Origin of the sequence: Tomitella gaofuii (genome assembly GCF_014126825.1) — a bacterium.
Classification (GTDB): domain Bacteria; phylum Actinomycetota; class Actinomycetes; order Mycobacteriales; family Mycobacteriaceae; genus Tomitella; species Tomitella gaofuii.
In genome coordinates, this window is sequence record NZ_CP059900.1 from 2349155 (window position 1) to 2406825 (window position 57671).

At 68.5% G+C, this 57671-nt stretch carries 41 protein-coding genes and 5 pseudogenes; 29 read left to right on the forward strand and 17 right to left on the reverse strand.

What is annotated here, in order from left to right; genetic code table 11:
• Positions 1–97: 97 nt before the first annotated feature.
• The 5 genes from H4F70_RS10960 to H4F70_RS10980 all read left to right on the forward strand — a co-directional run bounded on the left by H4F70_RS10960 (position 98) and on the right by H4F70_RS10980 (position 4943).
• A complete protein-coding gene (locus H4F70_RS10960; RefSeq protein ID WP_182357216.1) occupies positions 98–865 on the forward strand; it encodes a hypothetical protein in 768 nt (255 codons plus the stop codon).
• Positions 858–1142 carry a hypothetical protein gene (locus tag H4F70_RS10965; RefSeq protein WP_182347782.1) on the forward strand — a complete coding sequence of 95 codons (285 nt, stop codon included), beginning with the start codon at positions 858–860 and terminating at the stop codon, positions 1140–1142. Before H4F70_RS10960 ends, H4F70_RS10965 begins: the two co-directional genes overlap by 8 nt.
• Positions 1143–1528: 386 nt before the next feature.
• Entirely contained in the window at positions 1529–2413 is an 885-nt protein-coding gene (locus H4F70_RS10970) for an alpha/beta fold hydrolase (protein ID WP_182357217.1), read from the forward strand.
• Between the two features lie 75 nt (positions 2414–2488).
• Positions 2489–4081 (forward strand): class I adenylate-forming enzyme family protein, encoded by a 1593-nt coding sequence (locus tag H4F70_RS10975; protein ID WP_182357218.1) that lies wholly within the window; start codon positions 2489–2491, stop codon positions 4079–4081.
• Positions 4082–4091: 10 nt separating this feature from the next.
• Positions 4092–4943: an SDR family oxidoreductase gene (locus tag H4F70_RS10980; RefSeq protein ID WP_182357219.1), complete on the forward strand. Its 852-nt coding sequence runs from the start codon at positions 4092–4094 to the stop codon at positions 4941–4943.
• Between the two features lie 19 nt (positions 4944–4962).
• Here H4F70_RS10980 and H4F70_RS10985 read toward each other — a convergent pair whose 3' ends face one another.
• Positions 4963–7290 carry a preprotein translocase subunit SecA gene (locus tag H4F70_RS10985; RefSeq protein ID WP_182357220.1) on the reverse strand — a complete coding sequence of 776 codons (2328 nt, stop codon included), beginning with the start codon at positions 7288–7290 and terminating at the stop codon, positions 4963–4965.
• Positions 7291–7514: 224 nt separating this feature from the next.
• Here H4F70_RS10985 and brnA point away from each other — a divergent pair, with 224 nt between their 5' ends.
• Positions 7515–7751 carry a type II toxin-antitoxin system BrnA family antitoxin gene (brnA, locus tag H4F70_RS10990; protein WP_182357221.1) on the forward strand — a complete coding sequence of 79 codons (237 nt, stop codon included), beginning with the start codon at positions 7515–7517 and terminating at the stop codon, positions 7749–7751.
• Positions 7752–7819: 68 nt separating this feature from the next.
• Positions 7820–9172 (forward strand): MFS transporter, encoded by a 1353-nt coding sequence (locus tag H4F70_RS10995; RefSeq protein WP_235681055.1) that lies wholly within the window; start codon positions 7820–7822, stop codon positions 9170–9172.
• A gap of 175 nt (positions 9173–9347) precedes the next feature.
• Here H4F70_RS10995 and H4F70_RS11000 read toward each other — a convergent pair.
• A pseudogene (locus H4F70_RS11000) lies at positions 9348–10723 on the reverse strand (IS1380 family transposase).
• 217 nt (positions 10724–10940) lie between these two features.
• On the opposite strand from H4F70_RS11000, the gene H4F70_RS11005 reads away from it, so the two are divergent.
• The gene (locus H4F70_RS11005; RefSeq protein WP_182357223.1) at positions 10941–11981 is read left to right on the forward strand and encodes a ParA family protein; all 1041 of its coding nucleotides are present in this window, start codon (positions 10941–10943) and stop codon (positions 11979–11981) included.
• The gene (locus H4F70_RS11010) at positions 11978–12880 is read left to right on the forward strand and encodes an SIR2 family protein (RefSeq protein ID WP_182357224.1); all 903 of its coding nucleotides are present in this window, start codon (positions 11978–11980) and stop codon (positions 12878–12880) included. Before H4F70_RS11005 ends, H4F70_RS11010 begins: the two co-directional genes overlap by 4 nt.
• Before the next feature lie 285 nt (positions 12881–13165).
• Here H4F70_RS11010 and H4F70_RS11015 read toward each other — a convergent pair.
• From H4F70_RS11015 to H4F70_RS11045, 7 genes and pseudogenes are all read right to left on the reverse strand, one after another.
• Positions 13166–13584, reverse strand: a pseudogene (locus H4F70_RS11015) (ATP-binding protein); the annotation flags it as partial.
• Positions 13585–14258: pseudogene (locus H4F70_RS11020) on the reverse strand (IS1634 family transposase); the annotation flags it as partial. It lies immediately after the preceding pseudogene.
• Positions 14259–14379: 121 nt separating this feature from the next.
• A complete protein-coding gene (locus H4F70_RS11025; RefSeq protein WP_182357226.1) occupies positions 14380–15126 on the reverse strand; it encodes an ATP-binding protein in 747 nt (248 codons plus the stop codon).
• Positions 15123–16685, reverse strand: a complete 1563-nt coding sequence (gene istA, locus H4F70_RS11030; RefSeq protein WP_182357227.1) for an IS21 family transposase — start codon at positions 16683–16685, stop codon at positions 15123–15125. The genes H4F70_RS11025 and istA overlap by 4 nt, the downstream gene beginning before the upstream one ends.
• A gap of 226 nt (positions 16686–16911) precedes the next feature.
• Positions 16912–17163, reverse strand: a pseudogene (locus tag H4F70_RS11035) (ATP-binding protein); the annotation flags it as partial.
• Positions 17164–17172: 9 nt separating this feature from the next.
• Positions 17173–18207 carry an IS30 family transposase gene (locus H4F70_RS11040; RefSeq protein WP_182357228.1) on the reverse strand — a complete coding sequence of 345 codons (1035 nt, stop codon included), beginning with the start codon at positions 18205–18207 and terminating at the stop codon, positions 17173–17175.
• A gap of 43 nt (positions 18208–18250) precedes the next feature.
• Positions 18251–18448 (reverse strand): hypothetical protein, encoded by a 198-nt coding sequence (locus tag H4F70_RS11045; RefSeq protein WP_182357229.1) that lies wholly within the window; start codon positions 18446–18448, stop codon positions 18251–18253.
• Between the two features lie 527 nt (positions 18449–18975).
• On the opposite strand from H4F70_RS11045, the gene H4F70_RS11050 reads away from it, so the two are divergent.
• Positions 18976–19788 (forward strand): hypothetical protein, encoded by an 813-nt coding sequence (locus H4F70_RS11050; protein WP_182357230.1) that lies wholly within the window; start codon positions 18976–18978, stop codon positions 19786–19788.
• Positions 19789–20165: 377 nt separating this feature from the next.
• Here the strand turns inward: H4F70_RS11050 and H4F70_RS11055 are convergent, their stop codons facing one another.
• Positions 20166–20702, reverse strand: a complete 537-nt coding sequence (locus H4F70_RS11055; RefSeq protein WP_182357231.1) for a hypothetical protein — start codon at positions 20700–20702, stop codon at positions 20166–20168.
• 178 nt (positions 20703–20880) lie between these two features.
• On the opposite strand from H4F70_RS11055, the gene H4F70_RS11060 reads away from it, so the two are divergent.
• Together H4F70_RS11060 and H4F70_RS11065 are read left to right on the forward strand one after the other, a co-directional pair.
• Positions 20881–22221: an IS256 family transposase gene (locus H4F70_RS11060; RefSeq protein WP_182357232.1), complete on the forward strand. Its 1341-nt coding sequence runs from the start codon at positions 20881–20883 to the stop codon at positions 22219–22221.
• Between the two features lie 174 nt (positions 22222–22395).
• On the forward strand, positions 22396–23310 hold the full coding sequence (locus H4F70_RS11065) for a PE-PGRS family protein (protein ID WP_182357233.1): 915 nt from the start codon (positions 22396–22398) through the stop codon (positions 23308–23310).
• A 197-nt stretch (positions 23311–23507) separates the two neighbouring features.
• On the opposite strand, the gene H4F70_RS11070 is transcribed toward H4F70_RS11065, so the two are convergent.
• The 3 genes from H4F70_RS11070 to H4F70_RS11080 are packed head-to-tail and all read right to left on the reverse strand — an operon-like array spanning position 23508 to position 31738.
• Complete coding sequence (locus H4F70_RS11070) at positions 23508–24737, reverse strand: hypothetical protein (protein ID WP_182357234.1); 1230 nt, start codon at positions 24735–24737, stop codon at positions 23508–23510.
• 3 nt (positions 24738–24740) lie between these two features.
• Complete coding sequence (locus H4F70_RS11075) at positions 24741–26459, reverse strand: DEAD/DEAH box helicase (RefSeq protein WP_235681056.1); 1719 nt, start codon at positions 26457–26459, stop codon at positions 24741–24743.
• Positions 26456–31738, reverse strand: coding sequence for an AAA domain-containing protein (locus tag H4F70_RS11080; RefSeq protein WP_182357236.1), 5283 nt, complete (start codon positions 31736–31738; stop codon positions 26456–26458). Before H4F70_RS11080 ends, H4F70_RS11075 begins: the two co-directional genes overlap by 4 nt.
• A gap of 309 nt (positions 31739–32047) precedes the next feature.
• On the opposite strand from H4F70_RS11080, the pseudogene H4F70_RS20575 reads away from it, so the two are divergent.
• The 3 genes and pseudogenes from H4F70_RS20575 to H4F70_RS20585 all read left to right on the forward strand — a co-directional run.
• A pseudogene (locus tag H4F70_RS20575) lies at positions 32048–32222 on the forward strand (transposase); the annotation flags it as partial.
• 346 nt (positions 32223–32568) lie between these two features.
• Positions 32569–32736 carry a hypothetical protein gene (locus H4F70_RS20580; RefSeq protein ID WP_235681618.1) on the forward strand — a complete coding sequence of 56 codons (168 nt, stop codon included), beginning with the start codon at positions 32569–32571 and terminating at the stop codon, positions 32734–32736.
• A complete protein-coding gene (locus tag H4F70_RS20585; protein WP_235681542.1) occupies positions 32733–33395 on the forward strand; it encodes a DUF3320 domain-containing protein in 663 nt (220 codons plus the stop codon). Before H4F70_RS20580 ends, H4F70_RS20585 begins: the two co-directional genes overlap by 4 nt.
• Before the next feature lie 656 nt (positions 33396–34051).
• Here H4F70_RS20585 and H4F70_RS20835 read toward each other — a convergent pair.
• On the reverse strand, positions 34052–34186 hold the full coding sequence (locus H4F70_RS20835; RefSeq protein ID WP_268968322.1) for a hypothetical protein: 135 nt from the start codon (positions 34184–34186) through the stop codon (positions 34052–34054).
• 287 nt (positions 34187–34473) lie between these two features.
• Between H4F70_RS20835 and H4F70_RS11090 the strand changes: the two genes are divergently transcribed.
• From H4F70_RS11090 to H4F70_RS11120, 7 genes are all read left to right on the forward strand, one after another.
• A complete protein-coding gene (locus H4F70_RS11090; RefSeq protein WP_182357238.1) occupies positions 34474–35076 on the forward strand; it encodes a hypothetical protein in 603 nt (200 codons plus the stop codon).
• Positions 35073–35606, forward strand: coding sequence for an RES domain-containing protein (locus H4F70_RS11095; protein WP_182357239.1), 534 nt, complete (start codon positions 35073–35075; stop codon positions 35604–35606). The genes H4F70_RS11090 and H4F70_RS11095 overlap by 4 nt, the downstream gene beginning before the upstream one ends.
• Positions 35607–35841: 235 nt before the next feature.
• A complete protein-coding gene (locus tag H4F70_RS11100) occupies positions 35842–37530 on the forward strand; it encodes a glycoside hydrolase family 13 protein (protein WP_182357240.1) in 1689 nt (562 codons plus the stop codon).
• Positions 37531–37661: 131 nt separating this feature from the next.
• On the forward strand, positions 37662–39281 hold the full coding sequence (locus H4F70_RS11105; RefSeq protein ID WP_182357241.1) for an ABC transporter substrate-binding protein: 1620 nt from the start codon (positions 37662–37664) through the stop codon (positions 39279–39281).
• A 14-nt stretch (positions 39282–39295) separates the two neighbouring features.
• Positions 39296–41839 (forward strand): glycoside hydrolase family 3 C-terminal domain-containing protein, encoded by a 2544-nt coding sequence (locus tag H4F70_RS11110; protein ID WP_220471695.1) that lies wholly within the window; start codon positions 39296–39298, stop codon positions 41837–41839.
• Positions 41840–41849: 10 nt separating this feature from the next.
• Entirely contained in the window at positions 41850–43055 is a 1206-nt protein-coding gene (locus H4F70_RS11115; protein WP_182357242.1) for a Gfo/Idh/MocA family protein, read from the forward strand.
• Positions 43040–43264, forward strand: a complete 225-nt coding sequence (locus tag H4F70_RS11120) for a hypothetical protein (RefSeq protein WP_220471696.1) — start codon at positions 43040–43042, stop codon at positions 43262–43264. Before H4F70_RS11115 ends, H4F70_RS11120 begins: the two co-directional genes overlap by 16 nt.
• 343 nt (positions 43265–43607) lie before the next feature.
• Here the strand turns inward: H4F70_RS11120 and H4F70_RS11125 are convergent, their stop codons facing one another.
• Positions 43608–44150 carry a DUF6036 family nucleotidyltransferase gene (locus H4F70_RS11125; RefSeq protein ID WP_182357243.1) on the reverse strand — a complete coding sequence of 181 codons (543 nt, stop codon included), beginning with the start codon at positions 44148–44150 and terminating at the stop codon, positions 43608–43610.
• A complete protein-coding gene (locus H4F70_RS11130) occupies positions 44147–44659 on the reverse strand; it encodes a helix-turn-helix domain-containing protein (protein ID WP_235681058.1) in 513 nt (170 codons plus the stop codon). The genes H4F70_RS11125 and H4F70_RS11130 overlap by 4 nt, the downstream gene beginning before the upstream one ends.
• Positions 44660–44965: 306 nt before the next feature.
• Between H4F70_RS11130 and H4F70_RS11135 the strand changes: the two genes are divergently transcribed.
• The 4 genes from H4F70_RS11135 (at position 44966) to H4F70_RS11150 (ending at position 52338) form a co-directional block, all read left to right on the forward strand.
• A complete protein-coding gene (locus H4F70_RS11135; RefSeq protein WP_235681059.1) occupies positions 44966–48286 on the forward strand; it encodes a carboxyl transferase domain-containing protein in 3321 nt (1106 codons plus the stop codon).
• A 58-nt stretch (positions 48287–48344) separates the two neighbouring features.
• The gene (locus H4F70_RS11140) at positions 48345–50066 is read left to right on the forward strand and encodes an AMP-binding protein (RefSeq protein ID WP_182357244.1); all 1722 of its coding nucleotides are present in this window, start codon (positions 48345–48347) and stop codon (positions 50064–50066) included.
• Between the two features lie 9 nt (positions 50067–50075).
• Complete coding sequence (locus H4F70_RS11145; protein ID WP_182357245.1) at positions 50076–50732, forward strand: TetR/AcrR family transcriptional regulator; 657 nt, start codon at positions 50076–50078, stop codon at positions 50730–50732.
• Positions 50733–50853: 121 nt separating this feature from the next.
• Positions 50854–52338, forward strand: a complete 1485-nt coding sequence (locus H4F70_RS11150) for an acetyl-CoA acetyltransferase (RefSeq protein WP_182357246.1) — start codon at positions 50854–50856, stop codon at positions 52336–52338.
• A 78-nt stretch (positions 52339–52416) separates the two neighbouring features.
• Here the strand turns inward: H4F70_RS11150 and H4F70_RS11155 are convergent, their stop codons facing one another.
• Positions 52417–53013: a TetR/AcrR family transcriptional regulator gene (locus H4F70_RS11155; protein WP_235681060.1), complete on the reverse strand. Its 597-nt coding sequence runs from the start codon at positions 53011–53013 to the stop codon at positions 52417–52419.
• A 279-nt stretch (positions 53014–53292) separates the two neighbouring features.
• On the opposite strand from H4F70_RS11155, the gene H4F70_RS11160 reads away from it, so the two are divergent.
• Genes H4F70_RS11160 through H4F70_RS11170 form a run of 3 tightly spaced genes read left to right on the forward strand, consistent with a single transcriptional unit; the run spans position 53293 to position 57660 of the window.
• A complete protein-coding gene (locus H4F70_RS11160) occupies positions 53293–55149 on the forward strand; it encodes a multicopper oxidase family protein (protein WP_235681061.1) in 1857 nt (618 codons plus the stop codon).
• A gap of 47 nt (positions 55150–55196) precedes the next feature.
• Positions 55197–56513 carry an oxygenase MpaB family protein gene (locus H4F70_RS11165; RefSeq protein ID WP_182357248.1) on the forward strand — a complete coding sequence of 439 codons (1317 nt, stop codon included), beginning with the start codon at positions 55197–55199 and terminating at the stop codon, positions 56511–56513.
• A 40-nt stretch (positions 56514–56553) separates the two neighbouring features.
• On the forward strand, positions 56554–57660 hold the full coding sequence (locus tag H4F70_RS11170) for a lipocalin-like domain-containing protein (RefSeq protein ID WP_182357249.1): 1107 nt from the start codon (positions 56554–56556) through the stop codon (positions 57658–57660).
• The last annotated feature ends 11 nt before the right edge of the window (positions 57661–57671 follow it).

The following is a 57671-nucleotide window of genomic DNA, read 5'->3' on the forward strand; positions in this document are numbered from 1 at the left end:
CGATAGCGAGCCCGACGAAGCGGACGAAAGCCCGGGGGCGGCTACGGGAAAGCGGTGGCGGGCAACACTGCGGAATCGGCGGGGTGAGGCCGTGGGAATGGACAAAGCCGAGGCGTTGACGGGGTTGCGGGAGGAGGAAAACCGCCAGAAGGCGGCGGGCAAGGAGTCGGTACCCGCGTTCGCCAAGGCGTATCGGGACAAGGCGAGGGCCGGTGAGGCGGGCGCGTTCGCCCCGGGCGACGACCAGGCGACCGGGACTTCGGGGCCGGGTGGTGGCGGTGAGCCGCCAGCTGTTCCGCCGCGTGGCGGAGGCTCAGTGGGCGGTGCCGACGAAGGCGGACTGGGCCCGCTCGTTCCTGCGGCATCAGACATACCTGACGTCGAATCGTACGACTATCGCGGGCCTCTCGGCCACGCGTCGAGCGCGAGGACTGAATCACCATTGCCTGAAGATGTCCTTCGTACCGCCGAGGTGGCATCAGCAGACTGGCCTGCTGATGAGCTGGACAAGTATTTCGAGACGCAGGCGGAACGCGATCTGGCGCAGATCCTCCGAGACCGATATGGGGTGAAGCTGAGGTCCGTCGAAGGCAGGAACAAGCCGGGAGTGAGGACGCCGGACGCCGTGACCATCGATGGGGTGCAGGGCGTCGAGATGAAGGAGGCGAGCAGCGATCGAGCAGTTCGCACTCACCTCCGTTGGGCGATGCAACAGGCCGACACCGTCGTGATTGACGCTCGACGTACTTCGCCGGACGCAGCGCGGGCGGGCCTCGACGCCGCACGACGGCAATATGGCGGCCACTACCGCGAAATTCTCCTGGTGCTGCGCGGCGGACGGGCGGTACGCTGGGCGCATGGCTAGCATCTTCTACGTGCACACGACGGCTGACGCTGATCCAGCACGTCTCGCGCGCGAGGTGCGCGCGATCGATCCGCAGATCTGGGTCGAGGTCGACGCGAACCCCGACGAAGAGTTGTTCAATGGGCCTTACACGACGATGCTGGTCTGCCACGGCCCCGGCGATCCTGGCGTCTTCGCACGCGAGCTACGGACGCGGACTCCGTACGATGTGCGATCGGATGACGAACTGGAAGTAATGCTCGGCCCGCTCCCGCGCAAGCAGGACCCCGCAGCGTAGCTGCTGCTGGGAGGGAATGCCGACGGCCGGCGCGCGGTGTCGAATACCGCCATAAGGTTCCCATTCCGGGGGTCGAATCCTCCGCCCTCCACTCACTAATGAACTGACCCCGTAACACCAGCTGCCGGGGGCTTCTCATGCCCGTGCCCTGGCGACTCGGGACACCCCAGGCTGGTCCCTTCGCCATGTCCGACACCACCACCCCCGCTGCACCCACCGGTGCGCCCCGGCGAGAAGGTCACATCGAAGGTCATCTTCCTGATGCCGGGCAGGTCGGACATCCACGCCGGGGATCGTTCCACACGTACGGTGACTCTCAGGCTCGCCGACGGTCAGTACTTCCGGGCAGATACGAATGCTCACGGCACACGGCGGGCAGGAGAACGATGAACCCCGATCCACGTACCAGCAGCGCGGAAACCTTCGATACGGCGCACACGCTGGCGGTACGCGGCATCGAACTCGGCGTGGAGCACTTCGGCGACGTCTCGGCGCCGCTCGTGTTGCTCGCCGGCGGCCCCACGATGCTCTCGTGGCCTGACTCGCTGTGCGCGGCGCTCGCGCGCGGTGGGCGCCACGTCGTGCGCTACGACCTGCGGGACGCCGGTGCCTCCACCACCCTCGACCCCACAGCGCCGCAGTACACGCTGCGCGACCTCGCGGCCGACGCAGCAGTCCTCGCCCGCACGCTCGACGACCGCCCGGCACACCTGGCGGGCATCGGGGTCGGCGGGATGGTGGCGCAGGTCGCCGCGCTCGACCATCCGGACGCGTTCACCGCGTTGACGCTCGCCGGGACGCGCCCCGTAGCACCGGGACCCGTCGACGACGACCTGCCCGACCACGACGCCACCGCGATGCAGCCACTGTTCGCGCGCCCGATGCCCGACTGGGCGGATCGCACTGCGGTGGCCGCGTTCGCGGCACGAGGTGCAGGGATCCTCGGCGACGACCCCGCGGCGGCCCGGGAGATCGCCGGACGCATCTGGGACCGCACGCCCGGCACCACGCCGGCGGTGCACATGGCCAACCAGATGGGCACCGTGTTCGCCGCACTCGACTGCGCACCCCGCTGGCGCGAACGGCTTCCCTCGCTCACTCTCCCCAGCCTGGTGGTGCACGGCCGCCGCGACCCGTTCTTCCCTGTCGGCAACGGCCAGGCGCTGGCACGCGACATCCCCGGCGCACGGCTGCTCGTCCTCGAATCGGCGGGCACCGCGATCCCCGATGCGGCCGCCGACGCGGTCGCCGCGGCCATGCTCGAGCTTTGACGGCGCGTCGGGCTGGGCACCGACGTCGCTCACAACGCGGCCCCACACGGTGGCCCGCATCACTACGCTGACTGCATGCACCCTCCGCAGGACGCCGCACCGCTCCCCTCGCTCCACACCGCGACCGTCGACGCGGTCCTCGCCGCCCGCGCCGAGGACACTCCCGACGCCCCGTTCCTCCACTTCGGCAGCGACACCGTCACCTACGCGCAGATGCACGCCCGCGCCGAGCGCGCCGCCGCAGGTTTGCGCCGTAGTGGGATCGGGCCCGGTGACCGCGTCGCCATCGCGGCCGCGAACGCACCCGAGTGGCTCGTCGCCTACTTCGCCTGCTGCCGCCTCGGCGCCGTGCTGGTGACGCTCAACGTGGCGTATCGGGAGCGCGAGTTCGTCTACATGCTCGGCCAGTCGGGGGCCCGGCTGCTGCTGTGCGACGAGCGGTCCGGCGAGTTCGAGTTCCGCCCGTTCCTCGACGCGCTGCGCCCCCGGATCACGTCGGTGGAGCGGATCGCATACTTCGGCGCGCCTGCCGCGGAGGACTCGTGGGAGAACCTCGTCGCCGCCGGTGCCGACACTATTGCAGGATCAGCCGCAGCGCCGGCGCCCGCGTCGTCCCCCGGTTCCCCCGCCGTCATCCTCTACACCTCCGGCACCACTGGGGATCCCAAGGGCGCGACGCTCACCCACCGGAGCCTGCTCGCATCGGCTGCCGCGCAGGCCGAGCGTTTCGGGCAGAAGCCCGACGACGTCGCGCTCGGCGTCATGCCGTTCAACCACGTCGGCGGGCTCACGTGCACGATCGGCGCGAGCCTCGTCTCCGGCGGCGCGGTGGCGCTGCTGCCCCGTTTCCACCCCGACCTCGTCGCGCAAGTGGTGCCCGCGCGGCGGGTGACGATGTTCGTGGGCGTGCCGACGATGTATCGCATGATGCTCGGCTCGGAGCAGTTCGCCGCCTGCGACGTCTCGAGCGTGCGGCTGTGCGTGGTGGGCGGCTCGAACCTCGAGCCGGAGCTCGCCGGGCAGGTGCGCGACCGCTTCGGCGGGCCCCGCCTGGCCAATCTGTACGGCCTCTCGGAGACGTCGGGCGCGTGCATCATCTCGCCCGCCGGCGACACCTTCGAGCAGGTGGCCACCTCGATCGGCACCGCACTCACCGGGTTCGAGGCCCGCATCGCCGCCGACGACGGCGCGCCGTTGCCCACTGGCGAGGCGGGCGAGCTGCAGGTGCGCGGGGCGTGCGTCGCCGCGGGATACTGGGAGGCGCCCGACGCGACGGCCGGCGCGTTCGGCGGCGACGGCTGGCTGTCCACCGGCGACATCGGCACGCTCAGCGACGACGGCCACGTGACGCTGCTGGCACGCAAGAAGGAGATGTACGTGCGCGGCGGCTACAACGTCTACCCCGCCGAGGTGGAGAACCTCCTCGCCACGGATCCGTCCGTGGCGATGTGCGCGGTGATCGGGGTGCCGGACTCCACGTTCGGCGAGACCGGGCACGCCTTCGTCGTCCCCGCGCCGGACGCGGCGGTGGACACCGCCGCGCTGCTGCGACTGTGCGCCGCCTCGCTCGCCGAGTACAAGGTGCCCGCCCGCATCGAGGTGGTGGACGCGCTGCCGATGACCCCGGCGGGCAAGATCCGCAAGGTGCTGCTCACGCCAGCGAACTAAGGAGAATTGCATGGCTGACATCGCTCTGACGGGCGCGACCGGCACGGTCGGCGGCATGGCGGCGCGCTTGCTCGCCGACGCCGGAGTCCCGATGCGCCTGCTCGTGCGCGACCCCTCCCGTGCGCCGGACCTGCCGGGCACCGAGGTGCAGCGGGCCGAGTACGGGGGCGACGCGTGCCGCGCGGCGCTCATCGGGATCGACACGGCGCTCATGGTGTCGACGCACGAGTCTTCCGACCGGGTGGAGGTGCACCAGGCGTTCGTGCAGGCCGCCGTCGAGGCGGGCGTGCGGCAGGTGGTGTACCTGTCGTTCGTCGGGGCGGGCGACGGCGCCGGGTTCCTGCTGGCGCGCGATCACGGCGCCACCGAGCGGATCATCCAGGATTCGGGCCTGGCGTGGACGTTCCTGCGGGACAACTTCTACGCCGAGGCGATCGCCGGGTTCGCGGGCGACGACGGTGCGCTTCGCGGTCCCGCCGGCGACGGGCGCGTGGCGGCGGTGTCGCAGCGGGACGTGGCCGCGGTGGCCGCGCACATCCTCGCCGACCCGTGGCCCCACGCGAACCGCGCCTACGACCTCACCGGCCCGGAGGCGCTCACGCTCGACCAGATCGCCGCGACGCTTATTGAAGTGACGGGGCGGCCGCACCGGTTCGTCGACGAGACGATGGACGAGGCCCGTGCCAGCAGGGCGGTGTATGACGCGCCGGCGTGGCTGGTGGACGCGTGGATCAGCACCTACACCGCGATCCGCGACGGCGAGCTCGAGCGCGTGAGCAACGCTGTGCCGACTCTGTTGGGCCGCCCGGCGATGAGTTTTGCGGAGGCGATGCGGGCGGCCGCTGCGGGACACACCACGTGAACGCACCCGGTTACCGCAGTCATCTCCCGAACAGCGCGCGGCGCGCCGAAGCGAAGTAGGCGACGGCGCGGTCGGCATCGGACTCGGAGGAGTCGGGGGCGACCAGGTACGTCCATGTCGCGGACGGCCGCCGCAATCCGAGGTCTTCGATGGCGGCGTCGGCGCTGTCGGCGTTGTCGAGCGCGGCCCGGGTCGCGGCGGCCGCCTCCTCGGCCAGTCCCCGGAAGTCCTGCGCGGCCAGGAGCGTGAACTCCTCGAGCGGGTCCTGCCGTCCGAGCCGGCGCAGATGGATCCCTTCGCGAATGTCGACCATGCGGTTCATGTGCCGGGTCCAGATGCGATCGAGCTGATACAAGACCACGTCCGCGGCGAGGCCGCGACGCGACGGCGCGGTCCACTTTCCCACGGCATCGGGGTCGTCCGGCCACACGCCAGCCAGGTGGTCGTCGAGCGCGCCAGGCTCGGTGAGCAGGCGTTCGCGCGTGTGCAGGATGCTTAGGCGCTGGTTATCGGTCACGGTGTGGAAGCTGCGGGTCGTGCGGTGCAACTGCAGGAGGGCGCCTTCCGCGACGCGCTGCGCGTGGGCGTAGAGCCGGTGTGATCGCCGATCACGCACGAGCCCGTCGTCGTCGACCGACCGCGGCCACCGCACCGGAGCGACGTTCTCGGTGACGACGGGGTCTGCCAGGCTGGTGTAGAAGACGGTGCGGCCCGGGTCGCCCTGGCGCCCCGCGCGCCCCTGCAACTGCCGGTCCAGCCGCGGGCTGACGTAGCGCCCCAGCCCCAGCACCAGCAGTCCCCCGGCGTCGGCGGCTCCTGGACCCAACCGGATGTCGACCCCGCGGCCCGCCATCTGGGTGGACACCGTGACCGCGCCCTTGTGTCCGGCCCGGGCGATCGTCTCGGCCTCGTCCGCGTCGTTCTTCGCGTTGAGGACGGCGGTGTGCACGCCTTGGCCGGCCAGCATTGCCGCGAACCGCTCGGAGTCGGCGACGCTGCCGGTGCCGACGAGCACCGGTTGCCCCGCGTCGTGCGCCGCACGCACCCGGGCCGCCGCCGCGGTGTCACGCTGCTCGGCGGACGCGTAGAGCAGGTCCGGCTCGTCAATGCGGATCGACGGGTGATGCATGCCGATCACGCCGGTGTACAGGTCGAGGTCCTCAGCCAGGCGATCGGCCGCCTCCAACGCGGAGCCGCTCATCCCCGTGATGCCCCGATAACCGCGCACCACCGTTTCGACGAGGATCTGGTCGAGCACTTCGGCCTGCGCGGTCACCGCCACGCCTTCCTTGCGTTCGATGGCCGCATGCAGCCCGTCCGGCCAGCGTTGGCGCTGCGCGATCCGCCCGCGCGCGTCGTCGATGAGCCGCACCCGCCCTTCCGCGACGACGTAGTCCACGTCGCGGTGCACCAGGGCCTGTGCGTGCAGCGCCACATACGCGGCGGTGACAAGGTCGATGTTGTCCTCGGAGTACAGATTGTCCACGCCGAGCCGGTCTTCGAGGAACCGGATGCCCGCGTCGGTCAGCGTCGCGCCGGCGCCGCCGGCGTCCACCTCGTAGTCGACTCCCTCGGCCAATGCGGCGACCGCGCCGGCGACCGGAATCTCCGCGGCCGTGTCGGCGCCGCTGCCCGCGATCACCAGCGGGACCACGGCGTCGTCGACGAGGACCGCGTCGATCTCGTCGATAACGACCATGTCCAGGGGCGGCAGCAACCGTTGCGCCTCGACGGTGCGCCGACGGTCGCGCAGCACGTCGAACCCCACCTGGTGCACCGTCGCGTAGACGACATCGCTGCCGTATGCGCGTCGCCGTTCGACGTCGGTCATGTGCTCGGCGACGGCCGTGACGTTGAGATCGAACATCTCGTAAAACCCGGCGCCCGCTGCGGCATCGCGCCCCGCGAGATACTCGTTGGCGGTCAGCACGTGGACACGCCGGCCGGCCAGTGCGAATCCCGCGGCGACGAGGAAACCGACGAGGGTCTTCCCTTCACCGGTCGCCATATCGGCCACACGGCCACGCAACATGCTGACGGCCGCGAGCAGTTGTTCCGGGTACGGCGCGAGGCCGATCCGCCGGCGGGATACCTCACAGGCGACGGCGAGGTACCGGGTCAGAGCGGCATCGTCGTCGGGATCGAGGCCGGCCCGGGCGCGGGCGGCCTCGGACAGTGCGCCGTCCGTGTGCGTCCGCCACGCGGCGGCGCCCTCCACGGCATCGGCGACGAGCGGCTCGAAGCGGCGCAGGTCCGCGGTGCCGGGGTCGTGGCGCAGCCGGCGCACGGCGGCGGCGACGCGCTGTCCCGGCGACGAGGGTGTGCGCAGCGTTTCGGAGGGCCCCATCGCCCCAGTGTGCACGAGCACGGGGGTGGTCAGCGTCGGCGTGCTGGGCGATCGAGGGTCCGCGGCCACGCTCCTGTTCAACAAGCTGCAACGTAGATCGGCGGAGAGACGGATGAAGATGGACACCCCGAATTGCGCGAAGGAGTAATTTCTATACACCGACCACGAAGGCAGGATCCGGCTCCTCTCTGTACGCAGGTCCAGGAAGGAAGAGGTCGCACTCTATGAAGCCTGAAGACTTCGACGCACGGTTCGATGCCGGGCAGGACGTCACCGGGGAGCTCGACGTCGACGCCGCCCGGCGTCCCGGCCGTGACCAACGGCGTGTCAACGTCGACTTCCCCGGATGGATGGTCGACGCTTTGGACCAGGAAGCTGCGCGCCTGGGCGTGACCCGCCAATCGGTGATCAAGATGTGGCTGGCCGAACGCCTCGACAACCTCCACCGTCCCGCCGCGTGACCGCGGCCGCGTGACGCCCGGGGCCTGTATGTGGCCCGAAGAGCGATCCGGTCCGGTAAACAGTGGGAGTGGCCACTCCCATCGAGCAGCTTTCGGCGAAAGAGCGGCGCCAGTCGATGATCATCGCCGCCTTCGGCACGATCGTCGAGTGGTACGACTTCTCGATCTACTTCTACGTCGCCACCATCCTCACGGCCGAGTTCTTCGGCGACGACACCGACTCGATCCTGCTCACCCTCGGCATCGGCGCGGCCGGGTTCTTCTTCCGCCCGCTCGGGGCGATGGTCTTCGGCCACCTCGGCGACCGGGTCGGCCGGCGCCAGGCGCTCGTTGTCTCGGCGGTGCTCATCGCCATCGCCATGTTCGCCACCGCCGCGCTCCCCGGATACGAGACCGTCGGCATCTGGGGCGGGGTGGGCATGGTGCTGCTGCGCTGCCTCGCCGGGTTCTCCGTGGGCGCCGAATACACCGGCACGATGGTGTACCTCATGGAGACCGCGTCCCCCGGCAAGCGCGGGGTCACCACCTCGTGGGCGGCCGCGAACAGCGAGATCGGCTCGCTGCTGGCCGTCGGCCTCGGCGCGCTGTGCGCGCACCTGCTCAGCCCCGAGGCGATGCAGTCCTGGGGCTGGCGCATCCTGTTCGTCGTCGGCGGCGTGCTCGCGGCGATCATGGTGCCGCTGCGCAGCAGGCTCAGCGAAACGCCGACCACACAGCGCCTGCACCAGAACACGCCCACGGATGCGAAGGCGGCGAAGGGTTCGTGGCGCGAGTCCCCGCTCGTGCTGGTGCTGCTCCACCAGCCGCGGGCGGTGCTCGTCGCGTTCCTCATTTCCTCGATCGGAGCGACCAGCTACTTTCTCAACATCACGTACGTGCCGACCTACCTGGCCGAGGAGGCCGATTTCGCCGACGCGGGCGCGCTCGGCCTCGGCACCATCGCCGCCGTCACAGCCATCGTGGTCACTCCCCTGTTCGGGCTGCTGGCAGACCGGATCGGGCGGAAATTCTCGCTGGCGGTCCTCGTCGGCGGACTGGTGGCGACGACCATCCCCGTCTACGCGCTGCTGCACTCCCCCTCCGCGGGGCTGAGCATGTCCGCGGCGGCGTTCCTCGCCGTGCCCGCCGCCGGCTGGAGCGCCGTCGCCGCGTCGACGATCCCCGAGCAGTTCACCGCCATCGGCCGCTTCTCCGGCATGGCCATCGGCTACAACATCGCCACCGTCGCCTTCGGCGGGCTTTCCCCGCTCATCGCCACGGCCCTCATCTCGGCGACGGGGCTCTCCCTCGCGCCCGCGATCTACGCCACGATCATCATCGCCGCCTGCGGCATCCCCGCACTGCTGCTCATGCGCAACCTCGCGCACGCGAAGATCGACGACCTCGACCGCGACGAACTGCTCGTGGGTGCAGAGCCGTGATCAGGCGGGGACCGCGCAACTGTACGCCCTGAGCCCTGATCCACCGGCGTGATTGACGGTGTATTGATTTCGTGGTTTCTGTGCGGCGTTTCGGGTGTGGGCATGCGTGGGCTGCCGGCCGGTGCCGGAATGTCCACTGTGGTTCCTCGTATCGGGCCGCTGGTGCGGCAGGTGTTCAGACTGTGTGGGGCGTCGGTGGTCCGGTAGCGTTGTGCCACAACAGGTTCCATCCCGACATCCACGGCCAGTACGTCGGCAGATGCAGCATCAACCGGCGCCCGGTGCGGGCGATGCGGGCGGGGACACCGATGATGCGGGCCTGGAGCGTCGCCCACCGGGCGGTGGCCATGCCGGCGGCGACGGACGCGGCCCGGGCCAGGTTGAACCCGATCACCGCGATCGCCACCCACGCCGCATTGGCCGTATAGATCCCGGAGGGCAGGTGCGCGAGGGGGCCGTTCTTCAACTCGGCGTGCACCTGCTCGATGATCGCGTGGCCGCGGTGACGCTGGTCGGCGTCGACCACCGACAGCGTGCTGTTGGTGATGAACGCGTGGTGCCGGTAGGCGGCGAACAACTCGCCCTGCCCGGCGTGGTCCGCGGCCCGTGGCTGGAGGCGTTTGACGCGGCGCACCACCAGCCGGCAATCGACGTGGTCGGCCTTGCGGCGTGAGGTGAACGCGGTGAAGTCGACTTCGGCGACCTCGGCATCGGAGATCCAGCGGTGCTCGTCATCGTCCCAGACGGCGTGCGGGTAGGCGATCGGTGTCCACGCCTGCTCGTCGATACTGGCGATCGCGCTGGTGACCGCCGGATTCATAGGGGTAGTGATCGAGAACCACCCGCCGCGGCGCGCGGCGGCCGCGGTGAAATCGCGGCGGTAGTAGGCCGAGTCGGCGCGCACCAGGATCTGCCCGGCGGCCCCGGCCCGCCTCGAGGCGCTGATCGCGTCGGCGAGCATCCCGGCCGACCCGGACGCCGAGGCGGTGTTGCCTTTGCGTAGCCGGGCTGCGGTGATCACGGGCGCGGACACCGGCGTCGAGGTGACCGCGATCTGCATGTTCAACCCGCGTACACCGGTGTAGCCGAATCCGGCGGCCTGCTTGGCGTAGCCGTGGACCTGGTGCACGGAATCGTCGACGTCGAGGAACGCGAGCGCCTCGGAATCGTCATGCCCGCCGATCAGGCCCGGCACCCGGTCGGCGAGCCGGGCGAGCAGGCGCGTGCCGGCCGCGTCGAGTTGGCGGACATGCCCATGGGTGAACAAACGCAGGAACGTGCCCAGGGTCGACGGAGCGCGGACACCGGTGAACAGGGCGGGCATGCCGCCGTGACACAGCAGGTCCATGTCGTCGATGCTGTCGGCGCCGGCGAGCATCCCCGACAGCAAGCAGGTGGTCTTGGCCGCCGCGTTCGGGCTCTCAACGGTCAGCCGGCCGAGCAGCTCGGAAAGACCCGCCGACTCGGCCAACTGCAGGACCGGGACCACCCGGCGGCCGACACGAGATTGCAGTCGTCGAAAACCGGGTGGATCGTGTGAGAAGCTTTCACCTACGAGGTGCCCTCTCCGTGCTGGTGGGTGTGGATGTCGCAATCAACATCTTCCCAGCACAGAAGGGCACCTCGTCCTCATGACACGCCCGAACCGACCATCACCACCGGTGGATCAGGGCTGAGACCCCACTGTCACCTATCAGTGCAGCAGTCCCATACGATACATTAAGATAACAACTTAAACCGCACTCTAGACAATCAGAACGGAGGCACTGTGGCCGGGCGCAACAAGGCATTGACATTCATGAATAATAAGGGAGGAGTCGGCAAGACAACCCTCGCATGCAACCTAGCATACGATCTTGCATTTCGACAGAACAAGCAAGTCCTCGTCATTGATTTAGATCCCCAATGCAATGCTACGCAGCTTTTACTCGAAGAGGATGTCTGGTCCAGGATACTGAGCAACAATGCGGCCCATAATGACCGTCAATCAATATTGTATGCACTGAGCGAAATTCGGCGCGGAGATAGTGGAGTGAAATCTGATATTACACCAGTCTGGTCCAAGCGCTTCGGCGTCAACGTTTTAACTGGACACCCTGCCTTAGCCCTAGTTGAAGACACCCTTAGCTCCTCTTGGTCCGATCTTCTCGCCGGTGACCTTGGCGGAGCGAGAAGAACAAACTGGCTCACGGTACTTCTTGCCGACATGAACCGAGAATTCGATTACGCAATCATTGATGTTGGCCCAAGCCTCGGCGCGCTAAACAGAAGCGTAATTATCGGTAGTGACTATGTATTGACCCCAACGGCTGCTGACTTATTTAGCCTAAACGCCCTGGAGAACATTTCTGAATGGATTCAGCATTGGGGTCTCCGTTTTCAGGATGCCATGAGGCGGGTGGCTGCTGGATATCCGGATGAACCGTCGATTCCTACCCAGTCAGCCGATATGCTCAACGCTTCCTACATCGGGTTTACAATACAACAGTACGTTACGAAATCCAGCGCCGATGGGAAGCGCCGCGGTGTAAAGAGTTACGATTATTACCGTAATCAAATCCCCTCAAAAGCACAGAAATTGGCGGTAGCGCTGCGCCCCACTCATGAAGGCGCTGTCAATGATCTGGGGACCGTCCCTCACATGTTCTCGATGGTCCCACTTGCCCAGGGACGTCATGCACCGATTGCATCCCTCACCAAAGAGGATGGCTTGCGTGGCGCACAGATTGGGCAGCAGGCCAACTATCGAAAGCAGTTGGAAGAAATCGGAGATCGTCTCTTTGCACTACTCTCGAGCGTAGATTCATGAACCGTAAATCAATAGTATGGCCCAGGATACTAATAGATTCCTTAACCCGAGGCGAATGTGTCATATTCGTCGGAGCAGGCTTCACGAAAAATGCAGTCTCGCCTAAACCCGGATTAGTCCCGGTTTCCTGGTCAGAACTACTTTCCGCCCTCCTTGATGAAGTCGCACCACAAGATTCACATGGAACCAGAGAGCCTGCCGGGAAGGCGATAGAAAGCCAAATCGGCAGCGGAGATCTTCTATGGGCCGCACAGGCGCTGGAATACCTGTTCCAAGAGGCGGGGCGGAGTGCAGATTTCAGAGAGGTTATCGCAGCCGCAGTTGACGGCACAGGCTCCACGAGATTCCAACCCGGCCGCCCGCACCAAGCACTCTTGAGCCTCGACGCTCGAATTATCGTCACCACAAACTACGACAAGGTGCTGGAGAGGCTCTTTAGCGACGGTTACACATACCTTACCTACAAGAGCGACAACATTGCGGAGTCGATTCGCACTGGACGTTCTATTGTACTGAAACTCCACGGATCCACTGACGACCCAAAAGGAATGGTACTGACTAGGCTAGATTTCTCGATACTGAGAAGAAATGGAGAGCAGGCACTGAAAGTGCTGGAGGCTCTTACCTTAACAAGAACTGTTCTGTTCCTTGGCTACGGGCTCGATGATCCGGATCTGCATCTGATCATGGAAAATCAAATGCGTGCCGCCGGGTCTGCCCCGGGGCACTACCTTTTGACTTCGGACCTAGAAATTTCGAAGGCGAAGCGTAACGTATTAGAACAAGCCTTTGGCGTCCACGTTATCCGCTACCAGTCGGGCCCCTCGGAGGGTTTTGTAACGGCAGTTGAAGATTTGGCGGTTCAGGTGGAAAGCTCGCGCATGGAGACGCACTCCTAGAGCCTCGATCTTTTTTAGGCTGACGTGCACGCCAGATATATTCCGGATGCGAGGTTTCAGCAGACGACTGGCTCCCAGACGCCAACCAACTGTCCGACGCGGTCGGGTAGCGCCGGAGTCCACGGTCCTAGTGGGGTGCGTTGATAGTATCTTTTCGGTGGTCATGCTGCGATAATCAGTGCATGCGCGAGAATGACAACCTCATTTGGCCCCGGTGTGCTGTTCTGATTTGGCCCCACCCTGGACACGGTTGATGGTCGGGTTGGCGTGGCCGTGGGGGCCTGGTCAGGCGGGGCGGGTCTCCTTCCTCGGCCCCTGGTGGCCGGTGGTGTGCGCGGTGCTCGTGGCCAGCCGGTAGGAATCGGTGCCGATGGCGATGATGTGCGCGTTGAACGTGAGCCGGTCGACCACCGCCGCCGCGAGACGCGGGTCGGTGAACGTCGCCCCCACTCGGAGAACGGCGCATTCGACGCGCAGGCGATCGAGGCGCGTTCCTCCCGGGCCGTGATCACCTGGAACAACAACTCGGCCCCGCGAGGGTCGACATGCACGTAGCCCACCTCATCGAGGCAGAGCAGGTCCAGGCGGGCGTAGCGGCCGACGACACGCGAGAGCTGCCGCGTATCGGCGGCTTCCGCCAGCTCGTTGACCAGGGCCGCGGTGGTGATGTAGCGGACCCGGCGGCCCTCCTGAGTTGCACAGGTTTAGTGCCCTGGCGAGTCGGCCGGGATCTGGAGTTTGTGCAAGATCTCGGCGGCCTCGGGGCAGATCGGATCGGCCGCGGTGTGTTCGTGGCCCGCGATCATCACGGTGATCTCCTGCAGGGGCCGCAGCACCTGCACGAGCTGCCGTATCGACACGCCGGCGTGGTCCTGCAGGTAGCAGGAGACCGCCAACGCGGTAACACGATCGTCAAGTGCACCTCGATCGCGTCGCGGGTGCGGTGGAAGATCGGCCGCGCCCGCAGGTCGGCCTTCGACATGCGGAACGACTGCTCCACATGCCACAGGTCGTGGTACTTGCGGATCACCTCGCCCGGATCCATTAGCCCCACAGGAACATTCGTCACATATCTTTTGAGTCCGGCCAGGTCGCGGGCGCGTTGCAGACTCGCCGCGTCCAGGCTCTTCGCGTCGCCTTGGGCTTTGACGAACCGCACCTGCTTGCCCGCCCGTTTCCCGTCGACGACTTCCCTGGCCCGGGCCTCTTGGGCATTGAGGGTCTGATCGTCACGCAGTGCCCGTTTCCGGCGGTATTGCCAGATCGCCCGCCACGCCTTCTCGTCGGCCGGATCCCACACCGGCTCCGCTTTCTTCTTCACGTCGTTGACGACGGTGCGTGTTAGGGACGCATTTCGGGTATCGGGGTTCTGATGGTCGGGTAGCTGAGTATTCGTAGTTGTGGGGGCCACGTGATCGTGCCTTTGGGGGCCACCGATCGTGCCGACGGGGGCCAGGAGCCGTCGCAGCGGGGGCCACTGGCTCCCCGTCGGCATCAGATCACTGGGCCGACGCCACGTGCTCTCGCATGTTCTGCGAGCCCGTATCGATCCAGACGGTGTTGTGCACGATGCGGTCCATGATCGCGTCCGCGTGTACGCCACCACCGAGCCGCGCGTGCCAGTCCTTCTTCGCGTACTGGGTGCAGAACACCGCCCCGCCGGGGTCGTAGCGGCGCTCGAGCAGCTCCAGCAGCATCGAACGCATCGCCTCGTCGGGATGGTCGAGCAGCCACTCATCGATCACCAGCAGCGCGAATGCCGAGTATTTGCGCAGGAACTTCGTCTGCCCCTGCGGCTTGTCCTTCGCCAGCACCCACGCCTCCTCGAGGTCGGGCATCCGGATGTAGTGCGCACGCAGCCGGTGCTGACAAGCCTGTTTCGCCAGCGCGCAGCCGAGATACGACTTGCCCGAGCCGGTGAACCCCTGGAAGACCACGTTCTGCTGCCGCGCGATGAACGAACAGGTCGCCAACTGCGCGAGCACGTTCCGGTCGAGTCCACGCTGCTCGACCAGATCCAGCCGGCGCAGGTCCGCACCGGGGTAACGCAGCCCCGCCCGGCGGATCAGGCCCTCGACCTTGCTGTGGTTGAACGCGCTGTGCGCCTCGTCCACGACCAGCTGGAACCGGTCGGCGAACGACATGCCCAGCACGTGCGCCTCGTCCTGGGCATCGAGCGCGTCGAGCAGCGTGGCCGCGCCCATCTCACGCAGTTTGCGCTTGGTCTCGATATCGATCGCGGTCATCGGGCCCCTCCGGCGTAGTAGTCGGCGCCGCGGACGAACCCGCCGTCTTCTGCCGGCTCCTCGCGGGGCGGACGCAGCGTGGCGGTCTTGTCCTGCCCGGTGGCCAGGATCGGTTGCAAGTGTGCGTAGCGCGGCGAGCGGATCCGGCCCGTCAGGGCGAGCGCGCAGGCCGCCTCGACCCGGTCGGCGGAGTACCGGCGCGACAGCCGCAGCACTGCCAGCGCCGGATCCAAGCCCTGCTCTACGATCGGCACGGACTCGAAGATCCGCGCGGTCACGATCACCGCGGCGGGGCCGATCCGCTGCGCCCAGGCCCGCACCCGCTCGGAGTCCCAGGCCTGGAAACGGCCGCCCGCGGGCAGGTCCGCGTCGTTGGTGCGGTACTCGTTAGCCGCCGACTCCGGCAACAGCAGGTGACTGGTCAGCCGCTGGTGGCCCTGGTAGATCTCGAGGGTGCGGGCGGTGATCCGCAGATCGACCACGGCGCCGATGTGCGCGAACGGCGCCGAGTAGAAATTCCGGGCGAACGCGACGTGCCCGTTGCGGGCCACCCGCCGGCCATAGAACCACTGGGAGACCTCGTAGGCGACCGCAGGCAACGCCGTCAGCAGCGGCTTTTCCTCCGCGACGAACACGCTGGCGCGCGAGCCGGGCCGCTTCTGGAACGGCTCGGCGTTGTAGGCGTCCATCCGCTCACTGACAGCTGCAGCAAGCTCGGGCAGGCTCGTGAACTGCCGGTCCCGCAGCCCGGCGATCACCCAGGTCGCCACATGTCCGACGGTGTTTTCCACGCTGGCTTTGTCTTTCGGCTTTCGCACTCGGCCCGGCAGTACCGCCGCCGAATAGTGCGCCGCCATCTCCCGATACGCGTCGTTGAGGACGATCTCGCCCTCGCGCGGGTGCTTGAGCACGCCGGTCTTGAGGTTGTCCGGCACGATCCGGGGCACCGACCCGCCCAGTGCCTCGAACATTGCCACGTGCGCGAGCAGCCAGGTCTCCTGACGCATGTCCAGCGCCGGGAAGCAGAATGCGTACCGGGAAAACGGCAGGCAGCCCACGAACAGATACACCGTCCGCCGTGCGCCGGTGATCGGGTCGGCCAGTTCCATCGTGGGCCCGGACCAGTCGACCTCGACGCTCTGCGCGGCCTTGTGCCCGACCCGCGAGGCAGCGCCGGTGACCAGCACGTGGCGCTGGTAGGTGCGACAGAACCGGTCATAGCCCATCGCGGGCGCCCCGGCGGCTGCGGTGGCATCAAGGTACTCGCCGTGCAACAGCTTCAGCGTCACCCCGACACGGGCCAGCTCCCGGTGGACACGCTCCCAGTCGGGCTGGGCGAACACGCTCTCGTGCTCGCCGCGGCCCGGGAACAGCCGCGAGTACACCTGCTCGTCGGCGAGCTCGGCGACTTCGTCCCAGCCGATCCCCGCCGCATCCGCTGCCTCGAACACGTCCTTGACGGACTTGCGGGACATGCCCTGCGAGGACGCGATCGCCCGTCCCGACAGGCCCTCGGCGCGCAGCTGGAGCGCCAGCTTCGCTCTGATCTTCCGTACCATTCCTGATTGCTCCTTCCGCCGCGTGCCCTATACACACGGCGGAAGGAGCGTAGGCAAGCAGGCCCCCAACGACACCATCACCGGCCCCCACCGGCGCCACCACTACGACAACGGCCCGGCCCCCGAACCCACGATCACCGGACCCCAGCAAAGCGAATATTCAGTAGCAGCCGGACGGGTATCGGGTAGCGGTGTTTCCGGTTCCCGTCCGGCTGCCGATGGGGGACTACCGGGCCTCGGCCAGGTGGCGCCTCATGTTCGGCCCGTCGAGGGAGACCAGCTCGGCGTTCGCGACGATCCGGTTGAGGATCGATTCGGCGATGACCGCGTCTTGGAGGGACTTGTACCAGTCAGGCGGATCGAACTGGGAAGTCACCAGAGTAGAGCCGCGCCCGTCTCGGGCGGCCAGGATGTTGAGCAGCTCGGCCGCGGTGTGTCCGGAGACCGGTGTGGTCAGGAAGTCATCGAGGACCAGCAGGTGGCGGTGTCAACTCGTGGAAGCAACAGACTCGGTCAGTAGGTTCGTGAACACTTCCCGTGGGGTCAGAAACCCGAGCACGGCGCGTGGCCGGTCGTTGAGCTCGTCGGCGATCGCGTTCAGGTAGGGCTGGTGGTCGGTGATCTCGGTGCCCTTGGGCAGGTACTCGCGGATCAAGCCGTTCTTGTTCTCGTTGGTGCCCCGCTCCCACGGCGAGTGCGGGTGCGCGAAGTAGACCGGCAGGTCCGTGGCCGTGGTCAATGCGGCGTGCCGGGCCATCTCGGTGCCCTGGTCCCAGGTGAGCGCGCCGAGGATGTGTTTCGGCATGTCGCTGACGGTGTCGATGAGCACATCCGCGAGCCCATCGGCGCTTTTACCTGCGGGAAGGCCGCAGATCATGGTGAATCTGCTGGTGCGCTCGACCAGCGTGGCCGCGGCGGTCTTGCCGGCCTTGCCGACGATCAGATCCCCTTCCCACGAACCAGGAACCCGCCGGTCTGCGGCCTGCTCGGGCCGGGCGTCGATGGACACCATGCCGACGATCCGCCCACCCGTTCGCTCGCCGAGCGCCTTACGTGGCTTGCGTCGGGTCCGTTTGGAGCGCAACAGGATTCCCGACTTCGCCAGCTCACCCTTCGGGAGGGCGTAGATCCACCGGTAGATCGCTTCGTGGCTGACGGTTCGCCCGTCGGCATCGGGTGAGTGCACCATGGTGTCCACGCTGGCGTCCGTGGCCTCGAGACGCAACCGGCCGGCGATCTGCCGGGGCGTGCGCGACCTGCGCAGATCGACCCGGATCCGTTCTTCGAGCACGGGGTCCGAGTCGATCTTGCGGACCTGAGGGCGGCTGCGGCGTTTCTCCGCTTCGCAGTCAGCGTGCACGGGCTTGTAGCCACAGGTCTTGGTCGCGTTGCGCTTGCGTTCGCGCCAGACGACAGTGTGGTCGCGGCCGATGGCTGCGGCGATCTCCCGATCGGTCTGCCCGGTATCGATGCCCGCCGCAATCCGCGACCGGTCGCCCATCGTCAACTGCCGCCGCACCATCCGCCCAGCTCCTCGCCCCGTCGCCTACGTTGTTGCTACGACGCTATGACACCGCCAGGTCTTTCGGCCGGGTGATTGCGGTGCCGTTACGGGAAGTCGACGCCACCCCGCAGTCCGGGCAGACGCGCGCACCGTCGTCGTCGGTGACCACGTCGACGATTCTGGTGCCATCGTCGAGATGATGAACGTCGATGACCCGCAGCCCCGGTAGCCCGAACAGCGTTGTCGTAGCATCGTCCATGCCCTTGGCCCTCCTGGGATCCGATTGCTTCGCAACAACCAGATTTCAGGAGGCCAGGGGCTTCGGCATGTCAGACACGCCGAACGGCATCAGGCCAGGACGGCCCGCTCAACCTCGAAGAGCCACGAAGGCTAGGGATGGTCGGTCGAGGGTGGGGCCATTTCAGGCCAGCACTACCAGGTCAGGTGGGGCCACTTCAGACTGTCACACTCAATGGATAGACCACACCGACGAATCCTGACACGAGCGACTGCCTGCCGCGTAATATCTGAGCTACCCAACGCAGAACATCCGAAAGTATGGACAAATTGCCGATTAAACGAACCACTTCGTCAAGTATCCGTCGGTACGCCGCAATAATTCGGAAGAAGCTATTTAAATACAAGGTTCGACAGATCTGCAGGATGAAACCTTACCCGGAGGCGATTAATATGCTCAATAGCTCATCACTAGACACTCGCCGCACAGAGCTACGATCGGCAGCCCTCGCCATTCTTGCTATCCTTCTTACAGCGTCAATCACCTTCGTGATCAATTCGTATTCCTCTAACAAAAATGCAGTCCAAGCCGACAAAGCGGTCAGCGAAGCTCGACATAAGGAAGATTCTACTGGCATGCCAGCCGAAGTTCAATTCATAGCGCCTGATCGCGGGCCGACAAATCCATGGCCAGGCTGGGTATCTGCAGATAAACTCCAGGTCCCGTCAGGGTCGCCTTCCAATTATATTCCATCACACGGCACAGTGATCCATGTCGGTCGTCCCACGATGTTTACCAAAGGTGGCGTCACGTACCGCGATTATGCACAACTGGGTATCACCTTCGACTTAAAGGGCGTGACAAACTATCCGGTTAAACTCACTTCCCTTGAGGCGGTGGTAATGTCACAAACACCAGCCCCAGACGGGACTGTATACTGCGTATACCCTCAAGGTTCCAGCCTAAGGGGGGATATCGTTTTCGATCTCAGCGTAGGCGCCGACCATAACGCATTCTCGACAGAATATGGCACTGATATGCTCGATAGATACCTCGACAATCACGTGGTTACGATCGATCGATCGGAGTATATTGGTTTCAATGCAATTGCATTTACCCCTCCGGACACGGACACCACATTTCTTATCCGGGCATGCTTCGACACGATGAAATGCGTGAATGTAGACGACAATGGCGTCCCGTTCCGCCTCGTGTCTTACCCAACAGCGACTGACAATGCGTTTGTAACTGCATATCCGCAAGGTTCCGGCATCGACGCTATGGGTATTTATCCGTGCAGATATCCGAGCGAATGCGCATCTAGCATGAATTCCATTATTCGCAATCCCGTTCCCAACTGAGATTCATCGGGCCGCTGACGAAGTCGTGGGTTAGTGAGGCCCTGGATGGAGCGCGGGGCGGAATCTCCGATAGGTTCTGGACTGTCGAACCTGGGCGGTATCAATTCGTGGAAGCAACAGACCCGGTCAGTAGCTGAACCGTCCTGGTCCGGTCGGAGACCTGGATTAGGCCACCTCGGGTGTCGCGGCGACGTTTTGACGGTAGCGCTCCTCATGCTCGGTCGGCGAGGTGTAGGCGATCGCGGAGTGCAGACGCTTCTCTTGGGGTCATGGGTACCGGTCGTGGCCGTGCTGGTGCGTGTGTGCAGGTCAGAGTGGGTGAAGTGAGGGTCTGACGTGTACGACTGGTGTGGTGCACGTTCGTCGGGGACCGCTGTTCAGGTCGTGGTGTTCAGGCGGGTCATCAGTTCGCGGTTCGCGGCGAGGTCCTGGTCTCGTTCTGCGAGCTGTAGCCGCAGGTCGAGGGTCTGCTGTTCGAGCTGGACGATGCGCTGTTGGAGCTCGTCGACGTCTTGTGGCGCGCCGAGTCCGGTTTCCTGCCAGAGGCGTTCGCCGAGTGCCTCGGATAGGCGCCGCTCGAGTCGTTGGATGTGGCTGGTCAACCGGGTCGCGCGTTCGTGAGCGGCGAGCAGGTCGGCCTGCAGCGATGCGCGGCTGACTGTGGGCTGCGCCGGTTGGCTGTCTGGTCGGGCTTGTTCGGCGCGCACTTGCGCGAGCAGGTCGCGGTGCCGGTAGAGGAATGTCCGGTCGACGCCGGCACTGGTGGCGATGCCAGCGACGCTGATCTCTCTCCCAGCGGCGTGTGCTTGGGACAAGGCGGCTAGGACGCGGTCGCGGCGTCGGGTGGTGTCGGCGCGTCGGCCCGCGATCGCGGCTGCGGTGCGCCGGTCCGGTGCCGGGTCGGCCGGGGTCATGAGTTCTCCGTGCGGATGTCGGGTAGTGGCTGCCGGATGCGGGGCATGCCCAGGGCGACCGCGCGGTGACGCCGCACCGTGGTCACGGCATGTTCGATGGGCGTGTCAGATGGTCTGTGTAAGTGGTCAGGTCTGACCCCGAAGGGACCCTCCTGTGACCGTGCAAGACGATGAAGCCGTGGACCAGACACGCCAGCAGCGCCGTGACCGTCAGAACGAGCTCGCCGACCGGCTCGCCGCCTCGGGCGCCCTCGACGAGATCTTCACCCGCATCGACGCCGGCGAATCCCTCACCGGCGAAACAGGCCTGCTGAACGCGATGATGAAGTCCGCCCTCGAACGCGGCCTGAACGCGGAGCTGACCGGACACCTCGGATACGAGGCCGGCGACCCGGACGCCTCGGCGTTCCCGAACTCGCGCAACGGATCCCACGCCAAGACGGTGGCCACCGAGATCGGCGACGTCGAGTTGCGCGTGCCGCGGGACCGGGACGGCACGTTCACCCCGATGCTCGTGCGCAAGGGGCAGCGCCGCCTCGACGGACTCGACGCGATGATCATCTCGCTCTACGCGGGCGGCATGACGATCCGCGATATTCAACATCACCTGGCCACCACGGTCGGCACCGAACTGTCGCACGAGACGATCTCGAAGGTCACCGAGGAGGTGGCCGACGAGGTCGCCCGCTGGCAGCAGCGCCCTCTCGATTCGCTGTACCCGGTGATCTACCTCGACGCGATCATCGTCAAGGTCCGCGACGGCGCCCACGTGCGCAACAAGGCCGCCCACATCGCCGTCGGCGTCGACATGGACGGGGTCAAGCACGTCCTGGGCATCTGGATCCAGCAGACCGAGGGCGCGAAGTTCTGGGCCGGGGTGTGCGCCGAGCTGCGCAACCGTGGGGTCGCTGACGTGCTCATCGTCTGCTGCGACGGGCTGACCGGCTTCGCCGACGCGGTCGGCGCCACCTGGCCGCAGGCGACCGTGCAGACCTGCGTGGTGCACCTGATCCGCGCCTCGATGCGGTTCGTGTCCTACAAGGACCGCAAGGCCGTCGCCGCCGTGCTCAAGCACGTCTACCAGGCGTCGACCGCCGACGCGGCCACCGAAGCCCTCGACCGGCTGGCGGACTCCGAGCTCGGCCACCGCTATCCGAGCACGGTCAAGACGTTCCGCGACGCGTGGGAACGGTTCGTCCCGTTCCTGGCGTTCCCGCCGGAGTTGCGCAGGGTCATCTACACCACGAACAGCATCGAATCGTTGAACTACCAGCTCCGCAAGGTCACCAAGAACCGCGGACACTTCCCCAACGACCAGGCGGTGATGAAGCTGCTCTGGCTCGCGATCGCGAACATCGAGGACAAGCGGGCCCGTCAGCGGGCAAAGGAACGCGGCCTGCCCTCGGCCGAACGACGGGCCCCAGGACGCCTCGTCGAAGGCGCCGTCACCACGAACTGGAAACGTGCCCTCGCCCAGCTTTCCCTGATCTATCCCGAACGCATCAACCAGCACCTCTAACTCGAACACCTGAACGACTTACACAAACATCTTGACAGGCTCTCCGTCCTCGGGCCGCGGGGATCACGTTAGTGGATGAGGCCGGGTGACGAGAACGACGACACCGCGTCCGCGCGAGGGCACGGCGCGATCCGATCGCCCCACTGCGCACCCGCCGTCTGGTGTAATCCCCGAATGGCCACTGTCGACCCCCACTACATCGCGGCATCGCTGCCCGCGTGCATGACAGCCATCGCACGGCACACCCCCGAGCCCGTCCGTGAACATTGGTGCGACGTCGACGGCGTGCGCTACCCGGCCAAACAGGCCTATCAGGTCCTCACGGGACTCCCCCGCTCCCAGTTCACGTCGCACCAAGCACTTCGCCAGCTCAGGTCGGTCGGATTCATCGCCAGCGAATACCGCCGCCGTGCCCCCGAGCAGAACCACGGCGACAGCGCACCGAGCGCCTTCACGATCCTGTCGGGGTATCTCGCCGAACACGCGCTGACCGACCAGATCGGCGACGCGGAGGAGGCGCTTCTCGGCGCTGACGCGGAATCGACCAGGCAGATCGTCGAGGACTACCGGTTCAGCGAGGATCTCCTCGACGCCGCGCTCGAAGTCCGCACTCAGGTGGGACGCCTCAACGCCGTCATCCACGCCACCTGCATCGCCCGCGTACTGCCGCTCATCCTCGAGCCGGGCGAGACGATCTCCGCACGTCCTTCGCTGGCTGCAGGGAATGACCCGGGCCGGCCGTTCGATCTGGAGACCGACCGCCGGGTCGCCGAGTTCAAGATCTCCCAGTGGAAGGGCGCCGACGCGATGCGCAAGCGCGCAGCCTTTAAGGACCTGGTCCATCTTGCCCTCGACGAGTCCGGGCGTCGCCCCGAGCTCTACATCGTCGGCCCCGCGCCCGAGCGATTCCTGTCCGCCTCCGCTACTACAGCGGAATGGGCGCTCAACCGCGCGGGACCACGGATCAGGCAGCGGTTCCGCGAAGCCTATGGAGACCCGGCGGAGATGACCGTCGCGGATTTCCGGCGAGGGCCCGCGGCGCACGTCGCCATCGTCGACATGTCGTCACTGCTGCCGTCGCTGGCGTGACCGCGTCTGGACTGCCGCCCACGGGAGCTGACGCAGGTGACGGCAGCGTGGTTGTACGAAATCCGGGGCGATTCATTTTCCTGGAAACGGACGTCACCAAGGCCCGTGCCCAGGGGCCACCACAGACAAAATCTCATTGCAGATCAGGGCCAGGCAGAACTGCCTGACGTCGGCCCGGGCGGCGTGCCCGCCGTCTCTCAGCGCTTCGCGCGGCCTGTGCAATCCTCCAACGGCGTCATAGACCTATCGTGAACGCGCCACAGCGCCCAGCCGTCGCCGGGAGTCGGAGTTCCCGGTGCGATCCGCTCGATCACCGCCGCTGCCGCAGCCGTCGGGTCGGAGAACACGTACCCTTTCAGCTCACCTTTCGAGATGCGCACTCCACCGGTCGCGGGATCGAACACGGCGATGGTGCGGAAGCCGTCGTGGTCCAGAAAGACCCGCAACTGGTCCCCCACCGCCGCGCTTGCAGGCATCCCGACAGGTTGTGCCGAAGTGGGTCCCGACGACTCCGCCCTCGCCTTGACCGGTGACGGCGATGCGTGCGCCGACCGTGGCAGTTGCCTTGCAGTCGGTTTCGCGACGCGCCTGGTGGGCTTCGACGCGTTCGCAGCGGCGGCCTCGCGCGGCGGCTCCCACTTCAGTGTGTCCTTCAGCCGGCGGTAGCGCTTGTGTGTCAGCAACTTCCTGAGGCCGACGTCGAGCTCCGCATCCGAAGTCGATCGCCTCCGAGGGTCCTTCTGCGCTTTCTCGTAGCGCCGGACAAGCTTCCGGAGGGGATCGTGCCCTGTGGCCTTGTACGCGCGAGACCCGCCGATGGCTACGGTCGTAGTTCCGACGGTTTTCCAGGTGATGTCTCCGTCTGCGGTGCAGAGCTCGATGTTCCTCTCCAGTTCCGCCCTGTCCCCCGGGTCGGAGAGGTGCTCTGAGGCCAGGATGGCCTGTACGATCTCGTCCTTGGTCGCGATCAACTCTCGTGCACCGAGCGCCATACGCAGGGCGGCCTCGATCCGCCCTTCCTTCCAGACAGCACGTTCCTCAGGCTCTCGCACATCGAGCTCGCCCACTAGACGTATCGATCCGGAGAATTGCTCGCGCTCCATGAGCTCGTTGATGAGAATGTCCTCATCATCACGCTCGAACAGCACCGCATCCATCGGCGCCGGAGAGGCACTATCGTCCGGCTCGGTTCCCTCGACCACGATCCGCACGAGGACGTGCTCGTCGCCGTCGACAACCGCGGCGGTCACTTCGGTCACATTGGCGAGACGCGCACGCCGCGGTGGACCGTGCCCGCCTGCTCCCGCATCGACGAGCCACTCACGCGCAATCCAGACGTGTTCGTCGTCGAGGATGATCTGGCCGTCGACCCCCCAGAACCACTGGACATCCTCCCCAGCGCTTTCCGTACGCGAGTGCCTGCCCACCGGTCACACCCCGCTCCCGCACAACGCCGCCAGCACCGGCGCAGTATCCGGCCCGCCCAGCCTGGTCAATGCCGTCGATTCATGCCACTGTACGTCGATCTCTCCGACGCGCAGGCGTTTTGCCACATCCATGGCCGACAGCGCTGTCCGTCCACCGACCCCGAACCGAAGCGCCATGATGCTCGCCTGGAGCGGTTCCAGCACGGACAAGCAGGCGAGCACCGTGTCCGCAGTCGCCACCTCACCGCTCGCCGCAGCTCGCGCGAACATTCCGGCCACGTCCACGGGCTCTTCCTCCGCACGCTCGGGAGGCGCCGGCGACGCGGGTTCCCCGGCGGGACCCCGGATGCTCTCGGTCGTACTTCCCTTAGTGCGTCCCGATCCGCCGCCCGTGACCGCGGACGTCTCCTCGAGCTTCAGCCACTCGGCGAGGCGGGGCCCGGCTTCCTCCGCGGTGCACGTCACGATGTCGTCGGCGATCGCCATCAGCTCGCTAAGGAACACTTCGTGCGCTCCGCCCTCCGGGTCCTCCGTGCTGCCGCGCATGTACATGACCACGAAAGATGCGTGCCGCCCGTCCGCCTTGGGCCGGATGATGCGCCCCATGCGCTGGATCATCTGCCGCTTCGACTTGCTGCCCGCAAGAATGATCCCCACATCGGCCTCGGGGACGTCCACGCCCTCATCGAGCACCCGCGGGGCGACGAGCGTGGACAGCACGCCGTTCTTGAACGCATCGAGCAGCTCCGCACGCTCTCTGCGCTTCAGGTCGCTGGTGTACGGCGCCGCATTGACGTTCGCGTCCGTGAGGACGCCCGCCGCCGCATACGCCGACTCCTTGGTCTCGGAGAAGACGATGGTGCGGCCCGCCGCCGCAAGGACCTCTCCGATCGGTTCCAGCGCGTCGAGCTTGCCTTCGGAGTTGGCGAGCACGGCCCTGCGACGGCTGAAAGCATTGAGGTACTTGCGCGCCGACCACGTCGCTTGCTCTGCGCCGCCGTCCTTGAACTCCTGCACGTCCTGCATGAACGAACCGAACGGCTCCGCCCGGCACCCGAACTGCGTAATGAGCTTGTGCCGTTCGGCCCGCGCCACTTCATCCCACTCGGAGTACTCCTCCTGCTCGTGCGCAAGGAAATCGACGCTGACGAGCATCACTCGCACAGGTGCGAGGATCCCGTCCTGCCGTCCCCGTCGATAGTCGCAGCCGGGGATGACGTCCTCGAAGTACGGCCGCAGGTGCATCGCGACGCCCTCGTCCGGCCGCTCGAAGGTCGCGGTGAGCCCGAGGCGTTCGGTATAGGCGTCGTCAAGCACAGCTGCGAATCCGCCGGCACCATACCGGTGCACCTCGTCCGCGATGACGAGGGTCTCGCCGGCGGGCCGCCGGAACGTCGGGGTGATCGCCGAGTTCACGATCGTTACCAGCACCTGCACCTGGGGGAAGGCGTCGTGGTGCCCCGCACCCCGTCGACCCACCGGGACCCCCGGAAGCGCCCTGCGGAACGCGTCGTGCCACTGCTCGAGAAGGTCCACACTCGGGACCACCACCAGCACCTTCAGACCGCGGCCCACGGCGTCCGCCGCGGCGGCGATCCCTAGCGTCGTCTTGCCGGTTCCGGTCACTGCCTCGATCACCGCACGCCGGCCGGCAACCTCCCATTTGCTCAACGCATCCCGCTGCCATGCACGCAGCTCGATCCCTTGCAGCAATGCGCTCATGCCCTCACCCACTCGAAGCCGGTGTCACTGTTCTTGGGCACCAATGCACGTTCGCCGACCAGTGTGCCCAGCACTTCATACAGATTCCCCTGCCCCATACGGGTGATGGTCTTCGCCCGCGCCATCGTGAGCGGCGCGATGTCCGCGGCCGTGAGCAAGAGCTCCCGTGCTGTCGCTGCGTCCGCCGGCGGCAGCGACGCGATCAGACGAGCAGGGTCGGGGATTTCCGGATCGACAGGCTCTTCCGGGGCGCCCGGGTGCTCGTCTCGTTCGGGCGCATCCACGGCGGATTCGGCTTCCGCCGGGCCGTCGAGCCGCTCGTCGTCACGCCGGTCGAGTTCTCCGGAGCGGAACAGCTTCTCGAGGATCTCCGTCGCGAGTCCGACATCGATGCCGATCCACCGGCAGATCTGCCGCGGCGTCACGTCCCCGGACTGTGCCAGGCGCAGAACCCGCTCCTCCAAGGCGGCGTCACTGAAAGGCAGGTCCGCAGGTTCGACTATCTCCCAGCCGCCGGACGACTCCGGCCCCGCGGAAGCCTCCGGGGGGATCGCAGGCTCGGCGACCGGGTCGTTCTCCGGGCCCGGAAGCACACCGGACGGGGCCTCCGGCTCCGGCGATTGCTCAGGGCCGGGCGCACTGTCGGACTCTTCGTCGGCGCGCGCAAGCGCATCCCACTCAGTTGGCTCCCCCGACGGCTCGGCCAGCGTTGCCGCATCTTCCAGATCTGCAGCGTCGTCCAGCGTCGTTGACTCGACCGACGAAAGCTCCTCGGCACGTTCCGGAACATCGTGGTCACGTGCACTCGCACCGTGCGGCGTGCTGGTCTCGGCGTCCGGTGCCATCGGGCGGATGCCGAGGGCTTCGAGCCGGGACCGCAAGGCGCCGAGCACGGCGGCCGGGTCGATGACGTAGGCGAATTCACTGACGTGGAAGAGTTGCCACCCGCACCGGATCAGCTCGCGTTGCAGCGCGAGTTCGTTCGCGTAGTTCGCTCGACCAGACCAGGTGTCGTCGGCGCACACGACGCCGAGACGTGACCGCGCGCCCTCCACGACCAGCGACAAGGTGTATCCGAGCGCGTCGACCTCCGGCGTCACCACGAAGCCGTCATCGACGAGCGAACGGTAGATCTCCTGCACGAACAGCGCCCGGAACGGGTCGACGAGCTCGTCGCCGGGCACCTCGAGCCGCCGATCCGAAGTTTCCTCGACGCCTTCCGCGGTCCGGTAGCTGTATTCGAGCAGGCGCCGGCGCATGTCGTCGGGGTGGGTGAGCGCATCGCGGGAGACCGAATGGAACACCCACATCTGATCCTTCGCCCGCGATGCGGCGACGTTGTACCGCTGGACGTACTCCTCCCTGGTCAGCGCCGTGATGCGCCGACCGACGCCGGGCGCCGCGACCATAGACAGGAACATGACGTCGCGTTCGGAGCCTTGGAAGTCTGGTGCGTCGCCGCACCGAAGGTCGCGCCGCGTCCATTCCTCCGGCGCCACGTCCTCCAAGAGCAGCTTTTCGATGACCTTGGCCTGCGCCGTGCCCTGCAGCGAGATAACTCCCATAGACATGCCGTCGTAACGCGGGTCCTCGATGCACTCCACCACTGTCCGCGCGATCGCCTCGGCTTCGGCCCGGTTGACCTTGTTCGTCGTGCCCCGGGTGACGCCGTCCGGTACGTGCACGGGCACCACCGGCGGCAGCCGGTCCTGCCCGTACTGCCGCACCGGCACCAGCGACACCCCGTGCGGCGCGTAGGCGATCTCGTTGGAGAACCCGATGATCTCGGGCATGCACCGGCGGTGCTCAGTGAGCGTGATCCTTTTGCCGAAGAGCATGTTCGCCTCGTCGAACAGGCTCATGGTGGGCGTCTGCCAGGTGCTTCGGTACCGGTTGTTCGGGATGTACTGTCCGGCCAGATCGCGCAGCTGCTGCTGATTAGTACCCACGGCCGACGGCGAGACTTGCCGATCATCACCGATGACGACGATCTTCGGAGCAAGGTACTGGAGGAACACCGACTCGAGCCCTGCCTGGGACGCCTCGTCCACCATCACCACATCGAACATGTCGGGTTCGATGCGTAACTGCTCGCTGATCCGGTAGATCGGCATGATCCACACCGGCACGGCGGGACGACACCGGTCCATGGTCCGCCGGATGTCCGCTCGCATCTGGGGCGCATAGGTTCCGGTGCCCTTGCCCAGCTTGCGGACGAGCGTCACATACTCGGACAGGTCCGCACGCGCCGTGCCCGTCAGACGCTCGGGGGACACGGCGTGCCGCCACGCCCTCTCGGCCGCCACGACCTCCACCGCGCGCCGGATCTTGTCGTCGAGCCGGTTCACCTTGGCCTGCATAGCGTTGACGTCGGCCGCCTCACGTGAGGAGATCCATGAGGCGGTGGCGCCCCAGCGCCACGCCTCCGGCAGGGCCGCCAGACGCTCGTCCCACACAGGATCGTGCGACGACGCGGCCACCGCCTCAGCAAGGTCGTGCGCCGCCTCGTCGAACCTCGACCGCAGCAGGTCCCGTCGGCCTGCCCGTCCGCGCGCGTCGTGCAGGTGTCGCAGCCGAGCGTGTTCCTCGGCGTAGGCGCGGGCATCGCGCTCCTCCACTGCCTCGAGCATCGCGTCGACGCACCGCCACTCGTCCGCGTCGGCACCTGATTCGACGACCGAACGCTGGTCGACCCGGGCAGCGAACTCTTCGATCGCCTCGATCGCAGAGGCGACCTCCTCGTCCGCCTCCACTGCCTCGACCATCCGCGCGTACCCGCGAACAGCATCGAGGTCGCTCCACTCGGGGCCGCGAATGCCCCACTGCATCAGGCGCGCGTTCTCCGCGGCCAGCAGCCTCCCCAGGTCGAGCACCTGCTCCATCTGCGAAGCCTCGGTCACGTGCCACTGCAGCCGCTCCTGCAGCGTGTCCTCCTCAGGGATACTCACCGCCGCCGGCCAGCCCTTGTCCAGCGCGTCGAGCGTTGCCTCGGCGTCCGACTGCACCAGGAACAAGCGCAGCTGCTCCCGCGTCGTCGGCGGCAGCGAGTCCACCCGGACCTCGTCGAAGAGCCGCTGCGACTCCTTGATGACCTTCGAGGTGAACCTGCGGATCTTTGGTGACCCGTCGGCGGTCGTCTTGATCTCATTACCCGCGGCGAGATGCGCTTCAAGCGCGTTCGCGGCGGCGATGAGCGGGCCGCGGTCCGTCCCCGTCACGGTCACCTCGTGCAGCAGGCCCAACTCGTCGACCATCCCCTGACACCGGGTGATCAGCGCGTCGATATTCTTCGCCCGGGATTCCCAAATGCTCGCCCGCCCGGAGAGGACGTCGGCAACTGCCTCGCCGATCCAGGATTCCTGCTTGCGGCTCATCGCGTCGATGCGGTTGGCCGCTGCGTCCATGCGATCAAGCAAGAGCCGACGGTCCGCATCGACGAGTTCGCGCACTGCGGCGGCCGTCGGGTCGCTCAGGGCGTCCGCCATGTCCGCGCGCCGATCCACCGCGTCTGTTTCGCGTCGACACAGTTCGATGAGTTCATCCGGCACGGGAAGCGATTCGATGTCGGCGATCGCGGGCGCGGCGCCGACGGCTCCTACTTCCAGTTCGGGATCGCGCAAGTACTCCAGCCACTCCACCGCTTCCGTGCCGGTGAGCGGCGCCTCCGCGTGGACTGGCATCGGCCCGTACTCGGCGATCCACCCGAGTTCCGGGCGTTCCACATCCAGCGCACGTGCGATCTGCGCGTAGGTTCCGTCGTAGCCGCCGCGTTGACGCGCACGGACCTCGCGCTTGCGGGCGTCCACCAGGCCGGCCTGCACCTGGTTCCGTTGCTTCCCCAGACTCTCGATCTCTTCGAGCGCCCTGTCGATCACCCGTGCCGAGGCGGCCTCGTCGTACTCCGACGCGCGCATGGAAATACCGTCGACCGCCAGCTTGAGGTCGGACATCGCCCCGCGATCGCGCCCCACGACGGCCACACTGAGCGGCTTGATCGCGTCGGGGAGCTTCTGCCGGACCTCCTCGAGCGCGCGGTCGGTCTGCGCGGTCACGAGGACACGCTTGCCCTGGGCGAGCAGGTGCGACAGCAGCGCCGCCGCCGTATGAGTCTTGCCGGTTCCCGGCGGCCCCTGCACCAGCGTCTGCGGACGATCGTCGACGTTGCTGACGACGGCGAGCTGCCTCTCGTTGACGGGAAGCGGAAGGAAAGTCTCATCGCCCACACGGACCAGGGCGCCCGGGGTGTCGTCAGGCTCCGAGGAGCGGGACGCGTCGGGGTCGATGAGCGGCACGATGCCGGAGGGGACCGTGCCGGAATCCCGCACCTGCCCCGCGATCTCGTGGAATATGTCGACCAGGCCCTGCTTGCTGCGCTTCCGGAAGACCAGTGCCGGAGCGAAGGCGATCTGTGCGTACCGTGCAGCGGCAGGCGCATCGTCAGTGTCGCGGTAGGTGCCCGAGGTGTCGATGTTGTTCACGATCCGGCGGCACAGCTCACCCACCGCCGACGGATCCAGCAGACTCCCGCCGAAGTCCCGCACGCTCTCACGCAACTGGTGGATCGCCGACGAATTCTGCACCACCCCCGGGTCGAGCATGTCCATCTCGAACGACACCGCGTCGACGCTTTCCGACTGCTGCACCCGAAGACAACCAGCAACATCGTCATAGTCCACCGACGCGGAGACAGTGAGCATGTGACGGCGCACCACGGGGTGGTCTTCCGGCTGCCACGCCAACAGGCCCACCGCGAGGCACAGTTCGAACTCCTGCGCCCTCGTCGCGGCGGTGCGTCCCAGCGCGAACACGTCCTTGAACAACTCGCGGGCGGGCCGGTCGTGCCGTTCGCCTTCGGCCCACGAGTGCCACGTCTGGAGCCACGCGTCGAACTCCTCCGCGACCTCGGGGAAGTCTTCGAGCGAGGCCGTCTCGACGGTATTGTCCGCCGTCTCCGGCTGCTCACCGTGCGCGAGGCGGGCGGGAATCCTCGTGCGGAGACGGGGAGCCGAGTCAGGGTCGTCGCACGCGGTCTCGAGCCACCTCGACACCGTCTCCGGCGGGGCGGGGGCCTCCGACTGTGGAACGCGTTCAATGGTGAGAAACGGTTGCTCCGCGGCGTCGTTGTGTTCGACGTCGACGCCGCTTCGGACCACGGCGGGGTGGTCGGGGAGTTTGTCGAACCATAGGACCGTCTGTCCGTCGCCTGAGTAGGAGTCCACGGAACGCACCGACTGTGTTTTCAGTTCCTGAACGCGACGAAGGTAGTCGAACAGGTTCACCGCCCGATCCGCACGGTCGTGTACCGTGTTCGCCCTGTTGACAGCCTCCGCACGCGGCTCGACCACGTCACCCACCCTTCTGTGTCCGGTTTGCCACATCGTAGGGATGCGCCCCGACACGTTTACTCCCGGCCATGGCGTTGAACGGCCCCGTCGACGTGATAGCGGTCTCGGAAAGCACCGGACTGGATAACGTGCATCAACACGGATCTGCAACCTGGCGCTCACGATGTGATAGCAGGCCTTGCCCCCGGTTCTTGGACACGCTGAATCCAGAGTCTGCTGGTGGAAGCGAGATGATCGAGAACCATGGCACGGAAGAACTCCTCGGATGAGTTCCGTCGGCAGGCGGTCGAGTTGTATGAGTCGACGCCGGGCGCGACGATTCGCGGAGATCGCCGCCGTTCTCGGGGTCGTGCGCGGCTCGTTTACGAACTGGGCGGACAAGTACGGCTCCGGGCCCAAGGCCGCGGCGGACGGCAGTGCGATCGCCGGTAACCGTTTCTGTGGGAGTCCCCCGACCAGCCGGTCGCCAGGTGGAACGACGAGGAGGACGGCCCCGAGCAGTATCTGGCCGACACCCCGGATGGCGCCTGGGCCGAATTCCTGCGGCACGAGGAGATCACGGCCGAGGCCGACCTGGCCGGCGTCAGCTGTGCCAGGTGGGTCGTCGAGATCGGCGAGCCCGTGTTCGCGGAGCCGCAGCTGCCGCGCGAGGTCCTGGTGGGCGGGCCCGTTACCTACCCGGCCTGCCGCAACGAGGAACGGCGTGTCCGCCGCGAGCACGGCGCACACGCACTGCGTGCTCCGTCCGCCGCGTTGCTGCCGGGGTGCGCCGGGGTTACCGCGTCGAGCTGGGTCTCCACGTCGGCCCGGAGACGGACGGGCACGTCTTCGTGCTGTTCGGCGCCCGGCCCGACGCGTGCGGCTGGATGATCGTCGACGACGGGCGGCCGCCACGGTCACTGATCGGCACGGTGAGGCCGCTCGCGGGGTGACACCTGCGGCACGGGTGGCGGCTTCCGCCCCCACCGCCACCGTTGACCTATCGTCGAATCCCGGCCTGAACACCACCCCGAGTGCCGAACGCGACTGGCACGGCCAGGGCGTCGCCTACACTGCCGCGCCGACCACGCAGCTCGGCCCCCGCGAGGACCTCGACCGCGTCAACTCGCCATCCGTCCGCGCGACGATCACCGCAGCCGTGCGCGAGACCGTGGAGGCCGAGGGTCCCATCGAGCTCGACCGCCTGGCACGTAACATCGGCCGCCTGTTCGGGCTGGACCGCGTCCGCGCCAAACCCCGCGAGTTCATCACGGAATGCGTGCCCGCCGAACTCATACACCGTTCCCCACTCGGCGACTTCGTGTGGCCGCGGGAGCTCGACCCTGCCCGGTGGCGCGGCTACCGCTCGAGCCTCCCCGGCGACGACAGGCCCATCGCCGACATCGCGCCTGAGGAGATCGTCAACGCCATGGCCGCGATGTGCCGCAGGCGCGCCCTCGACGACGAATCGCTCCTGCGGGAGACGATGGCGCAGTTCGGCATCGGACGCCTGGGCGGCAACGTGCGCGAACGGCTCGAGGCGTGCCTGGAACTCGGCGTGCGCAGCGGCAGGCTGATCCGATCTGGGGAAAGCGTGCGCGCGGGGGCGTAAGGGCGGAAGCCGCTGGCCCCAGCGGTAACACCTTTTCGCGGCGCTAGGAATTGAGGAACGATTCGCGTCGTCACTGTACGGCGCTGTGACCTGGACTAATACCATCGCTTCCACCACTGCACATCGCCTGCCTGCCCGTTCGGCCCTGCCTCCACCACGACAGTGACAACGGGATCGGTTCCTCGATTCATAGCTTCCGGAACCGGCACCCTGACGCACGCTTGAGCTGTGGATAACCCGGTTAAGTCGCGGGTCACACGCGGTATGGTGACCGCGAGCGGGGAGGCTCACCAGAACCGCACGGGGGAAAACATGACGGACGAGCTGGTCGTCACGCAGGAAGCGATCGACACCATCGAGGGGGCCTACGAGAGAGCGGCAGACGAGTTCCGCTGGCTCCCAAACGGATTTGCACGAACCTACGGCCCCGAACCGTGGGGAACGCTGCCGTCGCTGCTCCAACTCCAACGCTTCTACGAAGACTCGGCCATGGGTGAACAAAACTCGTGCGTCGCCCGCCTCGGCCAATACGCCGACGCTGCCGCCCGCTTCGCAGAATGGGTCCGAGCCGGCGGCGAGGCAGTTTTCCGCGCAGACTACGACACCGGCAGCTATGACGGAAACGACGCCGACTTCGCAGTGCTGTCACGCCCCTCTCAGCCGGGGAACGGGTCGATAAATGGGTCCATCACCTCCTCGGCATCCAGGGCCCCGTCTCCAGCACCACAGTTGCCGGGCACTTCACCGAAGTCGAACTCGTCACCTCCGGACGCGCACGCCAGGATTGCCACGTCGTTGTCCGGGTCGATTACGGCTTCCTGGATATCCAAGGCGGCCCACTCGGAAAACTCGCCCCCTCCTACCCCCGCGACTGCGACGCCGTCCTCACCTTCGCCGACATCCTCACCCGCGAGGTCGACGTGCGCTGGCAGCCGACAGGGTGACATGCGACCGACAGAGACCAGCCGCGCAGGCGCGTCCCATCGAGGCAGGCCTCAGCAGGTCGCCGCGCACCTCTACCGAACCGGACTACAATCGGAAATTGGATGGTCTCCGTTGTGATCCCGGAAGGAGTCCGATGTCCTCCGCGTTTCTGCTCAATGCGAGCGAGGCGCGCGTCGCGTACCTCGGGGTTCGCCTCGTCTCGGCCGCACGGCTGCTGGGGCTGGTCCCGAACGACGATGAACGTGGAGTAGACAACGACCAGATCGTTGCCGCACTGGCGGCATTCTCCCGGCACGGCGTGGGCCGGGTGCCGTTCGCGCTGCAAGAGCAGTTCACCGCCGCAACCCTGTCGGTCCTGCTGGAAGAAGCCCTGGCGGCTATGGAGTCCTCGCCGATGCCCCACCTCGAATGGGGGCCGCTGTCGGAGCTTCTCGGAGAGGATCTACTGGCTCGCCTCGTCGGCGTATCGGCGACCTCGCTGCGCCGATACCGCACGGGCGAGCGGGCCACACCGGATGTGGTCGCCCGCCGACTTCACTTCGTAATGCTGATCACCACCGACCTCGCCGGCAGCTACAACGATTTCGGCATCCGCCGCTGGTACTCCCGTCCCCGCTCAGCCCTCGGCGGCGAGGCCCCCACCGCGGTGTTCTCGGGAGACTGGGGTGAGGACGACGTCCGCGTCCGGCAGGTGCGCGACCTCGCACGCTCGCTTCTCGGCGCGGCCGCATCGTGATCGCATTCCGGCAGTGCGATCGCCGGTATCCGTTTCTATGGGAGTCCCCCGACCAGCCGGCCGCCAGATGGAACGCCGAGGAGGACGGCCCCGTGCAGTATCTGGCCGACACCCCGGATGGCGCCTGGGCCGAATTCCTGCGGTACGAGGAGATCACGGACGAAGCCGACCTGGCCGGCGTCAGTCGCGGCATGTGGGCGGTCGAGATCGACGAGCCCGAGTTCGCGGAGCCGCAGCTTACGCGTGAAATCTTGGTGGGCGGGCCCGTCACCTACCCGGCCTGCCGAGACGAGGCACGGCGTGTCCGCCGCGAGCAGGGCGCACACGCACTGCGTGCTCCGTCCGCCGCGTTGCTGCCGGGGTGCGCCGGGGGTTACCGCGTCGAGCTGGGTCTCCGCGTCGGCCCAGAGACGGACGGGCAGGTCTTCGTGCTGTTCGGCACCCGACCCGACGCGTGCGGCTGGATGATCGTCGACGACGGGCGCCCGCCCCGGTCACTGATTGGCACGGTGAGACCGCTCGCAGAGTGACACGTGCGGTACCGGTGGCGAGCTCCGGAGCCGAGTACCGCGGCGACGCACGCCGCCCAGCCCACGTCCACCGGGGGTGCGCGCCACCCACAGACGGCAACTGGGTCAACTGCACAGACCGCACCGCAGCTGCTTCGGCACTTCCCACATCGGGACCGCGCGACACACCACTCCACACGACTGCTACGACTACAGTGACCGGCTTCACGGAGCCGCCGCACAGCCGAGGAGCCCCATGGACACCGCCTCCCGCGTCACCGATCCCGCACCAGCGTCCGAGCCCGCGCACGGGGACACCGCCGCCTGGTGGCGCACTGCCGCCATCTACCAGGTCTACATCCGCAGCTTCGCCGACGACAGCGGCGACGGCGTCGGCGACATCGCGGGCCTGCGGCGGCGGCTGCCCTACCTGGCGGAGCTCGGGGTCGACGCCGTGTGGATCAACCCCTGGTACCGCTCCCCCATGCACGACGCCGGCTACGACGTGGCCGACTACCGCGACATCGACCCGCTCTTCGGCACCCTCGACGCGGCGCAGGACCTCATCGAGGCCGCGCACGCGCTCGGCATCCGGGTGATCCTGGACCTGGTGCCCAACCACGTCTCCCACGAGCACCCGTGGTTCCGCGAGGCGCTCGCCTCCCCGCCCGGGTCGCCGGCCCGTGACCGCTTCCACTTCCGCTCCGGCGACGCCGTCCCCAACGACTGGGTGAGCCCCTTCGGCGGCCCCGCCTGGACGCGCACGACGAACCCCGACGGCAGCCCCGGCCAGTGGTACCTGCACCTGTTCACCCCCGAGCAGCCGGACCTGAACTGGAACAACCCCGAGATCCGCGCGGAGTTCCTGCGCACGCTCCGTTTCTGGTTCGACCGGGGCGTCGACGGCTTCCGCATCGACGTGGCGCACGCCCTGCACAAGGCCCCGGGCCTGCCCGACCTCGACGGCCTGCCTTACCCGGTGCCGCGCCCCGAGGACGGCTCGCCCGCGCCGGCGCACCCGTTCTTCGACCGCGACGAGGTGCACGCTATCTACCGCGAGTGGCGGGCCGTCGCCGACTCCTACGACCCGCCGCGGGTCTTCGTCGCCGAGGCGTGGGTGAACGACCCCGCACGCCTGGCCCGCTACGTCCGGCCCGACGAGCTGCACGGCGCCTTCAACTTCGACTTTCTCCTCGCCTCCTGGAAGCCCGACGTGCTGCGGGCCGTCATCGACCGCTCGCTCGATTCGCACGCCGGCGTCGGCGCCCTGCCCACCTGGGTGCTGTCCAACCACGACGGCATGCGGCACGTGTCCAAGCTCGCCCGCCCGCAGACCGACACGCGCGTCGCCTTCCTCAGCCAGGTGCGCGACGACCCCGCCGACCTCGCGCTCGGCGAGCGCCGCGCACGCGCCGCCGCGCTGCTCATGTTCGCCCTGCCCGGCGGGGTGTACATCTACCAGGGCGACGAGCTGGGGCTGCCCGAGGTGGAAGACCTGCCGGACGACGCGCTGCGCGACCCCATCTGGGAGCGCTCCGGCCACGCCGAGCGCGGGCGCGACGGGTGCCGGGTGCCGCTGCCGTGGTCCGGGGACCGCCCGCCCTACGGGTTCAGCCCCGCCGAGGCGAGCACGCCCCCGTGGCTCCCGCAGCCCGACGACTGGGCCCCGCGCACCGCCGCCGCCCAGGACGGGGATCCGGGCTCCATGCTCGAGCTCTACCGCGCGGCGCTGCGGCTCCGGCGCACGCTGCCCGCCGACGCACCTCTGACATGGCTGCCCGCCCCCGACGGCGTCCTGCACTTCTCCCGCGGCGACGCGCTGCGCTGCCTGGTGAACCTCACCGGCGACGCCGTCGCCGCCCCCGCGGGCGAGGTCCTCCTGGCCAGCGGACCGCTGCGTGACGGCGGCACCGTACCGCCGGACACGGCCGTGTGGGCGCGCTGACCCGCCGGCGACCGCCACTTTCCGCAGTCCCGGTAATCGGGACAGCGGGGCATCACAGGCACCCCGCGCAACAGACTCGACACAGCATATGTAACCCGCATCACATATCCGTCCGTTCCCGAAAGGCCGCAATGCCCTCGACCACCCGCCGTTTCGCCGTCCTCGCCGCGGCGCTCGCCACCAGCGCGGCACTCATCGCCGGGTGCACGAGTACCGCCGACACCGGCTCGGCCGGCGGCGGCTCCGGCGGGGACGAGGCCACCGAATCCGTCACCGCGGCCGGCATCATCGGCGATCAGGCCGAGCCGGGCGACCCCGTCGACGGTGGGACGCTGAGCTTCGCCGGATACTCGATGCCGTCGAGCCTCGACCCGGCGAAGACGCAGGCGGCCGGGTCCAACGGCGGCACCGAGATGGCAAGCGTCTACGACCTGCTCCTGCGGTACGACCCCGCCAAGGGCGAGTTCGTGCCGAACCTGGCTGAATCGCTCACGCAGAGCGACGACCACCTGACCTGGACGCTCGCCCTCCGCGACGGCGTCACCTTCAGCGACGGCACGCCCCTCGACGCCGACGCCGTGGTCGCCAGCCTCACCCGCTACAACGACGCCGGCGGCGCCAACAGCGACCAGTTCCTACCTGCTGTCGCCGAGTTCTCTGCCACCGGCCCGCTCACCGTCGAGTTCCGGCTCAACGAGCCGTGGTCGGAGTTCCCGGCGCTGTTCGCCTTCGGCCACGGGATGATCCTCGCCCCCGCCGCCTACGCCGACCCCGACAACTTCAAGCCCATCGGCGCCGGGCCGTTCACCGTGACCCACTTCGCCCCGTCCCAGTCGATCGACCTGGCGCCCCGCAAGGACTACTGGAACGGCACGCCGCACCTGGACCAGCTCAAGTTCGTCAGCCTCTCCGGCGGCCAGCCCCGCATCCAGGCGATGGACACCGGCGGCATCCAGATGACCTTCCTGCGCTCACCGGAGTGGGTGGACGCGGCCAAGTCCCAGTACCCGGGCTACTACGAGCCGTTGAGCGTGGCGAGCGTCGGCCAGATCAACACCCGCCCGGGCCACCCCGGCGCCGACGTGACCGTGCGCAAGGCGATGGCGCTGGCCATCGACCCGGACGTGATCAACCAGCGCGCGTTCGACGGCAAGGCGCTCGCCACCAGCAAGGTGTTCGCCAAGTGGTCAAAGTGGCACAACGACGTCCCCGCCACCGAGCACGACCCCGACCAGGCGCGCACCCTGCTCGAGCAGGCGAAGGCCGGCGGCTACGACGGGCACATCAGCTACGTGACGGTGAACAGCCCCACCTCGCAGGCCATCGCCACCGCCGTCGAGGCGATGCTCGAGAACGTGGGCTTCGACGTGGACGTGCAGTACACCGCGTCGGTGACCGACATGATCCAGCGGCTGTACGTCAACCACGACTTCGACCTCACCTACGGGTCCATGAGCATCTCGGACGCGGTGCCGAACCTGCGCCTGGCCGGGCTCAAGTCCACCGACCAGTCCGACGTGCTCGGCTACAAGAACCCCGAGATGGACGCCGCGCTCGACGCCGCGCACCAGGCCGTCACCGTCGAGGCGGAGAAGGCGGCGCTGAAACAGGTGGAGCAGATCATCCATGACGACGTCCCGATGATGCCGTGGGCGGCGGGCTCCAACTTCGTCGCCTGGGCGCCGAACGTGTACGGCACCGTCCCCAGCGCCGACGGCATGGTGCTGCTCGGCGGCACGTGGCTCAAGTGACGCCGGAGCCGGGCGTGACGCCAGGCGAGGAGCGGTTGCGCAGCCTGGTCGCGGCGCTGCCGCTGGAGCGGAAGGTGCGGCTGCTCACCGGCGGCGGCTTCTGGACGCTGCACGGCGACGACGCGATCGGCCTGCGGCCCGTCGTGATGTCCGACGGGCCGTCCGGGGTGCGCGGCACCGCGTGGGGCACCGACGAGCCCTCCCCCGTGCTCCCCTCCGGCAGCGCGCTGGGCGCCACCTGGGATCCGGCGGTGGCCCGCGACTACGGCTCCGCACTCGGCGCGATCGCACGAGGCCGGGGCGTCGACATGCTGCTGGGCCCCACCGTGAACCTTCACCGCTCCCCCTACGGCGGGCGGCACTTCGAGGCGCTGTCGGAGGACCCGCTGCTCACCGGCGCCCTCGCCGCCGCGCACATCGACGGCGTGCAGTCCCGCGGCGTGGCCACGTGCGTCAAGCACTACGTGGGCAACGACTACGAGGTGCAGCGCCACACCGCCAGCTCCGACATCGACGACCGCGCCCTGCGCGAGGTGTATCTGGTGCCGTTCGAGAAGGCGGTGCGCGACGGCGGGGCCTGGACGGTGATGGCCGCCTACAACCGCGTGGGCGGCACCCCGATGACCGAGCATCCGCTGCTCGACGCCCCCTTGAAGGACGAGTGGGGATTCGACGGAGTGGTGGTGTCCGACTGGCTCGCCGCCCGCTCCACCGTCGCCTGCGGCAAGGCGTCGCTCGACCTGGTGATGCCCGCTGCGGCGAGCCCCTGGGGCGATGCGCTCGTCGCCGCCGTGCGGGCCGGCGACGTCCCCGAGGAGGCGGTGGACGCGAAGCTCCTGCGCGTGCTGCGGCTCGCCGGGCGCGTCGGGGCACTGGGAACCGAAGAACCGCCGGCCCCGGCGATGCCCCCTGCAGGCGAGGCCGCCGCCACTGGCACTGTCGTCGTCGCTGACGCTGACGCTGCCGCCACCGCCGCTGCCGACGCCGTGCGGTTCGCGGTGGAAGGCACGGTGCTGCTCCACAACCGCGGCCTGCTGCCGCTGGCCCCGACCCCCGATTCGGCGGCGGCCTCCGACTCCACGGTCACAGCCGGGCCCGCCTCGATCGCGGTGATCGGGCCCAACGCGGCGTCGGCCCGCATCCAGGGCGGCGGCAGCGCCACGGTGCTGCCGGATGTATCGGTCTCCCCGCTCGAGGGCATTCGCCGCCGATTCGGCGGGGCCCGCGTCGAATTCCGCCTGGGCGTCGAGCCGCACACCGGAATCTTCCCGTATCCGCCGGAGGCCGTCCGCGACCCCGTGACGGGCGACCGCGGCCTGCGCGTCACCCTCACCGGCGACGACGGCACGGCGCTTGCCGACGAGACCCGCGCGACGGCCGAACTCACCTGGCTGGGCACCCTCCCCCCGGGCGCCGCCACGCTGACGGTGCGCGCGGTGGTCACGCCCGAGCGGACCGGGGAGACGGTGGTCGGCGTCGCGTGCGCGGGCGGCTTCCGCATGGACCTCGACGGCGAGCACGCTCTGGAATCCGACGGACAGCATGCCCCGGACGACGCCCCGCCGCGCCGCCCCGAGCAGGACATCTTCGCGCCGCCCGTGCACACCGTCACCAGGGAGCTCACGGAGGGCGTGCCCTACGACCTCGTGGTGACGTGCGACCTGCGCACCGCGCCGATCCCCGGCGTGCACACGCTCACGCTCGGCTGGGCACCCTACGAGGGCGGGGCCGAGCAGATGCTGGCCGACGCGGAACGTGCGGCGACCGCCGCCGAGGTGGCCGTCGTCGTGGTGGGCACGTCGTCGCGGACGGAGAGCGAGGGCTTCGACCGCACCACCCTGCGCCTGCCGGGGCGCCAGGACGAGCTGGTGCGCCGCGTGTGCTCCGCCAACCCGCGGACCGTGGTCGTCGTCAACTCGGGCGGCCCGGTGCTCATGCCGTGGCGCGACGAGGCCGGGGCGCTGCTGGTGAGCTGGTTCGGCGGCGGGCGCACGGGCGAGGCGCTGGCGCGGATCCTCGCGGGCGACGACGAGCCCGGCGGCCGCATGCCCACCACGTGGCCCGCCGAGGAAGCGCAGCTGATGGGTCCCGACGCCCCGGTGGACGGGCACGTCGCCTACGACGAGTCGATCCACCTGGGGCACCGCGGCTGGCTGCGCGCCGGCCTGCGCCCCGCCTGCTGGTTCGGGCAGGGCCTCGGCTACACCCGATGGCGCATCGGCGAGGTGGACGCGCCGCCGATCGTCACGGCGGGCACGGACTTCGCCGTGCAGTGCGCCGTCCGGAACGTCGGCGCACGCCCCGGCAAGCAGGTCGTGCAGGTGTACGCGTCACGTCCGCGCAGCGCCGTGGACCGCCCGCGCCGCTGGCTCGCCGGATTCACCCCGGTGCGGCTCGCCGCGGGCGAGGAGACGGTGGTGACGGTGCCCGTCTCCGCCCGCGCGCTCGCCGCCTGGCGTGGCGGTCAGTGGTGGTACGAGAACGGCGATGTCGAGATTCTGCTGGGCACCTCGGCCGTCGACATCATCGGCCGCGTCATGGTGACCGTGCGCGGATGAGGCCGCCGCGATGAACGTCGGCGTCCTGGGTGCAGGCAGCGTGTTCGGCGCGTACCTGCGCGGGCTCCGCGACGTCGCCGGGCTGCCGGTGCTGCGGCTCGCGTCGCGCGACCCCGCTCGGGCCCGGGCAGCGGCACAGGCCGCGGGAGTGCCGCGTTGGGGCGGGGTCGACGACGTGTGCGCGGACGACGACGTCGAGCTCGTCGTGAACCTCACCCCGCCCCAGGCGCATGCCGGGACGACGCTCCGCTTGCTCGAGGCCGGCAAGCACGTGTTCGTGGAGAAGCCGTTCGCGCCCGACGTGGTCACCGCGCAGCGGATCATCGACGCCGCCACGTTCGCGAGCCGCCTGCTGGGGTGCGCGCCGGACGTCTTCCTGGGGCCGGCCGGTCAGACGGCTCGCGCCGCCCTCGACGCGGGCATGATCGGCAGGCCGTTCGCCGCGACATCGTTCGTCCGCTCGTCGCGGGTGGAGACGTGGCATCCGGACCCGGCCGGATACTTCGGGCCGCTCGGCGGGCCGGTGCTGGACTGGGGGCCGTACCACGTCGCGCTGCTGGTGAGCCTGCTCGGCCCGGTGCGCTCGGTGATGGCCGCAGGCCTGCGGGCGCGCGACGAGGTGGCCGTCTCGGCGCCCGGGCGGACCGGCGACGTGGTGCCGGTGGCCGTGGACACGCACGTGAGCGCCGTGCTCGAGCTCCCGGGACCGTGCCTGGTCACCGCCATGTACAGCTTCGACGTGTGGGAGACGACGCTGCCGCACCTGGAGATCTACGGCACCGAGGGGACGCTGCGCCTGCCCGATCCCACCCGCCTGCACGGGCCCGTGGAGTTCCGGGCACGCGGCGCCGACGCGTGGACCGCGCTGCCTGCCGTCATGCCCGGCTCCTGCGGGGCGAGCTGCGGGAGTTCCGGGGGCTCGGGGTGGCGGAGATGGCCGGCCAGCTCGCCACCGGCGGGCCGCACCGCACGGACGCCGCGCTGGGGCTGCACGTGCTCGAGGTGCTCACCTCGCTCGGCGAGTGCACGATGGACTCGGGCAGCCGGAAGATCCACAGCACCGTCGGCCGGCCCGCGGCGATGGAGCCGGAGTAGGTCCTGCGTTTCATCGCAGGACCGCGGTGCCGAGTGCACCTCCATGTTCACGCCGCCGGTTCCGGCACGCCGGGACGGAAGTGTGCCCTCGGCGATACCCTGTACATGGGGAAGGGAGTGACGATGGCCGACCGCTACGTACGCGTCAGCGACTACCCCGAACTCGCCTACCTGTGCTGGCAGCGCGAGCGGGACGCGCGTATCACGGAAGCCGACGCGCTGGCGATCTACGAACGCAATTGGCGACACGTCGGACCCTTGACCGACCGTGAGCGACGCTTCGTCCACCATCTCGTCGACGCGTACGGCAACGGTGTGCTCCTTGTATAGGCGCAGACACCACCAGCTGATCGCGCGTGTGCTCGAGAAGCTCGACGCGCGATTGCTGCGAACTCGACAGGCAGAAAGCCGCCGCTGGGCGACTCTCCCGCCCAGCCCAGGAATCGCGGAAGAATTTCAGCCGGTCAAGCGCGTCGCCCAGTCGCAGAACCTTGCCAGGTCGGCAACAGTTTGCGCAGCTCACGGACTCTACCGGTGCTGACCCGTTGCTTTCCTCAATCCTAGGCTCGAACATCAGCACACTGCCTTCAATTCACGTTCATCGCCAGGTCTCGCGCGTCACCATCGTCCACTGCGGTTCGCGTCCGCGCGGCGAATGTCATCGGGTCGGTCGTCACTTCGAGTAGTTCGCCACGAAGCCGCTGAACCTCCTGCGCACGAGCGCGTGCTTCTCCGGCAACAGCGCGCACCGCTCCCGAAGCACCGTGAGGTTCAACAGGTTCGCCTGGATAAGCGCGTCGACGAAGGCCAGGTCCTTCTCGCGCCTCGCACCGAGTTTCGCGACCGCGAGATCGTGGGGTTCCAAAAAGCGCGGGTCAGCAGGCTCAGCAACCCTCAGCGGCCAACTGATCAGACGGTCGCGCCAGCCAGGTGGCAGGTAGATCGCCGTGTCGATGTGCACACCTTCCGCGTACACCCCGTTGGTCTGATGGAACGCGGACAGCTCGCCGATGGCCCCTTTGACGTCATCGGCTTTGCTCCGATCGGCGTCGTCGAGGAACGCGATGTCGGCCTCGATAGACGCAGTCGCCGTGGGCGGGAGGTCGGCCTCGTCAAAGGTCCCCAGGATGGACTGGGAACCGACGACAAGGACATCCCGATCGCCTGTGATCGTGCACGCGGCCCGAAGAAGATGGGCGAGCTCGTCACGTGTCACGCGGCCACGTGTCTGCGGTCCCAGTACTCACGGAACGAGCGCAACACCTGCCGGCGAACGGGATCGGCAAGCACGCCCGCGAACGGGCTGTTCTGCCGTAACTCCCTGGAGCGCTCATCGGTGCCCGTGAGCACGGCTGCGACGTCCTCGACCCCGCCGTCGATGAGATGTTCCCACTGCTGCAGGTAACGCGCAGCCATGCCGTCAGGACGCTGCCGCATCTTCCACACCCGGATGTTCTCTCGCGCTGTCTCGAGCATGCGGTCCGGCTCGGTCACCAGATGGGCCAGCAGCGCACGATGCAGCCACAGGCTCTTCGCCTGCTCACGAGTGAGCCGTGGCGCCAGCAGGTGGTCAATATCGCACCGTCGGATCCGACGATGTGTCCCCGTCGTCGTGCAGTTCAGCTCGCCGCGGTCACACAGATCAACGACATGCTGACGTGAGACGCCGAGAATGCCCGCCGCCTCGCTCGTAGTCAGCCACCCATTACGCACAGCACCCATCATAGCGCTAAACACCATAAACACAACGAATGGCGAAGAGTGGATGGCCCAGCGCTACTCGTGGGCCGGCTGATCCTGCGGCGGGCCTGGACCCCAACGTCACGCTCCCATGGGCGGTCGCACGTTTCATGACAGGTCCGCGCGGTGGGTATACCCCCTTCGCAGTCGGACTCCGGTCCCCCCGTTCACGACGAGCGTTGACACTATTGTCAATCTGCGTAGTATCCGTGATGACGCACACATCGATACCGCACGTGCAGCGCCGGGCACACCGGAGCGCGAAGCGCGGTGAATCGGGAGGTACCTCGGATGACGCTGAACCCTCGCGACCACGCCGCGGATGGCGCGGGTCCGCAGCCCACGGCGGGAATGCGGATTCTCGTCGCCAATCGCGGCGAGATCGCTGTGCGCATCATCCGCGCGATCCACGAACTCGGCGCCACCGCCGTCGCCGTGCATCCCGACGACGACTCTGCATCGCTGCACGTGCGCCGGGCGGACGAGGCGGTCCGGCTTCCCGGGGCCGGCACGGCTGCATACCTGGACATCGACGCGGTCACCGGTGCGGCCGCCGACTCCCACTGCGATGCGCTGCACCCCGGCTACGGATTCCTCAGCGAGAATGCGGAATTCGCCCGGCGCTGCGCCGCTGCGGGAGTCACTTTCCTGGGGCCCGACGCCGACGTGCTCGCCATGCTCGGCGACAAGTCCCGCGCCCGCGCGCTCGCCGTCGACCACGGCGTCCCCGTCCTGCCCGGCACGGCCGGCCCCACGTCGCTCGAGGAGGTGCAGGAGTTCGCCACGGCGCACGGGCCGGTGATGATCAAGGCGGTCTCCGGCGGCGGCGGACGCGGCATGCGCGCCGTCACCGACCCGGCCGGGCTGGCCGACGCGTACGAACGCTGCGCGTCGGAGGCCCGCGCCGCCTTCGGCGACGACGCCCTCTACGTCGAACGCCTCGCGCTCGCGCCCCGGCACATCGAGATCCAGGTGGTCGGCGACGGCACCGGCGTGCAGCACCTCGGCGAACGCGACTGCAGCGTGCAGCGGCGCAATCAGAAGATCATCGAGATCGCACCCAGCCCGGCGCTCGGTCCCGAGTTGCGCGCTCGAATCATCGCCGACGCGCTGCGGCTCGCGTCGGCCCTCGACTATCGGGGATTGGGGACGTTCGAGTTCCTCGTCGACGGCGACGAGCACTACTTCATGGAGGCCAATCCGCGGCTGCAAGTCGAGCACACCGTCACCGAACAGATCTCCGGCGTCGACCTCGTCAGCACGCAGATCCGCGTGTGCACGGGCGCGAGCCTCGCCGCCGTGGGCCTGTCCGAGCCACCACCGCTGCACGGCTACGCCGTGCAGGCCCGCGTCAACTGCGAATCGCTCGACGAGACGGGCGCCCCGCTGCCCAGCAGCGGAACCATCACCGCGTTCGCGGTGCCATCGGGGCCCAGTGTCCGCGTGGACACCTGCGGCTACACCGGATACCAGGTCAGCCCCCGCTACGACTCGCTGATCGCCAAGGTCATCGGCACGTCCGGCACCTTCGCCGGTGCCGCCCGCCGCACGGCCGACGCGCTGGCCGAGTTCACCGTCGACGGCCCCGCCACCAACCTCGACCTGAATCACGCGATCCTCACAAATGCGTCATTCCTGTCAGGCACATTCGATACGGGATTCATCGCCGAGAATGCCCCCGCACTGCTCGCCCACCGCCGCCCGCACGGCGACGGCGCCCCCGACGAAGGCGCTGACGGGGCCGCTGACGCCGCGACCGCTTCGGACGAGTGGAACGCCCCGGCGGGCGCCCTCCGCATCGACGCGCCGATGGCCGGGGTGCTCGTCCGCCTCGGCGCCGCCGCCGGCGACATCGTCGGCGAGGGGACCGTGGTCGGCGTCGTCGAGGCCATGAAGATGGAGCATCCGGTGCGCGCCCCCGCTCCGCTCCGGATCGACGCGGTCCTGGCGGACGCGGGCGGGTTGGTCGAGGCCGGCCAGTGCCTGGCCTACGGAAGCCCCGCCGCGACGGCCACCGACACCCCATCACGGCGCGACGACCGCTCCGAGGGCGAGGACAAGGACGACTGGTCGGCGGAGGTCGCCGAGATCGAACGTCGTCGCGCCGCCGCCCGTCAGATGGGCGGGCCGGACAAGGTCCGGCGGCAGCACGACTCGGGCCGGCGCACGGCGCGCGAACGCATCGACTCACTCGCCGACCCCGGCACGTTCCGCGAGATCGGAGCACTCACCGCCTTCGTCGACTACGACGAGGACGGCACCGCCGTCGCGGTCCAGCCCGCAAACTTCGTGGCCGGCACCGCCGAGATCGACGGCCGCAAGACGGCCCTCGGCATCGACGACTTCACCGTCCGCGGCGGGGCCGGCGACGCGGCCATCCACGACAAGCAGATCTTCCTCGAGAGGTACGCGCGCGAGATGCGGCTGCCCATGGTCCGCCTGCTCGACGGCGCCAGCGGCGGCGGCAGCGTGAAGATGGTCCGCGACGCCGGCTTCAACTATGTGCCGGTCAATCCCGGGTGGGACGCCGTCGTGGACCTGCTGTCGCTTGCTCCGGTGGTCTCGGTGGCCATGGGCCCGACCGTCGGACTCGGCGCGGCGCGCTTCGTCATGTCGCACCTGGCCGTCATGGTCGAGGGCACCAGTCAGCTGTTCACCGCCGGGCCGCCGGTCGTGTTCGGCGGGACGGGCGAAAAGCTCACCAAGGACGAACTCGGCGGTATCGCCGTGCATCGCCGCAACGGTTCTGTGGAACGCACTGCGTCAGACGAGGACGCGGCGATGGACACTGTCCGCCGGTTCCTCGGCTACCTGCCGCGCAACGTCTTCGAGCTGCCGCCGGTGCAGGAGCGGGTCGACCCGCCCGTCCGGCGCGCCGAGTCACTCCTCCGTGCGATCCCCCGGAGTAAGCGCACGGGATACGACATCGCCCCCATCCTGGACGCGGTGTTCGACGCCGGTTCGGTCTTCCCCTACGCCGAATACGGCGACAGCACCGTGACCGCGCTCGCGCGTCTCGACGGCCATCCTGTGGGGGTGATCGGCACCGATCCGCGCCGGGGCGCGGCGATGTCGGTCGAGGGGGCCCAGGCCATCGGGCGGCTCGTGGACCTGTGCGAGACGTTCCACCTGCCGATCGTGAGCCTCACCGACCAGGCCGGCGTCAACATCGGATCGGCGGCCGAGTCACGCGCGTCCATCCGGGCGGGCGCCCGCGCGATCAGCGCCGTCTACCAGGCTCGCGTGCCGCAGGCGGAGGTGGTTCTCCGCCGCGTGTACGGCGTGGGCGGTGCAGGGATCGTCAACCGGCACCGCGCTTCCCGCAGCTGGGCGTGGCCGTCGGGAGACTGGGGATCCTTGCCCGCGCGCGGCGGGATCGAAGCCGCCTTCAAGGCCGAGATCGCCGCCAGCGGCGACCCCGAAGGTGCTGTCCGCCGCATCGGCGACGAGCTGGAACGGTACGCCTCGCCGCTGCGCACTGCAGAACACTTCGGCATCCAGGACCTCATCGATCCCCGCGACACGCGGCCACTGCTGTGCGACTGGGTGGCCGACGCCTACCGCGTGCTGCCGGAACTGCTCGGCCCTCCGTCGATGGGGATGCGGCCCTGACCGGCAACCGCACGACCACCAAAACGCATACTCCGCCCGCTATCGAAAGCGAAGAACAATGGACGACACCGCACTGACGGAACTGCTGACGGCCGACGGCGAAACCGCAGTCGAACGGCTCGATCACTGGGCCGAAGTCGCCGGCGACAAGCCCTTCTTCTACTACGGCGAAGACGACCTGACGCTGACCTACGCCGAGTTCGGCCGCCGCACCGACGCCATCGCCGGCAACCTGAAGCGCCTCGGTGTGCACAAGGGCGACCCGGTCAGCGTGTTCACCACCAACCCGCTCGCCGCCGCTCTGGCGATGTTCGGCGTCTGGAAGGCCGGGGCCGTCTACAGCCCGGTCAACTTCGCCTACACCGGACGCCTGCTGACCTATCAGCTCGACGACACCGCGCCCGCCATGGTGATCACGGACGCGAAGCTCATCGGCGCGCTCAATGACGTCGCACCGGAGCTGGCGTCCGCTCCTCAGGTGTGCGTCTACGAGCCGGCCGAGGGCGCCCACGATCACGTGCCCCACCGCCCGCCGACCGACGGCCGATTCACCGATGTCGCCTGGTCCCGACTCACCGCGGAGGCAGCGCGCCCGCAGGTGACGATCGCCGCACACGACCCCGCGAACATCGTCTACACGTCCGGCACCACGGGACCGGCGAAGGGCGTCCTGCAGCCCCACCGCTGGATGAACCAGTACACCTTCGCATTCCGGCGGACGCTGACGCCCGACGATGTGGTGTACAACGATCTGCCGCTGTACCACGTGGGAGGGGCGGTCGAGAACGTCGTCCGCGCCGCCTGGGCGGGATGCACGGTGGCCGTGTGGGACCGGTTCAGCCCCAGCGAGTTCTGGCGGCGCATCGAGCGGTCGGGGGCCACCACCGCGATCCTCCTCGACGTGATGATCCCCTGGCTGGTCAAAGCCCCGGAGAGCCCGCGAGACCAGGACAACACGCTGAACAAGGTCTATATGCAGCCCTTTCCCGCCAACCATGCCGAGGTGGCCCGGCGATTCGGCTTCGACTTCGTGCTCGGCGGATTCGGCCAAACGGAGTCCGGCAATCCGCTGGCGGTGTACGTCGAGGAGTGCGCGCCCGGTGAAGGCACACCCGCCGACACGTACGTGGGCCTCGACCATGCGCAGATCACGGAGCGCGCCGGCGAGATCGGCGTACAGGTCCTCGGCCCTAGGGAGGCCGACCGGCGGGGACTCATGGGGCTGCCCACGCCCCTGTTCGAGGTGGCGGTGCTCGACGACTCCGACAATCGTTGTGCACCTGGCAAGGTAGGCGAGCTCGCCTTCCGACCGAAGCTGCCTTCACTGCTGTTCACCGAATACCTCGGCAAGCCCGAAGCGACGGTGCGCGCATGGCGCAACCTGTGGTTCCACACCGGCGACTCGGCCGTCGAGACCGACGACGGCGCGTTCGCCTTCGTCGACAGGCTCGGCGACCGTATCCGTGTGCGCGGCGAGAACCTCTCGTCCTTCCAGGTCGAGGAGGTCATGAACGGCCACGACGCGATCGCACTGGTGACGGCGTTTCCGATCCCCAGCGCCGAAGGTGACGAGGACGACATCGTCGTGTACGCGACCCCGGCGGAAGGCTCGTCGGTGACCGCGGAGGAGCTGCAGGAGTATGCGACGCGGAACATGCCCAAATACATGCGCCCGCGCCACATCCGAATCGTCGACGAGATCCCGAGGACGCCGACCAACAAGATCGAGAAGTACAAGCTCCGCGGGAGGATCCTCGGCGAGCTCGGCCGTGACGGATAATCGCGGATCATGGTGAGCGAACCAGGGAACGACGATGCGGCGGCACCCGACTGGGCGGCGGCGCGGCAACGGCGCGCGACCGCGGACAACGTCACGCGGGGCGCGCTCCTGGAGGCCGCGGCCCGCGTGTTCGCCCGCAAGGGCTTCGCCGCCACGTCCGTCGGCGACGTCACCAACGAAGCCCGGGTGTCGAGGTCCGCGTTCTACGCCTACTTCCGTAGCAAGCACGAGACCTTCCTCATGGTGGCGGGCCAGGTGAGGGACGATTTCCTGCACGCTCACGAGCTCCCCGGCAATCTCGATCCACGGGCGATGGGTCGGGCATCGATTGCGGCATTCCTGACCGCCCATGCGCAGTACTCGGCGCTGCTCACCGTCATCGAGCACGAGGCCGGAGCCGATTCCGAGATAGACGCGATCTGGCACGAGATGCAGAGGCGCCCGGCCCGGCGGATGGCCCGGTACGTCCGCGACCTCGCCGCGCAGGACCAGGCCGATCCCGTCGCCGAGCCCGAAATGCTCGCGGAGTCGATGTTCGCCCTGTTCCGCCGCTTCGGCGCCGAGCTCGCCGTGGACACGATAGACGCCGCCGACCCGACGAGCCGATTCGCGCGACGAGTGGACGAACTCACCGCCGTCTACCTGCGCTTGATCGGCGCCGAGTAAGAAGAGCCGTCGGCGGCACGACCGCGCACATTGCCGTGGCGAACCCGCTTGCCGGCCCCTCGTACAGCCCGCGTAGGGCGACGACGCCCGTGCCACCCCCTCCGGCGATACGCTGCCGACCATGACCTTCGATCCGCGTACACCCGTTCTCGTCGGCGGCGGCCAGGTGTCGGAGCACGACGGCGGCATCGAACCGGTGGATCTGATCGCCGAGGCCGCCCGGGCCGCTGCCGCCGAGGCCGGATCACCTCGGCTCCTCGAATCCCTCGATACGGTCTGGCTCTCGCGGATCCTCTCGTGGCCGTACCGCGACCCGGGCCTCCTCGTGGCGGACCGCATCGGAGCTGTCCCCCGCCACACCGGCTACAGCGGCACCGCGGGGAGTGTTCCGCAGGTCCTTCTCGCGCGTGCCGCCGAAGACATCGCCGCCGGCCGCCGCGACGCCGTCCTGGTCGGCGGTGCCGAATCCTGGCGCACCCTGATGAAGCTGCGCGCACAGGACCGCACACCCGAGTGGACGGTGCAGCCGGAAACCATCGAACCGGCCGAGAATCTGGTCCCGGACGTGCCGATGGGCGCCGAGGCCGAGAAACGCATCGGCTTCACCCGGCCCGCGCACATATACCCGCTGTTCGACGACGCGCTGCGCCTACGGCTCGGACGCACGCGCTCCGTGCACCGCGACGCGCTCGGACGGTTGTGGTCACGGATGAGCCGCGTGGCGGCCGAGAACCCGCATGCCTGGTCACGCGAAGCCCTGCCCGCGCAGCAGATCACGACGCCGAGCCCCGAGAACCGCATGATCGCCTCTCCGTATACCAAGCGGATGAACTCGAACAACATGGTCGACCAGGCGGCGGCTCTGCTGATGTGCTCGGCCGCGACCGCGGACGCGCTGGGTATCGCACGCGACCGATGGGTCTTCCCCCATGCAAGCGTCGACGGCCATGACACCTACGCGATCGCCGAACGGCCCGCGCTCGATCGCTGTCATGCGATACGTATCGGCGGACAACGGGCGCTGGAGCTCAGCGGCATCGGCCTCGACGACATCGCCTATGTGGACCTGTACTCCTGCTTCCCGTCGGCGGTCCAGATCGCCGCGCGCGAGCTCGGGCTGCCACTCGACGACCCCGCCCGCCCGCTGACCGTCACGGGCGGGCTGTCCTTCGCCGGCGGACCATGGTGCAACTACTCGGCGCACGCGGTCGCGAGCATTGCCGAGCGTCTCCGCGACAACCCCGGCAATTACGGACTGGTCACCGCGAACAGCGGTTACCTGACCAAACAGGCGATCGGGGTGTACAGCACCGAGCCGCCGGCGAGCGGATTCCGCCGTGCCGACGTGCAGGCCGAGATCGACCGTGTCCCGACAGTCCGGGCTCTCGACACCTACGCCGGACCCGCCACCGCGGAGGCGTCCACCGTCGTCTACGACCGGTCCGGCGAACCCGAACGCGCCTTCCTCGCCGCCCGCACTTCCGGAGGCGAGCGGGTGCTGGCCGTCTCTCAGGACGACGCCGACATCGACGCACTCGTGTCCTGCGAGGAGGCTTCGATGCCGGTCGACATCGACGCCGACGGCACGTTCCACGTGTCCGGGTAGCACAGGCGTGGCGGGCGCACCGGCCACCTCGCGCTGTGCACCGCCGGGTCGAACCGGCGACGGGGCGCCTCCCCTCACCTATGGCCGCGCGGTCACCATGGCGATGAGCCTGTCGATGTCCTCGACCTCCGGCGCCGGCAGGTTGCCGCGGGCGTGGATGAACCCCACTCCCGCGTAGACCATCACCCCGGCCCGCAGGCGCGCGTCCTGCTCGTCGAAGCCGAGCTCGCGCATCGTCGCCTCGACGACGTCGAAGATCCGCCGGTCGAGCACGCGCACGGACTCGGCAACCTGTTCGTTGGTGCGCGCCCAGTCCCGGATCGCCCGCTCGACCGTCCAGGAGCCCTCCGCGAGCAGCATCCGCGACATCACTCCGAGGCGTTCGTCGACGGGGAGCGACTCCAGGTCGTCCAGGCCGCGCACGGCGTCGTTCTGGCGCCCGCACCAGTGATCGGCGGTCGCGGCCATCAGCGATCGCAGGTCGGCGAAGTGCCAGTAGAAGCTGCCCTTCGTCACGCCGAGCCGGGCGCACAACGTGGAGATCTTCACGGCGGCCACGCCGTCCTCTACGAGGAGCGCGAGCGCCGCCGTCGTCCAATCGTCGACGCCGAGGCGGCCTGACTGCGGAGCGGCCGCGTCAGCCTCCGGGCCACCCGTCCTACTGTTCCGGCCCACGACCTCACCTCCGGCTTCCGCGCACCCGAAACGCACGATACGCACCCGAGGACGTAAAGGACTGATGGACATGCCGACACCGCGTCGTCTCCGGCCCCGGGTGCCCGGCGGCCGGCTCCGTCGTCGTGGGGCATCCGTCGTGCGGCATCACCGATATCCGCACAACCTGGCCCCACACCATACCGTACGGTATGTTTAGCTTTGAGATGCGGATCACACCGCGCGGCGATCGGATCACGCCCGATCCGCGGGTCCGATGCCGGAGAGGAGGACGCGCGCATGATGCACCCAGGCCGCCGCGACACCACCCGCAGCTCCGCGGCGCCGGCCGTCCGCCGCCGTGATCTTCTGCGCGGCACTGCGGCCCTGGGCCTCGCGGCGGGATTCGTCGGCCTCGCCGACGGCCGCACCCCGGCTTCTGCGGCGAACGCGTTCCACTACCCCGACGGCGTGCGCAGCCCGCTGCTCTTCCACAGCCCGCGTCTCGAGCCGTTCCGGGACGCGCTCCCGGTGCTCCCGACGCTGCGGGGCACGGCGCTCGACATGACCGCGTCGAACGGCCGCCACCGTTTCCACCGCGACCTGCCGCCCGCCCCCTCGTTCGGCTACAACGGCCGGTCGCATCTCGGCCCCACGATCGAGGCGGAATCCGGCACGCCGTCCACCCTCACGTTCCGCAACGCGCTGGGCCGCCACCCGTTCGCCGACGACATCGACGTGACCCTTTCGGGCGTGAAGAAGTCCTACGGCGACTTCCCGCCCACGTCGTTCCATTTGCACGGCAGCCCCACCGCGCCGGACAGCGACGGTCACCCGATGCGCCTGTCCTGGCCCGGCCAGGGCGACGTCCACCACTTCCCGAACAGCACCGAGGCCTGCCACCTCTGGTACCACGACCACGCCATGGGCATCACCCGGCTCAACGTCTACGCCGGGCTCGCGGGGATGCACCTGGTGCGCGACGCCTTCGACACCGGCCGCGCAGACAACCCGCTGGGCCTGCCCGCCGGGGAGTTCGAGAACGTCCTGGTGCTCCAGGAGAAGATCCTCACCGACGACGGCGGCATGAACGCCCGCTCGACGTGGATCGTGCCGGAGGGCAGCTGGGAGGGCGGCTCTGCCGGGGACGTCGGCGTGGTCAACGGCGTCGTCTGGCCGCGCATGCCCGTCGCCCGCGGCCTCTACCGCTTCCGCATCATCAACGCGGATTCGTTCAGCACCTGGAATCTGCACCTGTCCACCCGCGCGCGGTTCTGGGTGATCGGCAACGGCGGCGGCCTGCTCGACGCCCCCGTGCCCACCACCGCGGTCCGGCTCGCCCCCGCCGAGCGCATCGACGTGCTCATCGACTTCTCCGGTCATTCCCCCGGCGACCTCATCGAGCTGCGCAACGACGAGGAGCCCGTCTTCCAGGCGGCGATCCTCGGCGAACGCGCCATGCCGTTGTTCTGCCGCTTCGAGGTGGGCGCGGCGCGCGGATTCACCGGGCCGGTGCCGCACACGCTGCGCGGCGGACGCCGGCAACCCGCGCTGCTGCCCCCACTCGCCGCGCCGTCACGCACACGTGACGTCACGGTGAGCCAGCCTTACGCCCTGCGCATGCCGCCCGCGATGATGACGCTGAACAATCTGCGCTGGTCGGACCCGCAGATCGAGACGCCCCGCCAGGGCACCATCGAGCAGTGGAACATCATCAACATCACCCCGGACCCGCACCCGATCCACCTGCACTTGGTGATGTTCCGGATCCTGGGCCGCACTCCGCTGCGCACCCTCGAATACCAGGCGGCGCATCCGCAACCGCCGCTCGGCGTCAAGTGGGCGCCGTCCGCGGAGCGGTTCCTCGCCGGCCCCATGGCGCCGCCCGCGGCGTGGGAGCGCGGGTGGAAGGACACGGTCCTGGTGCCCGGCGGCAGCGTCACGCGCATCATCGTGCGCTTCCCCACCGCCGAGGAGCTCGGTTTCGACCCGGACGCACCGTTCTCCGCCGCACCGTCGATGCCCGGCGCGCGTCCGTATCCGCCGGGCGCACCCGACCCGGACGACGCCGCCGAAATGCGCGGCTACGTCTGGCATTGCCACCTGCTCGACCACGAGGACCACGAAATGATGCTGCGCTACCGGACCCTCGCATGAGCGCCGGCAGCCCCAGTGCAAGCCGCCGCCACTTCAAGGAGGACGCCATGACCGCACAGCCCGAGACCGACCGGCCTGCCCCCGTGGAGGCCGCGCGACCTTCCGGCGGCGACGCGCCACCGCAGGACAGGTGCCCCCGGCGCTTCCGCTACTGGCACAACGCCGCCCGGCCGGGCGTGCGCAGGACCCGCGGCCTCATCCGAAACCTCACCGGCTTCGACATCTTCCCCACGCACGCCCAAGCCGTGGATCTGTGCAACGACCTGTACGCGGGCGACCCGGTGGCCGAGCGCTTCGTCGCCGACGTCTTCGACGGACCCATCGGCCCCGCCGAGGGACGCAGGATGCTGCAGAAGGCCCTCGCCCACGGGATCGACGCCGTCGACGACGCGCCTGCATCGATGCGGGCGCTGTTCGCCGAGTTCGAGGACGTCCCCGCGTGGGTGGACCACGACCTCGTCGAGCAGGGCGCGGCGATCTGGCGACGCTGGGGCACGATGCTGTTCTCCGTCGCGGGCGCGATCACCCTCGAGATCTACACCGAGGCCGCCGTCGCCACACCTCTGTCGCTCTCCGGCGGCTACGCCGGGGACAACGCCCTGCGGCGCTTCCTGGAGACCGGGCGGTTCTGGATCGACGTGTCCACCCCCGACGCGTTGTTCACCCCCGGATCCGACGGCCGCGCCACGGCGATGCTCGTGCGGGTGATGCACGTGGCGGTGCGTCGGCGCGTGGCCGAGCACCCTGAATGGCGGGCCGACGACTGGGGCCTGCCCATCAGCCAGACGTACATGCTGCTCACGCTCATCGGCGGCAGCGTCGCACCCGCACTGGCCCTGTGGCCCCTGGGTTACCTCACCAGCGGAACAGAGATACGTGCGTTGCTGCATTTCCAGAAGTACATGGGCCACCTGCTGGGCGTGCAGCCGCGGTGGTTCCCCGAGACCATCGGCGATTGCCTCCGCGTGCTGGCGATGACGATCGCCTCCCGCTCCTACGACGCCGGAGCACACGGGGCCGAACTGGTCGAATCGTTCCCCCGGGCGTTCGGCCCACGCGACGAGCACCGCGGGCTGCAACGCCTCCGCGCCGCCTACAACGAGCGCATCTACGCCGCCTATTCCGCGCTGTTCATGGCGCCGCGCACTCGGGCGCGCTACGACATGCCGCGCGCCTTCCCCTGGGTCCTCATCCCCGTCGCACGCGCCCCTCTGGTGGCCGCCTCCGAGGTCGCGCGGCGCCTCGTCCCCGGCTACGCCCGCCTGCTCGAGGCCGTCATGGTCCGCCACCGGGCGAACTGGTTGGACGCGCAGATGGCCGGGCGCGAAGCCCAGTTCGACGCACAGAGCGCGCTGCGCCGCTGATGCATACGCGCTACTCCCCCGTCCCCGCAGAAGGAATGCCATGACAGCACTGACCGCACTGGGCGCACGGCTCGGCGCCGGCCCGCGCACCGTCACCGAGGCCTGGCACGGGCCCGGCCGCCGCGACGGCGCCATCGCCCCGATCCCCGCGTCCGCCAACGGCGCCCACCCGTCGGACGCGCGCACCGCCTTCGAGCACTGGTACTTCGACGCGCTGCTCGACGACGGGCACATCGTCGTCGCCATGCTCCAGGCCCGCGAACTCGTCACCCGCAGGCCCGGGGTGGAACTGCACGTCTACTCGCCCGACGGGCGCCGCCGCGAGGTCGTCACCCGCTACACCGACGCCGACATCGACGCGGATGCCGACCGGTGCCGGGTGCGCATCGGGGCCAACACCGCCGAGGTCGAGTACCGCGACGGCGCGCCGCCGGTGCACCACCTGCGCGTGGCGGAAGGCGATCTCGCCTTCGACCTGCGCTTCGACGGCGAACTGCCCGGATGGATGCCCGGCGACGGGCGCACCACCTACAGCCGCGACGGCCGCGATACCGGCGAGTTCTTCGCGTGGGTCGTCGGCGCGCCCCGTGCACGTGTCACCGGCACCGTGCGCATCGGCGATACGACCCTCACCGCCCACGGAACCGGATACCACGACCACAACTGGGGTGTCGGCGACATGAAACGCGTCATCGACCGGTGGTACTGGGGGCGCCTCTACACCGAGGACTACACGCTGGTCTATGCGAACGTGCTCACGCAGAAGGCGTACGGCGCCCACTGGGCGACGCCGCTCATGCTGGGGCGCGACGGGGAGGTGATCCTCAGCTCCGGCGAGGTGACGCTGCGTCCCGGCCCGGAGCGCTTCGACGCGACCGCGAACCGGACCTACCCGGAGACCTTGCGCATGACGGTGCCCGGCAGCGTGGACCTGCTGCTGGAAGTGCAGGAGATCGTGCACGCGCACGACTTCCTCGCCGACGTGCCGGTGGTGCGCACCGGGCCCGTCAAGGCCTTGGCCAACAGGGTCCTCGGACGGCCCGGCTACTTCCGCTTCCGCAGCCGCTACACGCTCACCGTCACCGACGGCGACCGGGAGCACGTGCGCACCGGCACAACGCTGCACGAGATGGTGGCGCTGAAGTGACGGCATCTGCA

What these genes read in the sequence shown, in the direction of transcription:
- H4F70_RS10965 (WP_182347782.1), top strand. Translation starts at nt 858, where the DNA reads ATGGCTAGCATCTTCTACGTGCACACGACGGCTGACGCTGATCCAGCA.
- H4F70_RS11040 (WP_182357228.1), bottom strand. Translation starts at nt 18,207, where the DNA reads ATGGTGCGGCGGCAGTTGACGATGGGCGACCGGTCGCGGATTGCGGCG.
- H4F70_RS11105 (WP_182357241.1), top strand. Translation starts at nt 37,662, where the DNA reads ATGCCCTCGACCACCCGCCGTTTCGCCGTCCTCGCCGCGGCGCTCGCC.
- H4F70_RS11170 (WP_182357249.1), top strand. Translation starts at nt 56,554, where the DNA reads ATGACAGCACTGACCGCACTGGGCGCACGGCTCGGCGCCGGCCCGCGC.
- H4F70_RS11100 (WP_182357240.1), top strand. Translation starts at nt 35,842, where the DNA reads ATGGACACCGCCTCCCGCGTCACCGATCCCGCACCAGCGTCCGAGCCC.
- H4F70_RS11075 (WP_235681056.1), bottom strand. Translation starts at nt 26,459, where the DNA reads ATGAGCGCATTGCTGCAAGGGATCGAGCTGCGTGCATGGCAGCGGGAT.
- H4F70_RS11165 (WP_182357248.1), top strand. Translation starts at nt 55,197, where the DNA reads ATGACCGCACAGCCCGAGACCGACCGGCCTGCCCCCGTGGAGGCCGCG.
- H4F70_RS10960 (WP_182357216.1), top strand. Translation starts at nt 98, where the DNA reads ATGGACAAAGCCGAGGCGTTGACGGGGTTGCGGGAGGAGGAAAACCGC.
- H4F70_RS11055 (WP_182357231.1), bottom strand. Translation starts at nt 20,702, where the DNA reads ATGACCCCGGCCGACCCGGCACCGGACCGGCGCACCGCAGCCGCGATC.
- brnA (WP_182357221.1), top strand. Translation starts at nt 7,515, where the DNA reads ATGAAGCCTGAAGACTTCGACGCACGGTTCGATGCCGGGCAGGACGTC.
- H4F70_RS11150 (WP_182357246.1), top strand. Translation starts at nt 50,854, where the DNA reads ATGACCTTCGATCCGCGTACACCCGTTCTCGTCGGCGGCGGCCAGGTG.
- H4F70_RS11115 (WP_182357242.1), top strand. Translation starts at nt 41,850, where the DNA reads ATGAACGTCGGCGTCCTGGGTGCAGGCAGCGTGTTCGGCGCGTACCTG.
- H4F70_RS11045 (WP_182357229.1), bottom strand. Translation starts at nt 18,448, where the DNA reads ATGGACGATGCTACGACAACGCTGTTCGGGCTACCGGGGCTGCGGGTC.
- H4F70_RS11065 (WP_182357233.1), top strand. Translation starts at nt 22,396, where the DNA reads ATGGCCACTGTCGACCCCCACTACATCGCGGCATCGCTGCCCGCGTGC.
- H4F70_RS11090 (WP_182357238.1), top strand. Translation starts at nt 34,474, where the DNA reads ATGTCCTCCGCGTTTCTGCTCAATGCGAGCGAGGCGCGCGTCGCGTAC.
- H4F70_RS10970 (WP_182357217.1), top strand. Translation starts at nt 1,529, where the DNA reads ATGAACCCCGATCCACGTACCAGCAGCGCGGAAACCTTCGATACGGCG.
- H4F70_RS11010 (WP_182357224.1), top strand. Translation starts at nt 11,978, where the DNA reads ATGAACCGTAAATCAATAGTATGGCCCAGGATACTAATAGATTCCTTA.
- H4F70_RS10975 (WP_182357218.1), top strand. Translation starts at nt 2,489, where the DNA reads ATGCACCCTCCGCAGGACGCCGCACCGCTCCCCTCGCTCCACACCGCG.
- H4F70_RS10985 (WP_182357220.1), bottom strand. Translation starts at nt 7,290, where the DNA reads ATGGGGCCCTCCGAAACGCTGCGCACACCCTCGTCGCCGGGACAGCGC.
- H4F70_RS11160 (WP_235681061.1), top strand. Translation starts at nt 53,293, where the DNA reads ATGATGCACCCAGGCCGCCGCGACACCACCCGCAGCTCCGCGGCGCCG.
- H4F70_RS11140 (WP_182357244.1), top strand. Translation starts at nt 48,345, where the DNA reads ATGGACGACACCGCACTGACGGAACTGCTGACGGCCGACGGCGAAACC.
- H4F70_RS11145 (WP_182357245.1), top strand. Translation starts at nt 50,076, where the DNA reads ATGGTGAGCGAACCAGGGAACGACGATGCGGCGGCACCCGACTGGGCG.
- H4F70_RS10980 (WP_182357219.1), top strand. Translation starts at nt 4,092, where the DNA reads ATGGCTGACATCGCTCTGACGGGCGCGACCGGCACGGTCGGCGGCATG.
- H4F70_RS11120 (WP_220471696.1), top strand. Translation starts at nt 43,040, where the DNA reads ATGGGGAAGGGAGTGACGATGGCCGACCGCTACGTACGCGTCAGCGAC.
- istA (WP_182357227.1), bottom strand. Translation starts at nt 16,685, where the DNA reads ATGGTACGGAAGATCAGAGCGAAGCTGGCGCTCCAGCTGCGCGCCGAG.
- H4F70_RS11135 (WP_235681059.1), top strand. Translation starts at nt 44,966, where the DNA reads ATGACGCTGAACCCTCGCGACCACGCCGCGGATGGCGCGGGTCCGCAG.
- H4F70_RS11130 (WP_235681058.1), bottom strand. Translation starts at nt 44,659, where the DNA reads ATGATGGGTGCTGTGCGTAATGGGTGGCTGACTACGAGCGAGGCGGCG.
- H4F70_RS11025 (WP_182357226.1), bottom strand. Translation starts at nt 15,126, where the DNA reads ATGACCGCGATCGATATCGAGACCAAGCGCAAACTGCGTGAGATGGGC.